Annotated in this window: 8 protein-coding genes (2 of these 8 running past the window's edge); 1 reads left to right on the plus strand and 7 read right to left on the minus strand. The window is 73.8% G+C overall.

All coding sequences use genetic code 11. The features are described from left to right. The 4 genes from P3T37_RS15875 to P3T37_RS15890 form a co-directional block, all read right to left on the minus strand. Positions 1–1,773, minus strand: the 5' portion of a protein-coding gene (locus P3T37_RS15875; RefSeq protein WP_280724291.1) for a type I polyketide synthase. Its footprint begins 28,974 nt before the window's first position; only the first 1,773 of its 30,747 coding nucleotides appear in the window; its start codon is at positions 1,771–1,773; its stop codon lies off the left edge, out of view. A gap of 61 nt (positions 1,774–1,834) precedes the next feature. Next, a complete protein-coding gene (locus tag P3T37_RS15880; RefSeq protein WP_280724292.1) occupies positions 1,835–18,058 on the minus strand; it encodes a type I polyketide synthase in 16,224 nt (5,407 codons plus the stop codon). A 406-nt stretch (positions 18,059–18,464) separates the two neighbouring features. Next, positions 18,465–19,196 carry a hypothetical protein gene (locus P3T37_RS15885; RefSeq protein ID WP_280724293.1) on the minus strand — a complete coding sequence of 244 codons (732 nt, stop codon included), beginning with the start codon at positions 19,194–19,196 and terminating at the stop codon, positions 18,465–18,467. 54 nt (positions 19,197–19,250) lie between these two features. After that, positions 19,251–19,748: a DUF4265 domain-containing protein gene (locus tag P3T37_RS15890; protein ID WP_280724294.1), complete on the minus strand. Its 498-nt coding sequence runs from the start codon at positions 19,746–19,748 to the stop codon at positions 19,251–19,253. A 245-nt stretch (positions 19,749–19,993) separates the two neighbouring features. Between P3T37_RS15890 and P3T37_RS15895 the strand changes: the two genes are divergently transcribed. After that, positions 19,994–20,692 carry an HAD-IA family hydrolase gene (locus P3T37_RS15895; protein WP_280724295.1) on the plus strand — a complete coding sequence of 233 codons (699 nt, stop codon included), beginning with the start codon at positions 19,994–19,996 and terminating at the stop codon, positions 20,690–20,692. A 271-nt stretch (positions 20,693–20,963) separates the two neighbouring features. Here the strand turns inward: P3T37_RS15895 and P3T37_RS15900 are convergent, their stop codons facing one another. The 3 genes in view from P3T37_RS15900 to P3T37_RS15910 are tightly spaced (at most 36 nt apart) and all read right to left on the minus strand, a layout consistent with a single transcriptional unit that may run on beyond the window. After that, positions 20,964–36,341 carry a type I polyketide synthase gene (locus tag P3T37_RS15900; RefSeq protein WP_280724296.1) on the minus strand — a complete coding sequence of 5,126 codons (15,378 nt, stop codon included), beginning with the start codon at positions 36,339–36,341 and terminating at the stop codon, positions 20,964–20,966. Between the two features lie 36 nt (positions 36,342–36,377). Continuing rightward, positions 36,378–46,565 carry a type I polyketide synthase gene (locus tag P3T37_RS15905; RefSeq protein WP_280724297.1) on the minus strand — a complete coding sequence of 3,396 codons (10,188 nt, stop codon included), beginning with the start codon at positions 46,563–46,565 and terminating at the stop codon, positions 36,378–36,380. A gap of 13 nt (positions 46,566–46,578) precedes the next feature. Next, on the minus strand, positions 46,579–57,671 hold the 3' portion of the coding sequence (locus P3T37_RS15910) for a type I polyketide synthase (protein ID WP_280724327.1). 17,137 nt of this gene lie beyond the right edge of the window; only the last 11,093 of its 28,230 coding nucleotides appear in the window; the start codon falls outside the window, past its right edge; it ends in the stop codon at positions 46,579–46,581.

Consider the following 57,671-nt stretch of genomic DNA (forward strand, 5'->3'; position numbering starts at 1 on the left):
GAAGGCCTCCGCGAACACCGGGAAGCGGCCGTACAACTCCCGTCCCATACCGAGTTGCTGCGATCCCTGCCCCGAGAACAGGAACGCCGTCCTGCCCGCCCGCGCCGAACCCTCGATCAACCCGACGGCGGTCTCACCCGAAGCCAGGGCCGCCAGCGCCTCGGAGCGGTCCGCCGCCAGGACCACCGCACGGTGCGCGAGCGTCGAACGCCCCGTGGCCAGCGAGAAGCCGGTGTCCAGGGCGAGGCCGGGCCCGCCACCCTGCCGCAGGTGGTCCAGCAGCCGGGCCGCCTGCCCGCGCAGCGCGGCGTCGGTCTTCCCGGAGAGCACCCACGGCACGACGCCGGGCGAGGTCACCGGCTCCTGCGCGGGCAGCACCTCGGCCGCCTCCGCCTGCTCGAGCAGCACGTGCGCGTTGGTGCCGCTGATCCCGAACGCCGACACGCCCGCCCGGCGCGGCCGGCCCGTGGCGGGCCAGTCCGTCCGCTCGGTGAGCAGCTCGACGGCGCCCGCACTCCAGTCCACGTGCGAGGACGGCGCGTCCACGTGCAGCGTGCGCGGCAGCACACCGTGCCGCATCGCCATCACCATCTTGATCACGCCGGCCACACCCGCCGCCGCCTGCGCGTGGCCGATGTTGGACTTGATCGACCCCAGCTGCAAAGGCCGGTCACGGTTCTGCCCGTAGGTCGCGAGCAGCGCCTGCGCCTCGATCGGGTCGCCCAGCGTCGTCCCGGTCCCGTGCGCCTCGACCGCGTCGACCTGGTCGGCGGAGAGCTGGGCGTTGCCGAGGGCCGCGCGGATCACGCGCTGCTGGGAGGGGCCGTTGGGGGCGGTGAGGCGGCTGCTGGCGCCGTCCTGGTTGACCGCGGTGCCGCGCACCACCGCCAGCACCTGGTGCCCGTTGCGGCGCGCGTCCGAGAGGCGTTCGACCAGCAGCAGGCCGACGCCCTCGGCCCAGGAGGTGCCGTCGGCGGCCTCGGCGAAGGGCTTGCAGCGGCCGTCAGGGGCCAGGCCGCGCTGTCGCGAGAACTCGGTGAACAGGCGCGTGGTCGGCATCACCGCGACGCCGCCCGCCAGCGCCATCGAACACTCGCCGGCGCGCAGCGCGCGGACGGCCAGGTGCAGCGCGACCAGGGCCGAGGAGCACGCGGTGTCGACCGTGACGGCCGGTCCCTCCAGGCCGAAGGTGTAGGCGATCCGGCCGGAGAGCACGCTCACCGCGCCACCGGTCAGCAGGTGCCCCTCGGTCTCCTCGGACTGCCGGGCCAGCGAGCCGTAGTCGGTGTCGGCGCCGCCGATGAAGACGCCGGTCTCGCTGCCGCGCAGCGAGGCCGGGTTGATCCTGGCCCGCTCGATCGCCTCCCAGGCCGCCTCCAGGAGCAGCCGCTGCTGCGGGTCCATCGCCAGCGCCTCGCGCGGCGCGATGCCGAAGAGGTCCGCGTCGAAGTCGCCCACCCCGTCGACGAACCCGCCGTGGCGCACGTAGCTCTTGCCGGGCGTGCCGGGGACGGGGTCGTAGAGCGACTCGACGGCCCAGCCGCGGTCCTGCGGAAGGTCCCCGATCGCGTCGCCGCCGTCCGCGACCAGCCGCCAGAGGTCCTCGGGTGAGCGGACGCCTCCCGGGTACCGGCACGCCATGGCGACGATGGCGATCGGCTCGTTCTGCCTTGCCTCGACGGACTCCAGGCGCTGCCGGGTGCGCCGCAGGTCTGCGGTGACCTTCTTGAGGTAGTCGCGGAGCTTGTCTTCGGAGGTGCTGGCGCTGGCCATGGGAGGAAAACCTCGCAGTTCGGAACTGGCGGTACGGAAGGGGGCGGTACGGAAGGGGCGGTCAGGCGAGGCCGAGTTCGCGGTCGATCAGGTCGAACATCTCGTCGTCGGTGGAGGCCGCCAGGTCGGCGCCGCCGTCCTCCTGGTCCTGGCCGTCGTCAACGGCGTCGGCCGTGTCGAGGGCCCACTGGAGGGACTTGAGCCGGCTGACCAGCCGGGCCCTGGCCTCGTCGCCGAGGGCGGCCCCGGCGAAGGCCGCCTCCAAGGCCGCCAGTTCGGCGAAGACCGGGGACTCGGTCCCGGCACCCGGGCCGGCCTGCGCGCCGAGGCGCTCGCGCAGGTGGCGGGCCAGGCCGATCGGGGTCGGGTGGTCGAAGACCGCCGTGGTGGGCAGCCGCAGGCCGGTCTCGGCGTTGAGGCGGTTGCGCAGCTCGACGGCGGTCAGCGAGGACATCCCGAGGTCCAGGAAGCCGCGGTCCGCGTCGATCGCGCCGGTGGTGGCGTGGCCGAGCACGGTGGCGACGTGACCGGCGATCAGCTCGACCAGCAGGCTCTGCTGCCTGGCCTCGCTCAAGCCGGCCAGCCGCTCGCGGACCCCGTGGTCGGCGGCAGCCGCCGCGGTGGCCGTCCGCCGTGCGGGGGTGCGCCGGGCGGGCGCGAGCCCGCGCAGCAGCGACGGGACGTCGGCCGAGCCCAGCGCCCGCAGGTCCAGCCGGACCGGGACGAGCAGCGGGCTGTCGAGGGTCGACGCCGCGTCGAGCAGGCCGAGCCCCTGCTCGGCCGAGAGCGGCAGCATTCCGGAACGCGCGAAGCGTGCAACATCCACGCGGTCCAGCGTGCCGGTCATTTCACTGGATTCTCCCCAGTATCCCCACGCCAGCGAGACGGCCGGCAGGCCCTGCGCCCGGCGGTGCTGGGCGAGGGCGTCGAGGTAGCTGTTGGCCGCCGCGTAGTTGGCCTGGGCCAGGCCGCCGGCGACACCGGCGAAGGAGGAGAAGAGCACGAAGGCCGAGAGCCCGGCGTCGCGGGTCAGCTCGTGCAGGTTCCGGGCGGCGTCCGCCTTGGGGCGTAGCACGGCTGCGAGTTGGTCGGCCGTCATGCTCTCCAGCAGCCCGTCGTGCAGGACGCCGGCCGCGTGCACGACGGCGCTCAGCGGGTGCGCGGCCGGGATCGCGGCGAGCACCTCGGCCAGCCGATCGCGGTCGGCGGCGTCGCAGGCGACGACGGCGACCTCGGCGCCCAGCGCGGCGAGTTCGGCGCGCAGGGCCTCGGCGCCGGGGGCGGCCGGGCCGCGCCGGCCGGTCAGCAGCAGGTGGCGCACGCCGTGCCGGGTGACCAGGTGGCGGGCGACCAGGGCGCCGAGCGTGCCGGTGCCGCCGGTGATGAGCACGGTGCCGCCGCCGTGGGCGTCCCACGTCCAGACCGGCCCGGCGGCCGGGTCCGGCTCGACAAGGGCCACCCGGCTCAGTCGCGGCACGGTCACCGTCCCGGCACGCAGGGCGAGTTGGGACTCCCCGGCCGCGACGGCGGCGGCCACGGCCGCCGGCAGCGCCTGCTCGGAGGCCTGCTCCCCGTCCAGGTCGGCGAGCAGGAAGCGGTCCGGGTTCTCCGACTGCGCGGAGCGGATCAGCCCCCACACCGCGGCGTGCTCCAGCGCAGGAGCCCGGTCGGCCGGACCGGTGGCGACCGCGCCCCGGGTCGCCAGGACCAGGCGCGCGTGCGCGCAGCGGGCGTCGGCCAGCCAGGACTGGGCCACGGCCAGTACCTCCGCTACGGAGGCATCGGCCGCGAGCCGCAGCAGGACGGTGTCGGGAATCGGTTCCGCCAGGGCTGCTAGTGCCGCGTCAGGCAACCTTTGCCCGGCGAGGGTTGCCTGACGCGGCACTAGGTCCGGGAGCGTCCCCACCGGCGAGTCGACGCCCGCCAGCGGGATCCACCGGACGTCGAACAGCGCGTCCTGGCGGGCGGCCTGGCCGAACCGGTCCGCGTCGATGGGCCGGACGGCCACCGACTCGGCGCTCAGCACGGGCGCGCCGCTCCCGTCGACGGCGGTCAGCGCGAGGGTGCCGTCCGGCGCGGGGGCGAGCCGGACCCGCAGCGCGTCGGCGCCGGTGGCCAGGACGCGGACGCCGCGCCAGGCGTACGGGAGGGCGGGCACGGTGTCGGCGGTCCCCAGCGTCAGGAGGGTCTGCAGCAGGGCGGGGTGGACCCGGAACCCGTCCGCCGCGGCGGGCTCGGGCTCGGCGAGGGCCACCTCGGCGAAGGTCTCGCCGTCGCGCTGCCACAGCGCCCGGACGGTGTCGAACAAGGGTCCGTGGCCGTAGCCGTGCTCGGCGAGCCGCCGGTGCAGCGGCTCCGGGTCGACGGGCCGGGCCCCGGCCGGCGGCCAGCTGTCGGACCAGGTCACGTCGGGATCGGCTGCGGCGGCACCGAGCGTTCCGGAGGCGTTGCGGGTCCACGGGCCGTGCGCCTCGGTCCGCGTGTACACGGTGACCGGGCGCAGGCCCGAGGCGGCGTCGGGTGCGCCGACGCTCAGCTGCACCTCGGCGGCGCCGTCCTCGGGCAGCGTCAGCGGCAGGTGCTCGATGAACTCCGCGACCACCGCGCAGCCGGTCTCGTCCCCCGCGCGGACCGCCCAGTCGAGCAGCGCCGTGCCGGGGAGCACCGCCGCGTCCAGCACCCGGTGGTCGGCGAGCCAGGGGTGGCTGCGCAGGCCGACGGTGCCGGTGAGGTGAGCTGAGCCGTCGTGCGCCGAGCGGATGATCGTATCGAGACCGCTCGGTTCGGCCCGGCGCCCGGCGACGGCCGGGGCCGCGTCCAGCCAGTACCGCTCGCGCTGGAAGGCGTACGTCGGCAGGTCCACCGGGCGCCCGCCCGCGACGCTCTCCCGCCAGTCGATCCGGACGCCGTGCACATGGGCCTCGGCGAGCGAGGCGAGCACGCGCAGCGGTCCGCCGTCGTCGCGGCGCAGCGACCCGATGACGACCACCTCGGCCTCCTCGGCGGCGGCGGTGTCCTCGATCCCGGTGGTGAGGACCGGGTGCGGGCTGGACTCGACGAAGACGTCGTGGCCCTGGCGCAGCAGCGCGCGCAGCGACTCCTCCAGCCGGACGGTGCGCCGCAGGTTCTGGTACCAGTAGTGCGCGTCGAGCGCGGTGTCGCCGTCCAGCCAGTCGCCGGTGACGGTGGAGAAGAACGGGATCGTGCCGGGGCGGGTCTCGATGCCGGCCAGCTCGCTCAGCAGGGTGTCGCGGATCAGTTCGACCTGCGCGGAGTGCGAGGCGTAGTCGACGGGGATCCGCTTGGCCCGGACGCCGTCCGCCGTGCAGGCGGCGATCAGCTCGTCCAGCGCCTGCGGCTCGCCCGAGACGACCACGGTGGCCGGCCCGTTGACGGCGGCGACCGAGATCCGCTCGCCCCAGGGCGCCAGGCTGCGCAGGATCTCCTGGTGCGAGGCGGTGACCGCCACCATGCCGCCGCGCCCGGACAGCTCCTCGGCGATGGCCCTGCTGCGCAGCGCGACCACCTTGGCCGCGTCCGCGAGCGAGAGCACCCCGGCCACGCAGGCCGCCGCGATCTCGCCCTGCGAGTGGCCGAGTACAGCGGCGGGCACCAGGCCGTGGCTGCGCCACAGTTCGGCCAGCGAGACCATCACGGCCCACAGCGCGGGCTGGGCCACCTCGACCCGGTCCAGTGACGGTGCGTCAGGAGAGCCGCGCAGCACGGCAGTCAGCGACCAGTCGACCCAGGGCGCCAGCGCCTGCTCGCAGGCGTCCATCCGGGCGGCGAACACCGGCGCGGTGTCGAGCAGTTCGGCGCCCATGCCGGCCCACTGGGAACCCTGGCCCGGGAAGACCAGGACGGTCCTGCGCGGCCGTCCCGAGCCGGCCCGGCCGTTCAGCAGACCGGGGGCGGGCGCGCCCTCGGCGAGAGCGCGCAGGGCGGCGCGCAGCTCCTGGCCGGTGCTGCCGAGGACGACGGCGCGGTGTTCGAGGGTGGCGCGGGTGGTGGCCAGCGCGTGGGCGAGGTCGAGCGGCGTGCCCTCCCCCGCCGGGGTGTCCAGGTGGGCGAGCAGCGCGCGGGCCTGGCCGCGCAGGGCCGGTGCGGTGCGGGCGGAGAGCAGCCACGGCACGGCCCGCTCGCTCGGGGCAGGAGCCCCCGGCTCGACGGCCGGGGCTGCTTCCAGGATCACGTGGGCGTTGGTGCCGCTGACGCCGAAGGAGGAGACGCCGGCCCGGCGCGGGTGCTCGTCGGACGGCCAGGGGGTCGGCTCGGTGAGCAGCTCGACCGCGCCCGCCGACCAGTCCACCTGCGGCGTCGGCGCGTCGATGTGCAGGCTCCCGGGCAGCACGCCGTGCTGCATCGCCAGCACCATCTTCATCACCCCGGCGACGCCCGCGGCGGCCTGGGTGTGACCGATGTTGGACTTCACCGAGCCGAGCAGCAGCGGGCGTTCGCGGTTCTGGCCGTAGGTCGCGAGCAGCGCCTGCGCCTCGATCGGGTCACCCAGCCGGGTGCCCGTGCCGTGCGCCTCCACCGCGTCCACCTCGGCGGCCGCGAGTCCGGCGGCGGCCAGCGCCTGCTGGATCACCCGCTGCTGGGACGGGCCGTTGGGGGCGGTCAGGCCGTTGGAGGCGCCGTCCTGGTTGACCGCGCTGCCGCGCACCACCGCGAGGACGCGGTGACCGTTGCGGCGGGCGTCCGAGAGGCGCTCGACCACCAGCAGGCCCACGCCCTCGGAGAACCCGGTGCCGTCGGCGGCGGCGGCGAAGGACTTGCAGCGTCCGTCCGCCGCCAGGCCGCGCTGGCGCGAGAAGTCGACCACGATCGCCGGGGAGGACATCACGGTCACCCCGCCCGCCAGTGCGAGCGAGCACTCGCCGTTGCGCAGCGACTGGGCGGCCAGGTGCAGCGCGACCAGCGAGGAGGAGCAGGCCGTGTCCACCGTCACCGCCGGGCCCTCCAGGCCCAGGGTGTAGGAGACCCGGCCGGAGAGCACGCTGACGGCGTTTCCGGCCTTGACGTACCCCGCCAGCTCCTGCGGGACCTCGCTCGCGCCGGTCAGGTAGTCGGTGGAGGAGAGGCCGGCGAAGACGCCGGTCCGGCTGCCGCGCAGCGCCTTCGGGTCGATCCCGGCGCGCTCGACCGCCTCCCAGGCGGTCTCCAGCAGCAGCCGCTGCTGGGGGTCCATCGCCTTCGCCTCGTGGGGGCCGATGCCGAAGAAGTCGGCGTCGAACTCGGCGGCGTCGTACAGGAATCCGCCCTCCAGCGGGCGGGCGGCGCCGGGGTCCTGCGGCAGCGCGTCATAGAGCCCGGCGAGGTCCCAGCCGCGGTCGGTGGGGAAGCCGGCGATCGCGTCCGTGCCGTCGGCCACCAGCCGCCACAGATCCTCCGGCGAGCGGACGCCGCCGGGGTAGCGGCAGGCCATGCCGACGATCGCGACCGGCTCGTCGGCGGCGAGGGCGGTCGGTGCGGGTGCGGGTGCCGGTGCGGGGACGGCTTTCTCGAAGAGCCGATCGTCCAGGTGCTCCGCGAGGGTGACGGGCATCGGGTAGTCGAAGACCAGGGTGGCCGGCAGGCGCAGCCCGGTCGCGGCGGCGAGCCGGTTGCGCAGCTCCACCGCCGTCAGCGAGTCGAAGCCCAGGTCCCGGAAGGCACGCCCGGCGTGCACCGGGTCCGCGCTCGCGTGTCCCAGCACGGCGGCGGCGCAGGAGGTGACCAGGTCCAGCAGCAGTGCCTGCCGCTCGTCGGCGGCCCGCCCGGCCAGGCGCTCACGCAGCCCGCCGCCGGCCGCCGCGCGCCCGGAGTCCGCGGTGCGCCGGGCGCCGTCCCGGACGAGTGAGCGCAGCAGGACGGGCACGGCCTCCCGCTCGCGCGAGCGCAGCGCGGCGGTGTCCAGCCGGACGGGCACCAGCAGGGACCGGGCCGCCGGCAGCGCGGCGTCGAAGAGGGCGAGTCCGTCGCGGCTGGACAGCGCCAGACCGCCCGCCTGGCGGGAGCGGGCCAGGTCGGCCTCGCCGAGGTGGCCGGTCATCGCGCTGGCCTGCGCCCACAGGCCCCAGGCCAGCGAGGTGGTGGCAAGACCGCGCACCCGGCGGTGCTGGGCGAGGCCGTCCAGGAAGGCGTTGGCCGCCGCGTAGTTGCCCTGCCCGGCGGAGCCGAGCACGCCGGCCGCCGAGGAGAACAGCACCAGGTCGGCCAGGTCCAGGCGTTCGGTCAACTCGTGCAGGTGCCAGGCGGCGTCCGCCTTGGGGCGGGAGACGGTCCGCAGCCGCTCGGGGGTGAGCGAGGAGACCACGCCGTCGTCCAGGACGCCCGCGGCGTGCACGGCGGCGGTGAGCGGGTGAGCGGCCGGGACGGCGGCCAGCAGCGCGGCCAGTGCCTCGCGGTCGGCGCCGTCGCAGGCGGCCACGGTGACGGCGGCGCCCTGGGCGGTCAGTTCGTCGCGCAGCTCCCGGGCCCCGGGGCCCTCGATACCGCGGCGGCTGGTGAGCAGCAGGTGGCGCACGCCGTGCTCGGCGACCAGGTGGCGGGCCAGCAGGCCGCCGAGCTCGCCGGTGCCGCCGGTGATCAGGACGGTGCCCTGCGGGTCCCAGGCGCGCGGGACGGTGAGCACCAGCTTTCCGACGTGCCGGGCCTGCGCCATGTGCCGGAAGGCGTCCCGGGCGTGCCGGACGTCCCAGCCGGTGACCGGCAGCGGGTGCAGGACGCCCTGCTCGAAGAGTTCGGCCAGCTCGGTCAGCATCTGCTGGATGCGCTCCGGTCCGGCCTCCACCAGGTCGAAGGCGCGGTAGCCCACGCCCGGGTGGGCCAGGGCGAGTTCGTCGGCCGCGCGGATGTCGGTCTTGCCCATCTCGACCAGGCGGCCGCCGGGCCGCAGCAGACGCAGCGAGGCGTCCACGAACTCCCCGGCCAGCGAGTTGAGCACGACGTCCACGCCCCGGCCGCCGGTGGCGGCGCGGAAGCTCTGCTCGAAGTCGAGGGTGCGCGAGGAGGCCAGCCGCTCGGCGGGCCAGCCCTCGGCGCGCAGCAGCTGCTGCTTCTGCTCGCCGGCGGTGCCGTAGACCTCGGCGCCCCACAGCCGGGCGAGCTGGGTGGCGGCCATCCCGACGCCGCCGGCGGCGGCGTGCACCAGCACGGACTCGCCGGCGCCGAGGCCGGCCAGGTCGCGCAGCGCGTAGGAGGCGGTCAGGAAGGCGACGGGGACAGTGGCCGCCTCGGCGAAGGTCAGCCGCTCGGGGATCCGTACCAGCACCCGGTGGTCGGCGACGGCCAGCGGGCCGAAGCCGCCCTCCACCATGCCCATCACCCGGTCGCCGGGGGCCAGTTCGGTGACCCCCGGGCCGGTCTCGACCACGACGCCGGCCGCCTCGGCGCCAAGGAACCGCGCCCCGCCCGGGTACATACCGAGCGCGTTGAGGACGTCGCGGAAGTTCAGCCCGGCGGCCCGCACCGCGATCCGGACCTGGCCCGGCTCCAGCGGCGCCGCCGCGTCCGGGGCCGGCGCCAGCACCAGGTTGTCGACGGTGCCCTTCTCGGGGATGTCCAGGCGCCAGGCGGCTTCGTCCGTGGGGAGGGTGAGGATGTGGGCGCCGTGGGTGCGGGCCAGCCGCGGCGCGTGGGCGGTGCCCTGGCGCAGGGCCAGTTGGGGTTCGCCCGTGTCGACGGCGGCGGGCAGCGCGCGCCAGGAGGCGGGGTGGCCGTCGACGTCCACCAGCGTGATCCGGCCGGGGTGCTCGGTCTGCGCCGAGCGGATCAGGCCCCAGACGGCGGCGCCGGGCAGGTCGCGGACGTCGCCGGCGGCGTCGGGGGCGACCGCCTCGCGGGTGGCCACGACCAGCCGGGTCCGCGCGCAGCGCTCGTCGGCGAGCCAGCGTTGCAGCAGCTCCAGGACGCGGTCCAGGGCGGGGGCGGGGAGCTGGGTTTCGGTCGGGGAGGTCGCCAGGAGGAGGACGGTGTCGGGGAGTTCGGCGCCCGGCTGGTCGTCCCAGTCGTACAGCGGCAGGCCGCTGGTGGCGGCCGAGCCGTCCGGATCGCCGCCGGCCAGTGCCCAGCGGACCGGGTTTCGTGCAGTCGGCTCGCTCTCCGGGAGCGCGGTCCACTCCAGATGGAAGAGCGCGTCCCGGACCACGGCCGGGGCCGGGGCGGCGGCCTCGACCGCGAGCGGGCGGACCACCAGCGAGTCGATCACGGCCACCGGACGGCCCGTCCGGTCGGCCATCAGCACCCGGACGGCGTCCGGACCGGCGGGGGTCAGCCTGACCCGCAGCTCGGTGGCGCCGGCCGCGTGCAGCGAGACGCCCGTCCAGGAGAAGGGCAGGCGGGCGCGGTCGTCTGTCGGGGTGAGGTGGGCGGCGTGCAGCGCGGCGTCCAGCAGCGCCGGGTGGATGCCGAAGCGGGCCGCGTCGCCATGGGCCTGCTCGGGCAGCCGCACCTCTGAGTAGAGGGTCTCGCCGTGCCGCCACGCTGTCCGCAGGCCCTGGAAGACCGGGCCGAACGCGTAGCCCCGGGCGAGCAGTTCAGGGTAGAGGCCATCCACGGGGACCGGTTGCGCGCCGGGCGGGGGCCAGGCGGTGAGGGCGTCGGCGGGCTCGGCGACCGGCGCCGAGAGCGCGCCGGTGGCGTGCAGGGTCCACGCCTCGTCGCCTTCGGCCCGGGTGTGCACGGTGACCGGCCGCAGCCCGGCGGCGTCCGGCACACCGACCGCGATCTGCACCTGAAGCTCGCCGCGCTCGGCGAGCAACACCGGTGCGTGCAGGGTGAGTTCGTCCAGTCGGCCGCAGCCGAGCTCGTCACCGGCCCGGATCACCGCCTCCGCGAGCGCAGCGCCGGGCACGATCACCCGACCCGCCACGGCGTGCTCGGCCAGCCAGGGGTGGGTGCGCAGCGACCAGCGGGCGGTGGCCACCAGGCCCTCACCGTCCGGGAGTTCGAGCGCGGCGGTCAGCAGCGGGTGGTCCAGCGCACCGAGGCCCGCCGAGCCGACGTCGCCGGCGGCGTCCGAGGGCGCGGGCCAGTACCGCTGGTGCTGGAACGCGTACGTCGGCAGCTGGGCCGGGCGGATCTCCCGGCCGCCGAAGAACACCTCCCAGTCGATCCGGGCGCCGTGGTTGCGGGCCTCGCCGAGCGAGTGCAGGAAGCGGTCGAGCCCGCCCTCCTCGCGCCGCAGCGTGCCCGTCGCGGCGGCGGTCGCGCCGGCGGCCTCCACTGTCTCCTGCACGGCGGTGGTCACCACCGGGTGCGGGCCGGCCTCGACGAAGACCCGGTAGCCGTCGTCCAGCAGCGCGCGGGTGGCCTGCTCGAACAGCACCGTGCCGCGCAGGTTCCGGTACCAGTACGCGGCGTCCAGCGCGGCGGTGTCGATCGGGGCGCCCTCGAGCGTGGAGTAGAACGGGATGTCCGCCGAGCGCGGCGCGATCGGCGCCAGCACCGTGAGCAGCTCCTGCTCGATGCGCTCCACCTGGGCGGAGTGCGAGGCGTAGTCCACCGGGATCCGGCGGGCCCGGACGCCGTCGCCCTCGCAGCCGGCCAGCAGCTCCGCCAGGGCCTCCGGCTCGCCGGAGACCACGACGGAGCTCGGACCGTTGACAGCGGCGACCGAGAGGCGCTCGTCCCAGGGCAGCAGCCGCTGCCGCACCTGCTCGACACCCTGGGCGACGGAGACCATGCCGCCGAGGCCCGCGAGCGCGGTCAGCGCCCGGCTGCGCAGCGCGACCACCCGGGCGGCGTCGTCCAGGCTGAGCGCTCCTGCCACGCAGGCGGCCGCGATCTCGCCCTGGGAGTGGCCCACCACGGCCGCCGGCTCCACGCCGTGCGCCCGCCAGAGCTCGGCGAGCGAGACCATGACGGCGAACAGCACCGGCTGGACCACGTCGACCCGATCCAGTGACGGTGCGTCAGGAGCGCTGCGCAGTACGTCCAGCAGCGACCAGTCGGTGAACTGCTGCAGCGCGGCCGCGCATTCGTTCATCCGCTCGGCGAAGGCCGGTGCGGTGTCCAGGAGTTCGAGTGCCATGCCGGCCCACTGGGAGCCCTGGCCGGGGAAGACGAAGACCGTCTCGCCCGGGGTGTCGCACCGGCCCTCGCTCAGCCCGGCCGCGGCGCGGCCCTCGGCCAGCGCGTCCAGCCCGGCCAGGAACCCGTCACGGTCGGCGGCGACGACGGTGGCCCTGTGCTCCATGGCGGTCCGAGTGGTGGCCAACGAGTGGGCGACGGCGGTGAGGTCGCAGTCCTCGGTGGCGCGGACCTGCGCGGCCAGGCGGCGGGCCTGCTCGCGCAACGCGTCCGCGCCCTTGGCCGAGAGGACCCAGGGCAGGGTGACCGCCGCTTCGGGCGCGGGCTGGGGATCGGGGGTGGGGGCCGCTTCCAGGATCACGTGGGCGTTGGTGCCGCTGACGCCGAAGGAGGAGACGCCGGCCCGGCGCGGCCGGTCGTCGGACGGCCAGGGGGTCGGCTCGGTGAGCAGCTCGACCGCGCCCGCCGACCAGTCCACGTGCGGCGTCGGCGCGTCGATGTGCAGGCTCCCGGGCAGCACGCCGTGCTGCATCGCCAGCACCATCTTGATCACTCCGGCGACGCCCGCGGCGGCCTGGGTGTGACCGATGTTGGACTTCACCGAGCCGAGCAGCAGCGGGTGTTGACGCCGTTGGCCGTAGGTCGCGAGCAGCGCCTGCGCCTCGATCGGGTCACCCAGCCGGGTGCCCGTGCCGTGCGCCTCGACGGCGTCCACGTCGGAGGGCGACAGGCCCGCGTCCGCGAGCGCCTGGCGGATCACCCGCTGCTGGGAGGGTCCGTTGGGGGCGGTCAGGCCGTTGGAGGCGCCGTCCTGGTTGACCGCGCTGCCGCGCACCACCGCGAGGACGCGGTGACCGTTGCGTCGGGCGTCCGAGAGGCGCTCGACCAGCAGCAGGCCCACGCCCTCGGCCCAGCCCGTGCCGTCGGCCGCCGCCGCGAACGGCTTGCAGCGCCCGTCCGGGGCCAGTCCGCGCTGGCGGGAGAACTCCACGAACACCTGCGGGGTGGACATCACGGTCACCCCGCCCACCAGCGCCAACGAGCACTCCCCGCGCCGCAGCGACTGGGCGGCCAGGTGCAGCGCGACCAGCGAGGAGGAGCAGGCCGTGTCGACCGTCACCGCCGGGCCCTCGAAGCCGAAGGCGTAGGAGAGCCGCCCGGAGACCACGCTCGCCGCGTTGCCGGTCATCAGGTAGCCGGCGACGTCGTCCCTGGTGTCCGCCAACAGGGTCTGGTAGTCCTGGAAGTTGGAGCCGACGAAGACGCCGGTCGCGCTCCCGCGCAGCGAGTGCGCCGCGATCCCGGCCCGCTCGACGGTCTCCCAGGCGGTCTCCAGCAGCAGCCGCTGCTGCGGATCCATCGCCAGCGCCTCGCGCGGCGAGATGCCGAAGAAGCCCGCGTCGAACCCGGCCAGGTCGCTGATGAATCCGCCGTCGCGCACGTAACTGGTGCCCTGGTGGTCCGGATCGGGGTCGTAGAGCCCCTCGGCGTCCCAGCCGCGGTCCGGCGGGAAGGCGGTGATGCCGTCCGTTCCGGAGGCGAGCAGCTCCCAGAACTCCTCCGGCGTGCTCACCCCGCCCGGGTAGCGGCAGGCCATCGCCACGATGGCGATCGGCTCGTCGGTGGCGGTGGTGGCCGGTAGGAGGGCCGCGGCTTCCGGGGTGCCCAGCAGCTCGGCGCGCAGGTACTGCGCCACCGCGGTGGTGGTCGGGTGGTCGAAGAGCAGGGTGGCGGGCAGCCGCAGGCCGGTTACGGCCGTCAGCCGGTTGCGCAGCTCGACGGCGGTGAGCGAGTCGAAACCCAGCTCGCGGAAGGCGCGGTGGACGTCGACCGCGCCGACCGAGGCGTGGCCCAGCACGCGGGCGATCTCCGCCCGGATCAGCTCGACCAGCACGCGGTCCTGCTCGGCCGGCGACAGGGCGGCGAGGCGCTCGCGCCAGGAACCGTCCGGGGCGACAGTCGCCGACGCCTCCAACAGGCGGCGCACCTCGGGAAGTTCGGCGATCAGCGGGCTGGGCCGGGCAGCCGTCAGCGCGGCGGTCAGCGGCTCCCAGTCGACGTCGGCCACGGTCACGCAGGTGGTGCCGCGGGCGACGGCCCGCAGCAGTGCGGCGATCGCCTGCTCGGGGTCCATCGGGACCAGGCCGCCGCGGCGCACCCGGTCAGGCGCGGTGCCCGTCGCCATGCCGCCGTCCGCCCAGGCGCCCCAGGCGACCGAGGTGGCGGGCAGGCCCAGCGAGCGGCGCTGCTCGGCCAGGGCGTCCAGGTAGGCGTTGGCCGCCGCGTAGTTGGCCTGTCCGGCGTTGCCCAGCACGCCGGTGATCGAGGAGAACAGCACGAACATCGAGAGCTCGTGCGCGCGGGTCAACTCGTCCAGGTGGCGGGCGGATTCGGCCTTCGCCCGCAGGACGGCCGCGAACCGGTCGACGGTCAGCGACGCCAGCACCCCGTCGTCCAGCACACCGGCCGCGTGGACGACGCCGCTCAGCGGCAGCGCCGCCGGGATGCCGTCGAGCAGCCGCGCCAGCGCCTCGCGGTCCGCAACGTCGCAGGCCGCCACCGTGACCCTGGCCCCGAGCGCCTCCAACTCGGCTTTGAGAGCGTCCGCGTTGGAGGCTGCCGGGCCGCGCCGACTGGTCAGCAGCAGGTGTTCGGCGCCGCACTCGGCCAGCCGACGCGCGACGCGGGCGCCCAGCGCGCCCGTGCCGCCGGTCACCAGGACGGTGCCGCGCGGGACCCGCCAGTCAGCGTCCGGGCCGGTTCGCGCGGGGACGCGCTCGATGCGGCGGGCGAGGATGCCGGAGGAGCGGATCGCCACCTGGTCCTCCGGTGTGCCCCCGAGCGCGGCGGCCAGCCGGGCCGCCGTGCGGGCGTCCAGCTCCAGGGGAAGGTCGACCAACCCGCCCCAGCGCTGCGGGTACTCCAGCGCGGCCACCCGGCCCAGGCCCCAGACCTGCGCCTGGACCGGGCTGGACAGCACGTCCAGCCGGTCGGCTGCGACCGCGCCGCGGGTGGCGCACCACAGCGGCGCCTGGATTCCGGCCTGCTCCAGCGCCTGGAGCAGCTCGGTCGAGGCGGCCAACCCGCGTGGCACGGAGGGAAATTCCGGGTGCTGGCGCTCGTCCAGCGCCAGCAGCGACAGCACGCCGGCGAACGGCCGGTCGTCGGCAGCGCTGGCCGCGCGCAGCTGGTCGGCGGGGGCGCCTTCGGCTGCGGACAGCACCAGGCGCTCGACGGGAAGCCCGCAGGCGTCGAGGCCGTCGAGGAGGCGGTCGATCCAGGTGCCGGCGGCGGCGCTGTCGGGCAGCACGGCCAGCCAGCGGCCCTGCGCTGGTGCGTTCGGGGCTGCGTTCGGGGCGCCGGTCACGGCGGTCCAGGTCGTCCGGTAGGACCACCCGTCGATCGTGGCACGGACGCGGCGCTCGCGGCGCCAGGAGCCCAGCACCGGGAGCAGGCCGTCGAGCGAGGCTTCGGCGCCGGGTGCGCCCGTGATCCCCAGGGCTGCGGAGGCAGCGGCGAGGTCACCCTGCTCGACTGCTGCCCAGAAGCCGGCCTCCGCCGCGTCTGTGGCGGGCGCCAGCTGCGGCGCGGCGGGAGCAAGCCAGAAGCGCTGGCGCTGGAAGGCGTAGGTGGGCAGCTCGACCGGGCGGACGGCGGTGTCAGCCAGGAGCGCGGACCAGTCGACCTTCGCGCCGTGCACATGGAGCTGCGCCAGGGCGCGCAGGACGCCGGCCTCCTCCTCTCGGTCCTTGCGCAGCACAGGAACGAACAGCGCATCGGCGGCCGACTCCTGGGCCATCGCCGACAGTACGCCGTCCGGGCCCAACTCCAGGAAGTTCCCGACCCCTTGGGCGGCGAGCATGCGGACGCCGTCGGCGAAGCGGACGGCCTGGCGGACGTGGTCCACCCAGTACTGCGGCTCGCAGAGCTGCTCGGGCGTGGCGAGTTCGCCCGTTAGGTTCGAAACCACAGTCATCGCCGGCGCGTTCAGCGTCAGGCCCTCCACCACCGCGCGGAAGTCTTCGAGCATCGGGTCCATCAGCGGCGAGTGGAACGCGTGCGAGACCCGCAAACGGGTGCACCTGGCGAAGTGCCCGCAGACCTCCTCCACCGCAGCCTCGGTACCGGAGATCACCACCGACGACGGACCGTTCACCGCCGCGATCGAGACGAACTCACTCAGCAGCGGCAGAACTTCAGCCTCCGACGCCCGCAACGCCGCCATCGCACCACCGGCCGGCAACGCCTCCATCAACCGACCCCGCGCCGCGACCAGGGCGCAGGCGTCCGCCAGCGAGAACACCCCCGCCACATGCGCGGCCGCGACCTCGCCGATCGAGTGACCGGCCACGAACTGCGGTCGGACACCGAAGGATTCGAGCAGCCGGAACAGCGCCACCTCGACGGCGAACAGCCCCGCCTGGGCGAAGTCCGTCCGGTTCAGCAGCTCCTGGTCCTCGCCCCACACCACCTCCCGGACCGGCGCCTCGAACTCCCCGCAGACCGCGTCGAACGCCTCCGCGAACACCGCGAAGCGGCCGTACAACTCCCTTCCCATGCCGAGCCGTTGCGAGCCCTGGCCCGAGAAGAGGAACGCCGTCGCCGCCCGGTCCGTCGCCACGCCGTCGAACAGCCCGCCTGCCGCCCGCCCCTCCGCAAGCGCGTCCAGACTGCTCAGCACCTCCGCGCGATCGCCGGACACCACCACCGCGCGATGCTCCATCAGTGCCCGGGTGGTGGCGAGCGAGTACGCAAGGTCGGCGGGGGCCAGGTCGGCGCGGGCGCGCAGGTGGGCGGCCAACCGCTCGGCCTGGGTACGCAGGGCGTCCGCGCTGCGGGCCGACAGCAGCCAGGGCAGCGAGCCGTCCTGAGAAGCCGCCTCCCCCTCCTCCCCCTCGGGAGCCTGCTCGATGATCACATGCGCGTTCGTCCCGCTGACCCCGAAGGAGGACACGCCCGCCCGCTGCGGCCAGGCGTTGACCGGCCAGGCCGTCTGCTCGGTGACCAGCTCGACGGCACCCGCACTCCAATCCACGTGCGGCGAGGGCGCGTCCACGTGCAGCGTCCCCGGCAGCACGCCGTGCCGCATCGCGAGCACCGTCTTGATCACGCCCGCAACGCCGGCCGCCGCCTGGGTGTGCCCGATGTTGGACTTCAACGATCCCAGCAGCAGCGGCCGTTCACGATCCTGACCGTACGTCGCAAGCAGCGCCTGCGCCTCGATCGGGTCACCCAGCGTGGTTCCCGTCCCGTGCGCCTCGACCACGTCGACCTCGGCGGCCGACACGCCCGCGTCGGCCAGCGCCCGGCGGATCACCCGCTGCTGGGAGGGCCCGTTCGGCGCCGTCAGACCGTTGCTCGCACCGTCCTGGTTGACGGCCGTGCCGCGCACCACCGCCAGCACCCGGTGCCCGTTGCGCCGCGCGTCCGACAGCCGCTCCACGAGCAGCACTCCGGCGCCCTCGCTCCAAGCGGTCCCGTCGGCAGCGGCCGCAAACGGCTTGCACCGCCCGTCCGGAGCCAACCCGCGCTGGCGGGAGAACTCCACGAACATCTGCGGAGTCGACATCACCGTCACCCCGCCCGCGAGCGCCAGCGAGCACTCCCCGCGCCGCAGCGACTGGACGGCCAGGTGCAGCGCCACCAGCGAGGAGGAGCACGCCGTGTCCACCGTCACCGCCGGGCCCTCCAGGCCCAGCACGTAGGAGATCCGCCCGGACGCCACGCTGACGGTGTTCCCGGTCAGTAGGTGCCCGCCGACCTCCTCGGGACGGGCGGAGGCACTGTCGTAGCCGCCATGGCCGGCCCCGATGAACACGCCGGTGGCCGTCCCGCTCAGCGCCTCCGGCGAAATGCCCGCCCGCTCGACGGCCTCCCAGGAGGTCTCCAGCAGCAGCCGCTGCTGCGGATCCATCGCCAGCGCCTCGCGCGGCGAGATACCGAAGAACGCCGGGTCGAACTCACCGGCGTCGTGCAGGAATCCGCTCTCGCGCGTGTACGTCGTCCCCAGCCGCTCGGGGTCCGGATCGAACAGCGCCTCCAGGTCCCACCCCCGGTCGGCCGGGAACCCGGACACCGCATCCACCCCGCCCAGCACCAGCTCCCACAACTCCTCGGGCGAACGCACCCCGCCCGGGTAGCGGCAGGCCATCCCGACGATGGCGATAGGCTCCCGGCTCTTCTCGCTCACCTCTCGAAGCTGTTCGCGAGTCTCGTGGAGATCGGAGATCGCCCGCTTCAGATAGTCGCGGAGCTTCGCCTCGTTCGACATCAGGATGTCAACCTCTCGGGGTGAGATGCCGGGAAACGCCGGTCGCGAAAGGTCCGCGGCGCGGTCCGACCCGTGTCCGGCCCAGTCTGGTCACCCTGGACTGCGGTTTTCCCTAGAGACGCACAGAAGGAGGGCTTACCGGCCCCCTCGCGGGTAGGCCGGTAGGCCCTCCATGTCCTAACGGTAGTCAGTCCAGCTGTCGTCGAAGGTCACCGCGCATGATCCCCGCGACGAAGGTGTCGTACTCGGCAACGATGCCTTGATCGAGGAAGGTGACCCTGCTCGATCTCGCCGCTCAGATGCCTCCCGCAGTCCTCCATCGGCTCCTGGGAGTCAGCATCGAGTGCGCCCAGTTCTGGTCGGCAGGCGCCAGCCGGAACGGCTGCGCGGCCGAGCTGGCGCGTCGCTATGAGCATTCCCAGAAGAAGCGTCCTTCGCGGTGATCGGGGCTGACGAAGGCGAATCCGTAGCCGTAGCCGAAGTTGAGGAAGTACGGGTCGTCCTCGGCTTCGCCGCCGTCGCTGATCTTGAAGAGGAACTGCCAGGGGGACTCGACCCGCGCGTAACAGTTGGGGTAGCAGGCGGCACCACCGAAGTAGTCATGCAGGTCCTCGCCGCCGGGAAGATCGACGTCAGGACCGTCGCCACGCATGCTCCGCTCCCAGGCTGCGTGCTCATCAATCGAACAGTCGACCTCTGGCGACACCGGTTGGAGATCGACGTGCCACTCGACGGGGATCTCCGATTCGTCGGGCCCCCAGCGCCAGAGCGTCCGACCGCGCGTTCCGGGCGGCCCGACGACTGCGAAGGAGGGGATACGGCCTCCAGGCTGAACCAGTAGGACGCCGTCTCCGACCTCCGGGTCCATCCCACCCATGCAGATGTCTTCTTCGTGGAGAAAGAGGTAGGCCAGACGGAAATCATCGCCAGGGATGGGGAACTGACCGATGAACACCAAGGGCACCTTGGTGCGCGGGTCCACGGGCCAGGTGGGTTCGGAGAGCCAGACAGGCTCTCCGCCGAGCTTCGCCACTGGATCAGTGATCGGTCGCTCGGGCGCCCGAAGGACTATCTGCTGGCGCGGTAGGAAGGCGGCGCCGTACGGCCCATCCGCCTGCCCTGTGGGACGCGTGATCATGCCGTGGACCCTACGACACCGCGCTGACTTCGCTGACCTGAGTTGAGGTGGCGCTCAGTCGTCCTCGGTGCCTGCACTGGCGCTCCAGGCGGCAGTGACACATCCCTCTTCCCAGTGCCACCAACCTTTCGCCTCGCCGTGTTCCAACAGCTTGCGGATCCGCTGGATGTCCGCTTCCGGCGGGATGTCCAGCGCGACCATCCGGAACTGCTCAATGCCCTCGCCGGTGGTGCCGAGTCGGTGGAAGGTCTCCAGCACGGTCTGTCGGGCCGCAGCTGAGCCTCCGTCCTTCAGCACGATCAACCGGATGGTGCAGTTCTCCGAGGCGTGAACGGTCTCCCCGGCCCAGCGCAGGCCGTCGTTATCGATGTCCACGCGGATGACATCGCCACTGGCGACCCCGCGGACGAACCATGGAGTGTTGTCGAGACGAACCGTTCCGTCGCCGAGGTCCACTGCCCACAGGCTCTCGACGCTCGCCGGCGGCCAGCCGTCCTCGTCCACCTCCATTCGGAAGTGGACCTTCACGTGGGCGTCGCTGATGTTCGTCACTGGGCCATCATCCACGCTGACTGACCGCCGCTGACAACGGCACCTGAGCGACTGCTGCCGGTCTATTCAGCACCACCGAATATCGGAGACCACCAGTAGGCATGGCCGGCTACACCGAGAACGGCATCATCGTTGGCAGTTGCCGGCCTGAACCGGTGGGACGGGCTGTGAAGCGGTTGTCGTGGCCTTGCCGAAGGGGAAGTTGCCGTTCTGATCCTCCAGCTTGACCGCCGTACCATCACGACATGATCAAAGGTGTGATGTTCGACTTCTCCGGCACACTGCTGCGCATCGAGTCGACCGCAGAGTGGCTCGGCGCGGTCCTGACGTCGGCTGGCATCCGTCCGGCCGACGACGAGTTCGCCGACTTGGTAAGGCGGCTGACGGAGTACGGAGCGCTTCCAGGCGGACCGGCACCGCGGCACGTGCCCACGCACCTCGAAACGCTCTGGCGCGAGCGGGACCTGAGTGCCGGCCGACACCGGGCCGCCTACACCGCACTGGCCCAGGAAGCTGGGCTACCAGTAACGGAGTTGGCGCAGGCACTGTACGACCGCCACATGATGCCCGCCGCATGGCGGACCTACCCGGATACCGAATCGACGCTGCGTGAACTGCGTGGGCGGGGGCTCCCGGTGGCTGTAGTGAGCAACATCGGATGGGACCTCCGGCCGATCTTCCGCGCGCACGGACTGGACGGGCTGGTCGACGCCTACTTGCTCTCCTTCGAGCTGGGCGCACAGAAGCCCGACCCGGCGATCTTCAGGGTCGCCTGCGACCGGCTCGGCCTGTCACCCGCCGATGTACTGATGGTCGGCGACGACCGTATCGCGGACGGCGGCGCGCAGGCCCTGGGCTGCCCGGTGCACTTCGTCGACCACCTGCCGGTCGATCAGCGCCCGCGCGGACTGGCACCGGTCCTGGGCCTGCTCGGGTCCTCGTAGTGACGGCGGGCCTCGGCTTCGCCGAGGGGCACGAACTTGACTGTCTGCACCGGATGCGGCTCCGTGCAGGCTGCCCATGCCTCATCGGCCGGCCAGAGGAGCGGGCCGCCCACTGAGCTGTCCTGAGGTATCGGAAAACCGGGCCGGGGATGCAACCGCACCGCCGGACGGCTGAAATCGGCCAGCTGGTTGCTGACTGGCTCCACCACGCTCCCAGGCTGGATCGGATCGGAGGCCGACCCCAGGAAGGAGTGGGGTCGGCCTCGGGTACCTACAGCTGCTGGAGCCAGTCCTCGACGAGCTGGGCCGTCAGGGCGGAGTCCTCGCGGATCAGGGAGAGGTGGTCGGCGTCGACGGTGCGGATGTCGGCGCCGGGGACCAGGGGGGACGGCTGGGAGGGGGTCTGGTCGGTGGGGAAGAGGGGTTTGGTGCAGGTGATCAGGAGGACGGGGGCGGTGGTGTGCTGGACCTCCAGTTGGTTGAGCAGGACCATCCAGCGGCCCATCGCGGAGAGACGGGAGTTGGTGAGGCGGACCGGGGAGGCGTCCGCGCTCCTGGTGAAGTTGAGCTTCATCATGCCGGTGTAGTCGACGCCCTCGTCCGCGTTGTGCTGGAAGCTCAGGGTGTCGAGCAGGACCACGCCCGCCGGGCGGATGCCCCAGGTGCTCTCCAGCAGGCCGGCCGCCGCGTAGGCGAACGAGCCGCCCGAGGAGTGGCCGACCAGGACGAACGGGTTGCCGTCGGCCGCGCGCAGGGCGCTCTCGGCGATCACGCGGACTGCGGCCTCCGGGTTGGCCGGCAGGCGCTCGCCGGAGGCGAAGCCGACCAGGGGCAGTGCGCAGACGTCCCGGTCGCCGCGGAAGTGGGCGGCGAGGCGGGCGTACTGGTGGATGCCCGCGTTGGCGGTGGGCGCGCTGACGCAGATCAGGCGCGGTCCCCGTGCGCCCTCGGCGAGGGTGGCGGCCCAGGGCAGATCCTCCAGTTCGGCGGTCGCCGCGAAGGTGGGGCGCAGCGCGGCGACGGTCGCCAGCATCCGCTGCGCCTCGGCGACCTTGCCGGTGCCGAGCGCGTCCATGAACAGCCGCTCCAGCGAGTCGATCTCCGTCTCCCCGCTCGGGACGGCGACGGTGAGGGCGCCCGAGTCGTCCAGGCTCGGCTGTGCGGACAGTTCGCTGCGGATCCAGCCGGCCAGGTCGCCGGGGGTGCGGCTGTCGAAGACCACCGTGGCGGGCAGCCGCAGTCCGGTGACGGCGGCCAGGCGGTTGCGCAGTTCGACGGCCGTCAGCGAGTCGAACCCGAGCTCGTAGAAGTCCCGGTCCTCGGCGATGTCGGTCGGCGAGGCGTGGCCGAGCACCACGGCGACCTCGCTGCGCACGGTGTCGACCAGGAAGCGCATCCGGTCCTGCTCGCCCAGCTCGACCAGCTGCCGGGTGAAGGAGAGCGCGCTCTCCGCAGCGCCGACCGCGCCCGCGCCGGCGGCCGAGCGGCGGGCGGTGCGGACCAGTCCGCGGAAGAGCGGCGGCACGTCGTCCTGCGGCCGCATCGGGCCGCCGGCCAGCGCCAGCGGGATGATCAGCGGTTCCGCGCGGCCGATGGCGGCCTCGAAGAGCGCCAGGCCCTGCTCGACGGAGAGCGGCGGGATGCCGCCGGACTGCATGCGCCGCATGTCGGTGTCGCTGAGCTCGCTGGTCATACCGTCGTCCTGGGCCCAGGGGCCCCAGGCGAGCGAGATGCCGGCCAGGCCGAGCGACCTGCGGTGGTCGGCCAGGGTGTCCTGGAAGGAGTTGGCCGCCGCGTAGTTGCCCTGGCCCGGACTGCCCATCACACCGGCGATGGAGGAGAAGGTGACGAAGGCGGCCAGGTCCAGGTGCCGGGTGAGTTCGTGCAGGTTCCAGGCCGCGTCGACCTTGGGACGCAGCACGTCCGAGAGCCGCTGCGGCGTGAGTGAGGTGATGATGCCGTCGTCCAGGACGCCGGCGGTGTGCACGACGGCGGTCAGCGGGTGCGCGGCCGGGACGGCCGCGAGCAGGGCGGCGGCGGCCTGGCGGTCGGCCGTGTCGCAGGCCGCGATCGTCACCTGGGCGCCGAGCGTGCGCAGTTCGGCCGCGAGCTCGGCGGCGCCGGGTGCGTCCGGGCCGCGCCGGCTGGTCAGCAGCAGGTGCCGCGTGCCGCGGGCGACCAGGTGCCGGGCGAGGTGGCGGCCGAGGGCGCCGGTGCCGCCGGTGAGCAGCACGGTGCCCTCGGTGTCCCAAGTCGCTGCGGTGGACGTAGCGTTGCTCAGCCGGGCCAATCGGCCGACCCGCAGGACGCCCTCGCGGACCACGAACTGCGCCTCGCCGGCGGCCAGCGGGGCCCGCAGCGCGGGCAGGGCGGCGCTGACGTCCTCGTCCTTCTCGATGTCCAGCAGGGCGAAGCGGTCGGGGTGTTCGGAGTTGGCCGAGCGCACCAGGCCCCAGGCCGCGCCGCCGGCGAGGTCGCCGACCAGGTCGGCGTCGGCGCCGCGGATCGCGCCGCGGGTGACGAAGACCAGCCGCGAGGCGGCGAACCGCTCCTGGGCCAGCCACTCCTGGACCAGAGCGAGCACCCGCGCGGTCTGCGCGTGTACCGTCGCCGGGACGTCGTCGGCCGTGGACGGCAGCGCCACCACGACCAAATCGGGTATGTCAGACGTGAGTTCGGAGAGTGAGCTGGCGGTGGAGCCGAGCGAGAAGCCGTCGACCCCCAGGGCGACGCAGCGCACCGGCTCGGGCGACTCGGCGACGGCGGCCGGCACCCATTCGACCCGGAACAGCGGGTCACGCCTGCTGACGCCCGCAACGAGTGCGCGAAGCTCCAGCGAACGGACCGTCAGCACCGCGGTGCCCTCGACGTCGACCGCTGTCAGGGCGACCGCGGACTCGTCGAGCCGGGTCAGGCGCACCCGCAGCGCCGAGGCGCCGCCCGCGTGCAGCGACACGCCCTGCCAGGCGTGCGGCAGCAGGGTGAGTTCCTCGTCGCCGACGCCGACCAGCGCGGCGGCGTGCAGGGCCGCGCCGAGCAGGGCCGGGTGCAGGCCGAAGTACTTGGCGTCCTCGGCGGGTTCGCCGGAGAGCTCGACCTCGGCCAGCACGTCCTCGCCGTGCAGCCAGGCCGCCCGCAGCCCCTGGAAGGCGGCGCCGGGTCCGCTCGCGCGGTAGAAGCCGTCCAGGTCGACGGCGATCGCGCCGGCCGGCGGCCAGGGCGCGGACTCGGCCTGCGGCGCGGGCGCGTCCGGGCTGAGCGTGCCGGTGGCGCAGCGCGTCCAGGGCTCGTTCGGGGCCGCCTCGGCGGATCGGGCGTAGCAGCTGACCGTCCGATCGCCGCTCGCGTCGGGTGCGCCCACCCAGACCTGGAGGACGGGGTCCTCGCCCTCGGTGAGCGGCAGCGGCTCGGCGAGGGTGAACTCCGTCACCCGGCCGCAGCCGACCTGGTCACCGGCGGCGACGGCGAGCTCCAGGAAGCCGGTGGCGGGGAAGAGCAGGGTGCCGGACACCCGGTGGTCGAGCAGCCACGGGTGCACCCGGGTGGAGAGCCGGCTGGTGAAGAGCAGCCCGTCGGAGTCGGCCAGCGGAACGGCGGCGCCGAGCAGCGGGTGCTCGGCCGGGACCAGGCCCGCCGAACCGACGTCGCCCGAGAGCGCCGCCGGGCGCGGCCAGTAGCGTTCGTGCTGGAAGGCGTAGGTGGGCAGGTCGACCCGGCGGGCTCCGGTGCCGGCGAACGCCTGGGTCCAGTCGATCCGCACACCCGCGACGTGCAGCTGCGCGAGGCCGGTGAGCAGCGCGGCCTCCTCCGGGCGGCCCCTGCGCAGGGCCGGGGCGGCGACGGCGTCCTCGTCCGCGACCAGCGCGGTCAGCACGCTGTCGGGGCCCAGCTCCAGGAACGCCGCGGCGCCGCGCGAGCGCAGGGTGGCGACGCCGTCGGCGAAGCGGACGGCCTCGCGGACGTGCCGGACCCAGTACTCCGGGGTCGAGACCAGCTCCGAAGTCGCGCTCCCGCCGGTGAGGTTGGAGATCAGCGGGATGGTCGGGGCGGCGAAGGAGAGCCCGTTCAGGACCTCGCGGAAGTCGGCCAGCATCGGGTCCATCAGCGGGGAGTGGAAGGCGTGCGAGACCCGCAGACGAGTGCTCCTGCGGTCCGCGAAGTGCGCGCGGACCTCCTCGACGCCCTGCTCGGTGCCGGAGATGACCACGGAGGACGGGCCGTTCACCGCCGCGATGGAGACGAACTCTCCGAGCAACGGGAGGACTTCGTCCTCAGTGGCCTCGACGGCCAGCATCGCGCCTCCGGCGGGAAGGGCCTGCATCATGCGGCCGCGCGCGGCCACCAGGGCGCAGGCGTCGGCCAGCGAGAGGACGCCTGCCACGTGCGCGGCGGCGACCTCGCCGATTGAGTGACCGGCCACGAAGTCCGGTCGGACACCGAAGGATTCGAGCAGCCGGAACAGCGCGACCTCGATCGCGAACAGCCCGGCCTGCGCGAAGTCCGTGCGATTGAGCACTTCTTCGTCCGCGCCCCAGACCACCGCGCGGACGGGCAGGTCGAACTGCGCGCAGACCGCGTCGAAGGCCTCCGCGAACACCGCGAAGCGCCCGTACAACTCCCTACCCATGCCCAGGCGTTGCGATCCCTGGCCGGAGAAGAGCAGTGCCAGCGGGCGATCGGCGGCCACTCCGCGGGCGATCTCGGTGCCGTCCAGCAGCACCGCGCGGTGCCCGAAGTCCGTCCGTGCCGCCAGGGAGTAGCCCACGTCCAGCGGCGAGGCATCGGTGAGTGCGGTGATCCGCTCCAGCTGGGCGTCCAGGGCGGCCTCGGAGGTGCCCGAGACGATCTGCGGCGCCGGCACACCCGGCAGGGCGAGCGGCTCGACCGGCGGGGCGGGCGGGGCCTGCTCGATGATCGTGTGGGCGTTGGTGCCGCTGATCCCGAAGGACGACACGCCCGCGCGCCAGGGCCGGTCCACCTCGGGCCAGGGCCTGGCCTCGGTGAGCAGGTCCACCGCGCCGGCCGTCCAGTCCACATGGGTGGACGGCTGGTCGATGTGCAGCGACTTGGGCAGCACGCCGTGCCGCATCGAGAGCACGGTCTTGATGATCCCGGCGACCCCGGCGGCGGCCTGGGTGTGGCCGATGTTTGACTTCAACGAGCCGAGCAACAGCGGGCGTTCGCGGTTCTGGCCGTAGGTGGCGAGCAGCGCCTGGGCCTCGATCGGGTCGCCCAGCGAGGTGCCGGTGCCGTGGCCCTCCACGACGTCCACCTCGGCGGCGGACAGGCCGGCGCTGGCGAGCGCCTGGCGGATCACCCGCTGCTGGGACGGGCCGTTGGGGGCGGTGATGCCGTTGGAGGCGCCGTCCTGGTTGACCGCCGAGCCGCGGACCAGGGCCAGCACCTGGTGCCCGTTGCGCCGGGCGTCGCTGAGCCGTTCCAGCACCAGGACGCCCACCCCCTCGGACCAGTTGGTACCGTCGGCGGAGTCCGCGTAGGCCTTGCAACGGCCGTCCGAGGCAAGCCCGTTCTGGACGGTGAAGCCGGCGAAGCTGACCGGCGTGGTCATCACGGTCACGCCGCCCGCCAGCGCGAGCGAGCACTCGCCGTTGCGCAGCGACTGGGTGGCCCAGTGCAGAGCGACCAGCGAGGAGGAGCAGGCGGTGTCGACCGTGACGGCCGGGCCCTCCAGACCGAAGGTGTAGGAGATCCGGCCGGACAGCACGCTGGTGGCCAGTCCCGTGCCGGCGTGGCCGCCGATGTCCTCGCGGGAGTTCATCATCAGCGTGGCGTAGTCCAGACCGTTGGTCCCGACGAAGACGCCGGTCCGACTGCCCTCCAACTGCCCGGGGGCGATGCCCGCGTGCTCGAAGGCCTCCCATGAGGTTTCGAGCAGCAGGCGCTGCTGCGGGTCCATCGCCAGCGCCTCGCGCGGCGAGATCCCGAAGAAGCCGGCATCGAAGTCGGCGACGCCGGGGACGAAGCCGCCCTCCAGGGTGGTGCTGCGGCCGCGGCCGTCGCGGTCGCCGGCGAGCAGCGTGCGCAGGTCCCAGCCGCGGTCCTCGGGGAAGCCCGCGATCCCGTCCCGGCCGGCGGCCACCAGCTGCCACAGCTCCTCCGGGGAGCGCACGCCGCCCGGCAGGCGGCAGGCCATGCCGACGATGGCGATCGGGTCGTCGGCGGGCTGGGCCGCAATGGTGGGCTCGTGCTGCTGGTCCTGCTCGTCCAGGAGTTCGGCGAGCAGGTGCTCGGCCAGGACGGTGGAGGTCGGGTAGTCGAAGACGGTGGTGGCCGACAGCCGCAGGCCGGTCGCCAGCTTCAGGCGGCCGGGCAGCTCGATCGCGGTGAGCGAGTCGAAGCCGAGGTCGCGGAACTTGCGGTCCGGCGCGATGGCCGACCGGTCGGCGTAGCCGAGGACAGCCGCGACGTGGGTACGCACCAGGTCGGTGAGCAGCGCCAGGCGCTCGGCCCCGGACAGGGCGCGCAGCCGCTGCCCGAGCTCGGAGGCGGCCGAGGCGACCTCGCGGCGCGCCGCGTCGGCGTGCGCGATCGCCTCCCGGGCGGCGGGCAACTCCTTGAGCAGCGGGTTGCCGCGCAGGCCGACCAGGGTGTCGAGCAGCTGCGGCTGCAGCAGGTCGAGCAGCACCAGCGCGGGCGCCGTCCGGGTGACGGCCTGCCGCAGGGCGGCGACGGCCAGCTCCGGGTGGATCACCGGGATCGCGGTGCGGCGCGGCGTGTCGGACTCCTCGGCCAGTGTGTCCGCCGCGTCGTCGCCCAGCCAGGCACCCCAGGCCACCGCGGTGGCAGGCAGGCCCTGCGTACGCCGGCGCTGGGCGAGGGCGTCCAGGACGGCGTTCGCGGCGGCGACGTTCGCCCGGCCGGGGCTGCCGACCGCGCCGGCCACCGAGGAGAACAGGACGAAGGCGTCCAGCTCCTGATGCTGCGTCAGTTCGTCCAGGTGCAGGGCGGCGGTGACCTTGGCGCGGTGTACGGCGGCGAAGCGCTCGGGCGTCAGGTCGTCCAGCACGCCGTCGTCGATCAGGCCCGCCGCGTGCACGACGGCCGACAGCGGCCGGTGCGCTGGGACACCCGCGAGCACGGCGGCCAGCTGCTCGCGGTCGGCCGTGTCGCAGGCGACCACGGTCACCTCGGCACCCGAGGCGCGCAGCTCGTCGGCGAGCTCCATGGCGCCGGGCGCCTGCGGGCCGCGCCGGCTGACCAGCAGCAGGTGGTCGGCACCGGCGCCGGCCAGCCAGCGGGCCAGGTGGGCGCCGCGGCCGCCGGTGCCGCCGGTGATCAGGACCGTGCCGCGCGGCTCCCAGCCGGCGTCGGGCGAGCCGGTCGGCGCGGGCAGCAGGCGACGTCCGTAGAGGCCGGAGGGCCGCACCGCGACCTGGTCCTCGCCGTCCAGACCCGCCAGCACGCCGGCCAGGCGCTGCACCGCGCGCTGATCCATGATCGGCGGCAGGTCGACCAGACCGCCCCACAGCTGCGGGTACTCCAGTGCCGCGACCCGGCCCAGGCCCCAGACCCCGGCCTGCGCCAGGGCCGTCAGCGGCTCGGTCCGGTCGACCGCGACCGCGCCGCGCGTGACGCACCAGAGCGGTGCGGTGATCTCGGTGTCGCGCAGCGCCTGGAGCAGGGCGGCGGTCGCCGTGACGGGCGCGGAGGTGGAGTCAGTTGCGAGCAGGGACAGGACGCCCGTGAACGGGGTTCCGGTGGTGGGGAGTTGCCGCAGCAGCGCGGCGAGCGCCGTGCGCTCGGCCGCCTCGACGTTCAGGCAGAGCGCGTCGGGGCCGACCGCCTTGAGCACGGCCGCCGTCCACTCCTCGTCGGCGCTGCGGGCCGGGGCGACGACCAGCCACGGACCGCTGGTCGGTCGAGCGGCCGAGGCGCCGGAGAGAAGCTTCCAGGACGCGTGGAAGCGCAGCGCGTCCAGCTGCGACTGGTCACGGCGGTGCCGGCGCCAGGACGACAGGGCGGGCAGCACCGCGCCCAGCGCGTCGGTGTCGACGTCCAGATCGGCAGCGAGGCTGTGCAGGTCCTCGCCGTCCACCGCGGCCCAGAACTGCGCGTCGAGTGGGTCCTCGGCCCTGGCGGCTCCCCGATCGGGGGCGGGGTTGGTCTCGGGCCAGTAGCGTTCGTGCTGGAAGGCGTAGGTGGGCAGGTCGACCCGGCGGGCTCCGGTGCCGGCGAACGCCTGGGTCCAGTCGATCGGCACGCCCGCGACGTGCAGCTGCGCGAGGCCGGTGAGCAGCGCGGCCTCCTCCGGGCGGCCCCTGCGCAGGGCGGGGGCGGCAAGGGCGCCGTCGACCAGCGCGGACAGGATGCCGTCCGGGCCCAGCTCCAGGAACGCCGAGACGCCCTCGGCGGTGAGCGCGTCAAGGCCGTCGGCGAAGCGGACGGCCTCGCGGACGTGCCGCACCCAGTACTCCGGCGTGGACACCAGCTCCGGCGACGCGACGGCACCGGTCACGTTCGACACCAGCGGGATGCGCGGCGCCTCGAAGGACAGGCCCGCGACGACGGCGTGGAAGTCCTCCAGCATCGGGGCCATCAGAGGGGAGTGGAAGGCGTGCGAGACGCGCAGGCGGGTGCTCCTGCCGAAGTGCGCGCAGACCTCCTCGACGGCGTCCTCGGTGCCGGAGATCACCACGGACGACGGGCCGTTCACCGCTGCTATCGACACGAACTCACCCAGCAGCGGCAGGACTTCTTCCTCCGTCGCCCGCAACGCGACCATCGCACCACCGGCGGGCAGCGCCTGCATCAGGCGGCCGCGCGCCGCGACCAGCGCACAGGCGTCCGGCAGCGAGAACACCCCGGCGACGTGCGCCGCCGCGATCTCACCGATCGAGTGACCGGCCACGAAGTCCGGTCGGACGCCGAAGGATTCGACCAACCGGAAGAGCGCCACCTCCACCGCGAACAGGCCGGCCTGCGCGAAGTCCGTCCGGTTCAGCAACTCCTCGTCCGCACCCCAGACCACCTCCCGGACGGGAGCGTCGAACTGCGCGCAGACCGCGTCGAAGGCCTCCGCGAACGCCGCGAAGCGGCCGTACAACTCCTGCCCCATGCCCAGGCGTTGCGAGCCCTGCCCGGAGAAGAGCAGCGCGAGCGGACGGTCCTCGGCGGTTCCGCGGGCGACCTCGGCGCCGTCCAGCAGCACCGCGCGGTGCGCGAAGTCCGTCCGTCCCGCCAGCGAGTAACCCACGTCGAGCGGCGAGGCATCGGCGAGCGCGGTGATCCGCTCCAGCTGGGCGTCCAGCGCCGCGTCGGACTTGCCGGACACCACCCACGGCACCACCGGCGCCTCGGTCTGCGCAGCCGGCTCGACCGGCGGAGCCGACGGCGCTTGCTCGACGATCACGTGCGCGTTGGTCCCGCTGATCCCGAACGCCGACACCGCCGCACGGCGCGGCCGGTCGCTCTGCGGCCACTGAGCGAGCTGCGTCAGGAGTTCCACCTCGCCCGTCGACCAGTCGACGTGCGTGGACGGCGCGTCCACGTGCAGCGTCTTCGGCAGCACGCCGTGCCGCATCGCCATGATCATCTTGATCACGCCCGCGACACCCGCCGCCGCCTGGGTGTGGCCGATGTTGGACTTCAACGAGCCCAGCAGGAGCGGACGGTCCTCCGAGCGGCCCTGGCCGTAGGTCGCGAGCAGCGCCTGTGCCTCGATCGGGTCGCCGAGCGTCGTGCCGGTGCCGTGGCCCTCGACGGCGTCCACCTCGGCGGCCGACAGGCCCGCGTTGGCCAGCGCCTGGCGGATCACCCGCTGCTGGGCCGGGCCGTTGGGAGCGGTCAGGCCGTTGGAGGCGCCGTCCTGGTTGATCGCGGAGCCCCGGACGACGGCCAGGATCTCGTGCCCGTTGCGCCGCGCGTCGCTCAGCCGCTCCAGCACCAGGACGCCGACGCCCTCCGACCAGCCGGTGCCGTCCGCCGCGTCCGCGAAGGCCTTGCACCGCCCGTCGGTGGCCAGTCCGCCCTGGCGCGTGAAGCCCGGGAAGCCGAGCGAGGAGGACATCACGGTGACGCCGCCGGCCAGCGCCAGCGAGCACTCGCCGCTGCGCAGCGACTGGGCGGCGAGGTGCAGGGCGACCAGGGAGGAGGAGCAGGCGGTGTCGACGGTGACGGCCGGGCCCTCCAGGCCGAAGGTGTAGGAGATCCGGCCGGAGACCACGCTCGCGGCGAGACCCGTGCTGGCGTGGCCCTCGATGTCCTCGCTGGAGTTCATCACCAGCGTCAGGTAGTCCTGGCCGCCGGTGCCGACGAAGACGCCGGTCTGGCTGCCGCGCAGGGTGGCGGGGTTTATCGCCGAACGCTCGATCGCCTCCCAGGAGGTCTCCAGCAGCAGGCGCTGCTGCGGGTCCATCGCCAGCGCCTCGCGCGGCGAGATCCCGAAGAAACCGGCGTCGAACTCCGCCACCCCGTGCAGGAATCCGCCCCGGGCGGTGGCGCTGCGCCCGCGCGCGTCCGGCGCGCCGCCGAGCAGCACGTCCAGGTCCCAGCCGCGGTCGGTCGGGAAGTCCGCGATGCCCTCGCGGCCTTCGGAGACCAGGTCCCACAGATCCTCCGGGGACCCGATCCCGCCCGGCAGGCGGCACGCCATGCCGACGATGACGACGGGGTCGTCCGAGACCCCGGTCGCCGCCACGGGGGTGGCCGAATCGCCGTGCTCGTCCAGGAGTTGAGCGATCAGATGCTCGGCGAGGACGGTGGGAGTCGGGTAGTCGAAGACAAGGGTTGCCGGCAGGCGCAGGCCCGTGACGGCCGTCAGGCGGTTGCGCAGCTCCAGTGCGGTCAGCGAGTCGAGGCCCAGGTCGTGGAAGTCCCGCTCCGCGCCGATGCTCTGCGCCGAGGCATGGCCCAGGACGCCCGCAGCCTCGGTGCGCACCAACTCCACCAGCAGGCGGACGCGTTCGGCGCCGCGCAGCTCGAAGAGCCGGGTCGCGAGCGCGGACGCCGTCCCCGCGCCGCCGTCGGCGGTGGCCGCCATCCGGCGACCGCCGCGAACCAACCCGCGGAACATGGTGGGGACTTCACCGCGCATCGGCGCCGCGCCCGAGGACGTGAGGCGGCCGATCGGGACCAGGTAGGCCCGGTCGACGGTCATCGCGGCGTCGAGTAGGGCCAGGCCCTGGGCGACGGTCAGCGGCGGGACGCCGGAGGCGTTGATGCGGTGCATGTCGGCGTCGGAGAGGGTGCCGGTCATGCCGGTGGCCTGCGCCCAGGCGCCCCAGGCGAGGGACTGGGCGGCCAGGCCACGAGAGCGGCGGTGCTGGGCCAGGGCGTCCAGGAAGACGTTGCCGGCGGCGTAGTTGCCCTGGCCTGCGCTGCCCATCACACCGGAGATGGAGGAGAAGAGGACGAAGGCGGAGAGGTTCAAGTGCGCGGTGAGCTCGTGCAGATGCCAGGCCGCATCCACCTTCGGCCGCAGCACACCGGAGAGGCGCTCGGGGGTAAGGGAGGTGACCACGCCGTCGTCCAGCACACCGGCCGTGTGGATCACCGCGGTGAGCGCAACCCCCGCCAACGCGCCTGCGAGCGCGGCGCGGTCCGCGACATCGCAGGCAGTTACGGTCACCTCGGCACCCAGAGCAGCGAGCTCGACCACCAACTCCTCAGCGCCAGGCGCTTCGAGACCACGACGGCTCAGCAACAGGAGACTGCGCACGCCATGCTCGGCCACCAGATGGCGGGCCACCTCCCGGCCCAGACCACCCGTGCCACCGGTGACCAGGACTGTGCCCGACGGATCCCAGGTCGCCGCGCCCACGGAGGTGCCCAGGCGGGCCAGCCGGCCGACCAGCACCGCGCCGTCGCGCACCACTACTTGCGGCTCCCCCGCCGCCAGCACCCGCGCCCACGGCACATCCGCACCCGCCTCCGCGTCCACCAGCAGGAACCGGCCCGGGTTCTCCGACTGCGCCGACCGCACCAGACCCCACACCGCCGCAGCAGCCAAATCCTCACCCGACACCGCGCCACGCGTCACGAACACCAGACGCGAACCCGCGAACCGCTCCTCCGCCAACCACTCCCGCACCAGACCCAACACCCGCGCGGTGGTCACGTGCACCGCGCCCGGCACGTCCTCGGCAGAGCCTGAGATCGGGACCACCACCAACGCCGCGTCACCCGACACCTCCGCCAACGAGACGGCATCGGCGCCGAGCACCACCCTGCTCGGCACCTCGACCGCTGAACGGCCCCCGGCGGCCGGCACCCACTCCAGCGTCAGCAACCCGTCCAGGCCGGCACCGGCAGTGGCGACGAGCGAGGTGGGCGGTGCCGAGAAGGCGACCGACTCAGCGGAGAGCACGGGCGCGCCTTCGACGTCGACCACCGCGAGGGACACCGAGTCCACGCCGGTCCTCACCAGCCGCGCCCGCACCACCGACGCGCCCGCCGCGTGCAGCGACACCCCGCGCCACGAGGACGGGAGCAGCTCCAGCCCCACGACGCCGGCCGCCCCCAGCACCGAGGCCAGCAGCGCAGGGTGCAAGCCGAAGCGACCGGCGTCACCCGTCAGCTCAGCCTCGACGAAGACCTCGTCCCCCCGCCGCCACACCGACCGCACCCCCGGCAGCCCGTCAGCGTCCAGCACCACCGCACCGCGGGGCGGCCACACCGACGCGTCGAACTCCGCCACCCGCTCACCCGCCACCAACACACCCGACGCATGCTCAACCCACGGACCGTCCACCACCCCCGCCCCACGCGAGAACAGGCTCACCGCGCGAGCACCCGAGGCCTCGGGAGCGCCCACCCACACCTGCACCGCCACCGCGCCGTCCTCGGACAGCACCAGCGGCTCGGTCAGACTGAACTCCTCCACCCGGTCGCAGCCGACCTGGTCACCCGCGCGCACGGCCAGCTCCAGGAAACCGGCGGCCGGAAAGACCACTGCACCGTTCACCACGTGCTCGGCCAGCCACGGATGCGCGTTGAGGGAGAGCCGGCCCGTGAACAGCATGCCCTCGGACGTCGCCAGGGCGACGGTCGCGCCGAGCAGCGGGTGCTCGGCCGGGGTCAGGCCGGCGCCCGTCACGTCACCGACGTGGACGGCGGGGCGCGGCCAGTAGCGCTCGTGCTGGAACGGGTAGGTGGGCAGGTCCATGCGGCGGGCGCCGGTGCCGGCGAACACCTGCGACCAGTCCAGCCGGACGCCCGCGACGTGCAGCTGCGCGAGGCCGGTGAGCAGCTCGGTTTCCTCCGGGCGGTCCCTGCGCAGGGCGGGGGCAGCGACTGCGTCCTCGACCAGCGCGGACAGCACGCCGTCGGGGCCCAGCTCCAGGAACGCCGAGACGCCCTCACCCGTCAGTGACTCCAGGCCGTCGGCGAAGCGGACCGCCTCGCGCACGTGGCGCACCCAGTACTCCGGCGTGCACACCAGCTCCGGCGACGCCACCGCGCCCGTCACGTTGGACACCAGCGGGATGCGCGGCGCCTCGAAGGTCAGACCCGCGATGACGGCGCGGAAGTCCTCCAGCATCGGGTCCATCAACGGCGAGTGGAACGCGTGCGAGACCCGCAGGCGGGTGCTCTTGCCGAAGTGCGCGCAGACCTCCTCGACGGCGTCCTCGGTGCCGGAGATCACCACGGACGACGGGCCGTTCACGGCCGCTATCGACACGAACTCGCTGAGCAGCGGCAGGACTTCTTCTTCCGTCGCCCGCAACGCCACCATCGCACCACCCGCGGGCAGCGCCTGCATCAGGCGGCCGCGCGCGGCCACCAGGGCGCAGGCGTCGGCCAGCGAGAAGACGCCTGCCACGTGCGCGGCGGCGACCTCGCCGATCGAGTGACCCGCCACGAAGTCCGGCACCACGCCCCACGACTCGACCAGCCGGAAGAGCGCCACCTCCACCGCGAACAGCCCGGTCTGCGCGAAGTCCGTCCGGTTCAGCAACTCCTCGTCCCCACCCCAGATCACTTCACGGACGGGAGCGTCGAACTGCGCGCACACCGCGTCGAACGCCTCCGCGAACACCGGGAAGCGGGCATACAACTCCCGTCCCATCCCGAGGCGTTGCGAGCCCTGCCCGGAGAAGAGCAGCGCGAGCGACCGCTCCACCGCCACTCCTCGCGCAACCTCCACACCGTCCACCAGCACCGCGCGATGCGCGAAGTCCGTACGCCCCGCCAACGAGTAACCGGCATCCAGAGCGGGCAGCCCGGCGAGCTGCGACAGCTGCGCATCCAGCGCCGCCTCCGACTTGCCCGACACCACCCACGGCACCACGCCAGCGGCGCGCGAGGGCTCCTCGGGCTCGACCGGCGGTGCCTGCTCGATGATGGTGTGCGCGTTGGTCCCGCTGATCCCGAACGCCGAGACCGCCGCACGGCGCGGGTGGCCCGTCTCCGGCCACTCGACTACCTCGGTGACGAGCCTGACCTCGCCAGCCGACCAGTCGACGTGCGTGGACGGCGCGTCCACGTGCAGCGTGCGCGGCAGCACACCGTGCCGCATCGCCAGCACCATCTTGATCACACCCGCAACACCCGCCGCCGCCTGCGTGTGCCCGATGTTCGACTTCACCGAGCCGAGCCACAAAGGGTGTTGACGCTCCTGCCCATACGTGGCGAGCAGCGCCTGCGCCTCGATCGGGTCACCCAGCGGCGTCCCCGTCCCATGCCCCTCCACCGCGTCCACCTCAGCAGCCGACAGACCCGCGCTCGCCAACGCCTGCCGGATCACCCGCTGCTGCGACGGACCGTTCGGCGCCGTCAGCCCATTGGACGCGCCGTCCTGGTTCACCGCCGACCCGCGCACCACCGCCAACACCTCATGCCCATTGCGCCGCGCATCGCTCAACCGCTCCAACACCAGGACGCCGACGCCCTCCGACCACCCCGTGCCGTCCGCCGCATCCGCAAACGCCTTGCACCGCCCGTCCGTTGCCAGCCCGCCCTGCCGGCTGAAGCCGGAGAAGGCCATCGGCGTGGACAGCACCGTCACACCGCCCGCCAGCGCCATCGAGCACTCCCCCGCGCGCAGCGAGTGCGCGGCCACGTGCAGGGCCACCAGGGACGACGAACACGCCGTGTCCAGGGTGACGGCCGGACCCTCCAGGCCGAGCGCGTAGGAGACCCGCCCGGAGAGCACGCTCGCGGTGAGGCCCGTGGTCGCGTGGCCCTCCATGTCCTCGTCCGAGTTCATCACCACGCCGACGTAGTCGACGCCGGCCGTGCCGACGAAGACGCCGGTCCGGCTGCCCCGCAGCGACACCGGGTCGATCCCGGCCCGCTCGAACGCCTCCCAGGAGGTTTCGAGCAGCAGCCGCTGCTGCGGGTCCATCGCCAGCGCCTCGCGCGGCGAGATCCCGAAGAACCCCGCGTCGAACGCGCTCGCGTCGACGAAGCCGCCCTCGATCGTCGCGCTGGAACCGTCCCCATGCCCCGCCAGGGCATCGAGGTTCCACCCCCGGTCGCCTGGGAAGCCGGAGACCCCGTCCCGCCCTTCGGCGAGCAGCTGCCAGAACTCCTCCGGCGAGCGCACCCCGCCCGGCAGGCGGCAGGACATGCCGACGATGGCGATCGGCTCCTGCCGGCCCGACTCGACTTCCAGCAGCCGTTGGCGAGTCTGGTGCAGGTCGGCCGTGACCCACTTGAGGTAGTCAACGAGCTTGCTGTCGTTCGACATGAGGTGAAGAACCTTCCTTTGGTGACGGGAGTCGGATCAGCGGTCGCTCAGACGGCCGAGCTCGTTGTCGATGAATGCGAAGACTTCGTCCGTACTGGCGGACTCGATCCGCTCGGCCACACTGGCCGCCGCGCCGTCCGCATCGGCCTCCCGCCACTTCTCCAGCAGGTGGCGCAGCCGGGCGGAGACGGCGGCCCGGGTCAGCTCGTCCGGCTCGCCAGCGGTCAACACGGCGTCGAGGCGGTCGAGTTCCGCCAGCAGCGACGGCCCCTCGGCTGCGCCGCGTTCGTCCAGCAGCTCGGCGAGCAGGTGATCGGCAAGGACGACGGGACTTGGGTAGTCGAAGACCAGGGTTGCCGGCAGACGCAAGCCGGTGACGGCCGTCAGCCGGTTGCGCAGCTCCACCGCCGTCAGGGAGTCGACGCCCAGGTCGCGGAACTCCCGTGTCACGTCGAGGGACTTGGCCGACGCGTGGCCCAACACCCCTGCTGCCTCGGTCCGTACGAGATCCACGACGAAGCGCAGCCGCTCGCCGTCGCGCAGTCCGCGCACCCGGGCCGCGAGGGCAGCCGTCGTCCCCGCGCCACCGCCGCCGGTCGCCGCCGCCCGCCGGGTCCCGCGGACCAGGCCGCGCAGCAGCGCGGGCACCTCGCCCTGCATCCGCATGGCACCGGCGGCCCTGCCGATCGGGACCAGGTAGGCCCGGTCGACGGTCATCGCGGCGTCGAGCAGGGCCAGGCCCTGGGCGACGGTCAGCGGCGGGACGCCGGAGGCGTTGATGCGGTGCATGTCGGCGTCGGAGAGGGTGCCGGTCATGCCGGTGGCCTGCGCCCAGGCGCCCCAGGCGAGGGACTGGGCGGCCAGGCCACGGGAGCGGCGATGCTGAGCGAGGGCGTCCAGGAAGACGTTGCCGGCGGCGTAGTTGCCCTGGCCTGCGCTGCCCATCACACCGGAGATGGAGGAGAAGAGGACGAAGGCGGAGAGGTTCTGGTGTGCGGTGAGCTCGTGCAGATGCCAGGCCGCATCCACCTTGGGCCGCAGCACACCGGAGAGGCGCTCGGGGGTGAGGGAGGTGACCACGCCGTCGTCCAGCACACCGGCCGTGTGGATCACCGCGGTGATCGGGACCCCCGCCAGCACGGCTGCGAGCGCGGCGCGGTCCGCGACATCGCAGGCGGTTACGGTCACCTCGGCACCCAGAGCGGCGAGTTCGACCACCAACTCCTCAGCGCCAGGCGCTTCGAGACCACGACGGCTCAGCAGCAGGAGACTGCGCACGCCGTGCTCAGCCACCAGATGGCGGGCCACCTCCCGGCCCAGACCACCCGTACCACCGGTGACCAGCACCGTCCCGGACGGATCCCAGGTCGCCGCGCCCACGGAGGTGCCCAGGCGGGCCAACCGGCCGACCCGGAGGACGCCGTCCCGGACGGCGAACTGTGCCTCCCCGGCCAGCCCCGGCAGTGCGGTGGCGATGTCCTCGTCCTTCTCGATGTCGAGGAGGACGAACCGGCCCGGGTGCTCGGAGGCGGCGGAACGCACCAGGCCCCAGGCCGCGGCGCCGGCCAGATCCTCACCCGACACTGCGCCGCGCGTCACGAACACCAGTCGCGAGCCAGCGAACCGCTCCTCCGCGAGCCACTCCCGGACCAGACTCAACACCCGCGCGGTGGTCGCGTGCACCGACTCCACCACAGCGCCGGAACCAGCCAGCGGAACCAGCACCACCGCCTCGCACCCGACCCCCGCAAGCGAATCGGCGTCGGGGGCGAGCGTCACGCTGCGCGGCACCTCGGCCGCGACCCGGTTCCCGGCGACCGGCACCCACTCCAGCGTCAGCAACCCGTCCAGGCCGGCATCCGAGGCAGGCGCGAGCGCGATCGGCGGCGCCGACAGCAGGACGGACTCCACCGAGAGCACCGGCAAGCCCTCGGTATCGGCCACGGCCACGGACACCGAGTCCGCGCCGGTCCGCACGACCCGCAGCCGGACCGACGTCGCTCCCGTCGCGTGCAGGGACACCCCGGTCCAGCGCGACGGCAGCAGCAGTTCCTCGTCGTCCACCCCGGCAAAGCCGACAACCTGCACCGCGGCCTCCAGCAGGGCCGGATGCAACCCGAACGCCCCGGCATCGCCGACCAGTCCTGAGAGGGCGGCCTCGACGAACACCTCGTCGTCCCGCTGCCATACCGACCGCACCGTGCGGAAGGCGGGCCCGAACGCGCTCGGCTCGTAGAAGCCGTCCATGTCCACAGCCACGGCGTCCCGAGGCGGCCACTGCGCGGCGTCGAACTCCACCGACTGCGCGTCCGCGTCCGCGTCCGCCAGCGTGCCCGTGGCGTGCCGCGTCCAGGGCTCCTCGGGGGCAGCATCGGCGGGCCGCGCGTAGCAACTGACCGCGCGGGCACCGGAGTCGTCGGGGGAACCCACCCACACCTGGATCGCCACGGCGCCGTCCTGGGAGAGCACCAGCGGCTCGGTGAGAGTGAGCTCCCCGACCCGGTCGCAGCCGACCTGGTCGCCCGCACGGACGGCCAGCTCCAGGAAGCCGGTGGCCGGGAAGACGACGACCCCGTTCACCGTGTAATCCGCAAGCCACGGGTGCGACTTGAGCGACAGTCGCCCGGTCAGCAGCGCGCTCGCGGAGTCGGCCAGCGGTACCGCCGCGCCGAGCAGCGGGTGCTCGGCCGGGGTCAGGCCGGCGCCCGTCACGTCACCCGGCTGGGCGGCCGGCTCGGGCCAGTAGCGCTCGCGCTGGAAGGGGTAGGTGGGCAGGTCCATGCGGCGGGCGCCGGTGCCCTCGAACGCCTGCGACCAGTCCAGTCGGACGCCCGCGACGTGCAGCTGCGCGAGGCCGGTGAGCAGCGCGGCCTCCTCCGGGCGGCCCCTGCGCAGGGCGGGGGCGGCGACGGCGTCCTCGACCAGCGCGGACAGGACGCCGTCGGGGCCCAGCTCCAGGAACGCCGAGACACCCTCGCTGGTGAGTGCGTCCAGCCCGTCGGCGAAGCGGACGGCTTCGCGCACGTGGCGCACCCAGTACTCCGGCGTGCACACCAGCTCCGGCGACGCCACCGCGCCCGTCACGTTCGACACCAGCGGGATGCGCGGCGCCTCGAAGGTCAGACCCGCGAGGACGGCGCGGAAGTCCTCCAGCATCGGGTCCATCAACGGCGAGTGGAACGCGTGCGACACCCGCAGGCGGCTGCTCTTGCCGAAGTGCCCGCAGACCTCCTCGACGGCGTCCTCGGTGCCGGAGATCACCACCGACGACGGGCCGTTCACGGCCGCAATCGACACGAACTCGCCCAGCAGCGGCAGGACTTCTTCCTCCGACGCCCGCAACGCCACCATCGCGCCACCCGTCGGCAGCGCCTGCATCAGGCGGCCGCGCGCCGCAACCAGCGCACAGGCGTCCGCCAGCGAGAACACGCCGGCCACATGCGCGGCCGCCACCTCGCCGATCGAATGACCCGCCACGAAGTCCGGCACCACACCCCACGACTCGACCAACCGGAACAGCGCCACCTCCACCGCGAACAACCCCGCCTGCGCGAAGTCCGTCCGGTTCAACAGCTCCTGATCCTCACCCCACACGACATCCCGCACGGGACCGTCGAACTGCGCGCACACCGCGTCGAACGCCTCCGCGAACACCGGGAAGCGGGCATACAACTCCCGTCCCATCCCGAGGCGTTGCGAGCCCTGCCCGGAAAAGAGCAGCGCCAGCGACCGCTCCACCGCCACTCCTCGCGCAACCTCCACACCATCCACCAGCACAGCCCGATGCGCGAAGTCCGTACGCCCCGCCAGCGAATAGCCCGCATCCAGCGCAGGAAGCCCGGCGAGCTGCGACAGCCGCGCGTCCAGCGCCGCCTCGGACCTCCCCGACACCACCCACGGCACCACCACCCCCGCCAACACGACCGGCTCGTCCACGACGGCTGCCGGCGCCTGCTCAAGCACCACATGCGCGTTGGTCCCGCTCAAGCCGAAGGAGGAGACGCCCGCCCGCCAGGGCCGTGCCGTCTCAGGCCAGGGTGTCGGCTCGGTGAGCAGACGCACCGCTCCTTCGGACCAGTCGACGTGCGTGGACGGCGCATCCACATGCAGCGTGCGCGGCAGCACACCGTGCCGCATCGCCAGCACCATCTTGATCACACCCGCAACACCCGCCGCCGCCTGCGTGTGCCCGATGTTCGACTTCACCGAGCCGAGCCACAAGGGGTGTTGGCGCTCCTGCCCGTACGTGGCGAGCAGCGCCTGCGCCTCGATCGGGTCACCCAGCGGCGTCCCCGTCCCGTGCCCCTCCACCGCGTCCACCTCGGCGCCGGACAGGCCCGCATTCGCCAACGCCTGCCGGATCACCCGCTGCTGCGACGGACCGTTCGGCGCCGTCAGCCCATTGGACGCGCCATCCTGGTTCACCGCCGACCCGCGCACCACCGCCAACACCTCGTGCCCATTGCGCCGCGCATCGCTCAAGCGCTCCAGCACCAGGACGCCAACGCCCTCCGACCACCCCGTGCCGTCCGCCGCATCCGCAAACGCCTTGCACCGCCCGTCCGTTGCCAGCCCGCCCTGCCGACTGAAACCGAGGAAAGCCATCGGCGTGGACAGCACCGTCACACCACCCGCCAGCGCCATCGAGCACTCGCCGCTGCGCAACGAATGCGCGGCCAAGTGCATCGCGACCAGCGAGGAGGAGCACGCCGTGTCGATGGTGAGCGCGGGACCCTCCAGGCCGAGAGCGTAGGAGACCCGCCCCGAGATGACACTGTTCGCCAGACCGGTGCTGGCGTGGCCCTCGACGTCCTCGCGGGAGTTCATCACCAGCGTGGCGTAGTCCTGGCCCGTGGTTCCGACGAAGACCCCGGTCCGGCTGCCGCGCAGCGACACCGGGTCGATCCCGGCCCGCTCGAACGCCTCCCAGGAGGTTTCCAGCAGCAGCCGCTGCTGCGGGTCCATCGCCAGCGCCTCGCGCGGCGAGATACCGAAGAACCCCGCGTCGAACGCGCCCAGTTCGGTGAGGAAGCCGCCCTGCCGGGCCGCGCTGGCGCTGCGGCCCTCCGGCCCGGAGCCGAAGAGGGCCTCCAGATCCCAGCCGCGGTCGGTCGGGAATGCGGTCATGCCCTCGCGGCCCTCGGAGACGAGGTCCCAGAGCCCCTCGGGCGTGTCGACCCCGCCCGGCATCCGGCAGGCCATGCCCACGATGACGATCGGGTCGTCGCTGTCCACGTCGGCGGCCACCGCCGGGGTACCGAGATCGCCGTGCTCGTCCAGGAGTTGGGCGAGCAGGTGCTCGGCGAGGACGGTGGGACTCGGGTAGTCGAAGACAAGGGTTGCCGGCAGACGCAGGCCGGTGACGGCCGTCAGCCGGTTGCGCAGCTCCAGCGCGGTCAGCGAGTCCACGCCCAGGTCGCGGAACTCCCGCGCAGGGTCCACCGACTTGGCCGACGCATGGCCCAACACCCCTGATGCCTCAGTCCGTACGAGGTCCACGACGTAGCGGATCCGGTCGGCCTCGCGCAGGTCGGACAGCTGGGTCACCAGCGCCGCCACCGTCCCCGCACCGCCGTCGGCGGTCGCGGCCAGTCGCCGGGAGGGCCGGAAGAGCGAGCGGAACAGCGGCGGCACCTCGCCCGGCACGGCCTTGGCCCCTATGGTCAGGCCGAGGGGGACGAGGAAGGGTGCGTCGACGGTCATCGCGGCGTCGAGTAGCGCCAGGCCCTGGGCGACGGTCAGCGGCGGGACGCCGGAGGCGTTGATGCGGTGCATGTCGGCGTCGGAGAGGGTGCCGGTCATGCCGCTGGTCTGCGCCCAGGCGCCCCAGGCGAGGGACTGGGCGGCCAGGCCACGGGAGCGGCGATGTTGAGCGAGGGCGTCCAGGAAGACGTTGCCGGCGGCGTAGTTGCCCTGGCCGGCGCTGCCCATCACACCAGAGATGGACGAGAAGAGGACGAAGGCGGACAGGTTCAAGTGCGCGGTGAGCTCGTGCAGATGCCAGGCCGCATCCACCTTCGGCCGCAGCACGCCCGAGAGGCGCTCAGGGGTGAGCGAGGTGACCACACCGTCGTCCAGCACACCGGCCGTGTGGATCACCGCGGTGAGCGGAACCCCCGCCAGCGTCTCGGCCAGCGCGGCGCGGTCCGCGACGTCGCAAGCCGCCACCACGACCTCCGCGCCGAGGCCGGTCAGTTCGGCCACCAGCTCCTCGGCACCGGGCGCGGCCAGACCGCGACGGCTCAGCAGCAGGAGACTGCGCACGCCGTGCTCGATGACCAGGTGACGCGCCACCTCGCGGCCCAGACCCCCCGTGCCACCGGTGACCAGGACTGTGCCCGACGCGTCCCAGCTCTCGGCGCCGACGGACGCACCCAGACGGGCCAACCGGCCCACCAGCGCCACGCCGTCGCGTACCAGCACCTGCGGCTCCCCCGCCGCCAGCACCCGCGCCAGCGGCAACTCCGCATCGCCCTCCACGTCCACCAGCAGGAACCGGCCCGGGTTCTCCGACTGCGCCGACCGCACCAGACCCCACACCGCCGCAGCAGCCAGATCCTCACCCGACACCGCGCCACGCGTCACGAACACCAGCCGCGAGCGGCTGAAGCGCTCCTCCGCCAACCACTCCCGCACCAGACCCAACACCCGCGCGGTGGTCACGTGCACGGACTCCACCACAGCGCCGGAACCAACCAGCGGAACCAGCACCACTGCCTCGTCCCCGCCGACCTCTGCCAGCGAGGCGGCGTCGGCAGCGAGCGTCACGCTGCGCGGCGCCTCACCCGCGACCCGGTCCCCGACGGCCGGGACCCACTCCAGCGTCAGCAACGACCCCAGATCGGTGCCCAGTTGTGCGACCGATGCCGCCCCGAGGACGACCTCCTCCGCCGAGAGCACAGGCGCGCCTTCGACATCGACCACCGCGAGGGACACAGCGTCCGGACTGGTCCTCACCAGCCGCGCCCGCACCACCGACGCGCCCGACGCGTGCAGCGATACGCCGGCCCAGGACTGCGGGACCATTTCCAGCGGCCCCAGCACCGAGGCCAGCAGCGCAGGGTGCAAGCCGAAGCGACCGGCATCACCCGTCAGCTCCGCCTCGACGAAGACCTCGTCCCCCCGCCGCCACACCGACCGCACCCCCGGCAGCCCGTCAGCGTCCACCACCACCGCACCACGCGGCGGCCACACCGACGCATCGAACTCCGCCACCCGCTCACCCGCCACCAACACACCCGACGCATGCTCAACCCACGGACCGTCCACCACCCCCGCCCCACGCGAGAAGAAACCCACCGCGCGAGCACCGGACGCGTCTGGGCCGTCGATGCGCAGCTGGACGACCACGTCCCGGCCCTCGCCAAGCAGCAGTGGCGCAGACAGCGTCAGCGATTCCACCCGGTCGCAGCCGACCTGGTCACCGGCCCGGATCGCCTGCTCCAGGAAGCCCGCCGCCGGGAAGAGCACGGTCCCGTCCACCAGCTGCTCGGCCAGCCACGGATGGTCCCGCAGCGACAGCCTGCCCGTGAACAGCACGCCCTCGGAGCCCGCGAGCGGGAGTGCTGCGCCGAGCAGGGGGTGCTCGGCCGCGATCAGCCCGACGGCCGTCACGTCGCCCGCGTCGGGTGACAGCGCGGGCCAGTAGCGCTCGCGCTGGAACGGGTAGGTGGGCAGATCCACCCGGCGGGCGCCGGTGCCCTCGAACACCCGCGACCAGTCCAGCCGGACGCCCGCCACATACAGCCGCGCGAGACCGGTCAGCAGCGCAGCCTCCTCCGGGCGGCCCCTGCGCAGGGCGGAAGCGGCGACGGCGTCCTCGACCAGCGCGGACAGCACACCGTCCGGGCCCAGCTCCAGGAACGCCGAGACACCCTCGCCCCTCAGCGCGTCCAGGCCATCGGCAAATCGGACGGCCTCGCGCACGTGCCGCACCCAGTACTCCGGCGTGCAGACCAACTCCGGCGACGCGACCTCACCCGTCACGTTCAACACCAGCGGGATGCGCGGCGCCTCGAAGGTCAGACCCGCCACCACCGCCCGGAACTCCTCCAGCATCGGATCCATCAACGGCGAGTGGAACGCATGCGACACCCGCAGCCGGGTGCTCTTGCCGAAATGCCCGCAGACCGCCTCCACGGCCTCCTCCGCACCGGAGATCACCACCGACGACGGACCGTTCACCGCCGCAATCGACACCAACTCACCCAGCAGCGGCAGAACTTCAGCCTCCGACGCCCGCAACGCCACCATCGCACCACCCGGCGGCAGCGCCTGCATCAGGCGACCACGCGCCGCGACCAGCGCACACGCATCCGCCAGCGAGAACACCCCCGCCACATGCGCAGCCGCCACCTCACCGATCGAATGACCCGCCACGAAGTCCGGCACCACGCCCCACGACTCGACCAGCCGGAAGAGCGCCACCTCCACCGCGAACAACCCCGCCTGCGCAAAGTCCGTCCGGCTCAACAGCTCCTCATCCTCACCCCACACAACCTCCCGCACCGGCACCTCGAACCCGGCACACACCGCATCGAACGCCTCCGCGAACACCGGGAAACGGGCATACAACTCCCGTCCCATCCCCAGCCGCTGAGACCCCTGCCCCGAGAACAACAGCGCCAGCGACCGCTCCACCGCCACCCCCCGCGCAACCTCCACACCATCCACCAGCACAGCCCGATGCACGAAGTCCGTACGCCCCGCCAACGTATAGCCCGCATCCAGAGCGGGCAGCCCAGCAAGCCTCGACAGCTGCGCATCCAGCGCCGCCTCCGACTTGCCCGACACCACCCACGGCACCACCACACCCGCCAGCACGGACCCCTCAGCATCAACTGGCGGCACCTGCTCGACAATCACATGCGCATTGGTCCCGCTGATCCCGAACGACGACACGCCCGCGCGCCAAGGCCGGTCCACCGCGGGCCAGTCGGTCGACTCCGTCAGGAGCGCCACATCCCCGGCCGACCAGTCCACGTGCGTGGACGGCTCGTCCACATGCAACGTCCGCGGCAGCACACCTTGCCGCATCGCCAGCACCATCTTGATCACGCCCGCGACACCCGCCGCCGCCTGCGTGTGCCCGATGTTCGACTTCACCGACCCAAGCCACAACGGGTGTTGACGCTTCTGCCCGTACGTCGCCAGCAGCGCCTGCGCCTCGATCGGGTCGCCCAGCGGCGTCCCCGTCCCATGCCCCTCCACCACGTCCACCTCAGCGCCGGACAGACCCGCGCTCGCCAACGCCTGCCGGATCACCCGCTGCTGCGACGGACCGTTCGGCGCGGTGAAGCCGTTGCTCGCGCCGTCCTGGTTCACCGCCGACCCGCGCACCACCGCCAACACCTGATGCCCGTTGCGCCGCGCATCGCTCAGCCGCTCCAACACCAGCAGGCCGACGCCCTCCGCCCAGCCCGTGCCGTCCGCCGCGTCCGCGAATGCCTTGCACCGCCCGTCCGAGGCCAGGCCGCCCTGTCGGCTGAACTCCATCAGCGAGCCGGGCGTCGACATGACGTTCACTCCGCCGGCCAGCGCCAGCGAGCACTCGCCCGAGCGCAGCGCCTGGACCGCCCAGTGGAGTGCCACCAGGGACGAGGAGCACGCCGTGTCGACCGTCACGGCCGGGCCCTCCAGGCCCAGCGTGTACGAAAGGCGGCCGGAGGTGGCGCTGGCGGCGATGCCGGTGCCGATGTCACCGGTGGCGTCCGCCAGCGAGCGCACCAGGAGGTACGCGTAGTCCTGGCCGTTCGTGCCGACGAAGACGCCGGTCCGGCTGCCGCGCAGCGACACCGGGTCGATCCCGGCCCGCTCGAACGCCTCCCAGGAGGTTTCGAGCAGCAGCCGCTGCTGCGGGTCCATCGAAACGGCCTCGCGCGGCGAGATGCCGAAGAAATCGGCGTCGAAGTCCGCGACGGTGTCCAGGAATCCGCCGCCCCGGCTCACCTTGGTGCCGCGTGCGTCGGTGCCGGCCTGCCGCAGGGCGTCGAGGTCCCAGCCCCGGTCGGTGGGGTAGTCGGACATCGCGTCGGTGCCGGAGGACACCAGGTCCCAGAGGTCCTCCGGTGAGGTGACGCCGCCGGGGTAGCGGCAGCTCATCGCGACGATGGCGATCGGCTCGGTGGCCGCGGCGAGCAGCTTCCGGTTCTGCCGCCGCAGCCGCTCGGCCTCCTTCAGCGAGGACCGGAGGGCTTCGGCAACCTTGTCTTGGGGCATGGTCATGATCCGCTCTCCGTCAGTCCTGCGCGTCATAGTTCTCGTCCTGCTCGGAACCGCCCTGCAGGGCCGCCTGCACCAGGTCGTCGAGGTCCATCGCGTCGATCGAGTCCTCATAACCGTCGCCGTCACCACCACCGGCTGCCTCCGCGGCCAGCTTCAACAGCGGCTCCAGCACGCCGATCCGGCGCAGCTCGGCGACCGAGACGGACGCGAGCAGGCTCTGCACCCGCGCCCGGTCCAGCTCCTCGTTCAGCTCGCCGCCGACCGCGGCGCCGCCGTCCGCCGCCCCCGCCGGTGCCAACTCCCGCAGGATGTGCTCGGCGAGCTCGGCGGGCGTCGGGTGGTCGAAGACGAGCGTCGCGGACAGGCTCAACCCCGTGGCGGCGCAGAGCTGGTTGCGCAGCTCCACCGCGCCCAGCGAGTCGAACCCGAGGTCCCGGAACGCCTTGTCGGCGCCGACGACGTCCGCGCTGCTGTGGCCCAGCACCTCCGCGGCGCGGTTGCGGACCAGCGTGAGAACCGCCGCCCGGCGCCGGGCCTGCGAGAGCCCGGCCAGCTCGGCGCGCAGCGCCGGCGCGGCGGCCGCCGCCTCCGAGGCCTGGTCCAACCCATCGGCCGCGCCCACGAGTTCGGCCAGCAGCCGACTCGGCCGCACCGAGGTGAAGGCGCGGACGAACTGGCCCGGCTCCACGTCGGCCACCACCGTGGTGGGGGCCGAGTCCATGACCGTGCGGCGCAGCGCCCGGACCGCCAACTCGGGGTCCAGCGGCCGGACGCCGCTGCGCTGGGCTGCGCCGGCGGCCCGGTCGTCGGCGGCCATTCCGCCGCCGCCCCAGGCACCCCAGGCGATCGAGGAGCCCGCCAGTCCGCTCGCCCGGCGCCGCTCGGCGAGCGCGTCCAGCATGGCGTTCGCCGCCGCGTAGTTGCCCTGGCCGGGGTTGCCGACCGAGGCGGAGGCGGAGGAGAACAGGGCGAAGACCACCAGGTCCAGGTCCCGGGTCAGCTCGTCCAGCAGCAGGGCGGACCCGACCTTCGAGCGCAGGACCGGCTCGAAGCGCTCGGGGGTGAGGCTGTCCACGACCCCGTCGTCCAGGACACCCGCCGCGTGGACGACGGCGGTCAGCGGCGCCGCTTCGGGGACGGCGGCCAGTACGGCGGCCAGTGCCTCGCGGTCGGCTGCGTCGCAGGCCGCGACCGTGACGCTCGCGCCCAACTCGGCCAGCTCAGCGACCAGTTCGTCTGCTCCGGGGGTGTCCGCACCGCGTCGGCCGACCAGCAGCAGGTGCCGGGCGCCGGCGCCGGCCAGCCCCCGGGCGACATGGGCGCCCAGAGCGCCGACGCCTCCGGTGATCAGCACCGTGCCGTCCGGGTCCCAGGCCCGCGCCGGCGTCGCATCGGCCGCTACCGGGCCGAGCCGCCGGCCGAAGAGGGCGGCCGGGCGGACCGCGACCTGGTCCTCGCCGTCCGGGTCCGCGAGGAAGCCGGTGAGGCGGGCGCCGGTGCGCTCGTCCAGCACCTCGGGGAGGTCGATCGACCCGCCCCAGCGCTGCGGGTACTCCAGCGCGGCGACCCGGCCGAGGCCCCAGACGCCCGCCTGGAACAGGCCGGTGACGGGCTCGGCGGGCGAGACCGCGACGGCGCCGCGCGTCACGCACCACAGCGGCGCCGCAAGTCCGGCGTCGCCGAGCGCCTGGATGAGCGCGGCCGTCAGCGCGAGCCCTGCGGGCACGCTGCCGGTCAGCGTCTCGTCCAGCGCGAGCAGCGACAGGACGCCCGTGAACTGCTCCTCGTTGGCCGCGACTTCACCCAGCCGCTTGGCGATGACAGGACGGTCCAGCTGGTCCGTCGCCAGTTCGAGGCGGACGGCGTCCGGCCCGAGCAGGTCGAGCAGAGCCGCCACCCATGCGGTCTGCCGGTCGGCCGGAACAACCACCAGCCAGCGGCCGGGGTTCCGGGACGGCCGCCCGTGACCGCTGAGCGGCTTCCAGCTGATCCGCTGGCGCCATCCGTCCACGGTGGCCTGCTCGTCGCGTCGCAGGCGCCAGTCGCGCAGGGCCGGCAGGACACGCGACAGCGCGTCGCTGTCGACGTCCAGGGTGCTGACCAGGTCCTCGAAGGACGCGTTCTGCACGGCCGACCAGAAAGCGGTGTCCTCGGTGTTACCGGCATCCTCGGCCGGCGAACCCGCCGCCCAGAACCGCTGGTGCTGGAAGGCGTACGTGGGCAGGTCCACCCGGCGGCCGCCGCTGCCGTCGAGGACGGCGGACCAGCGCGGGCCCGCGCCGTCCACGTGCAGCCGGGCCAGCGCGGTGAGCAGCGTCAGCTCCTCGCCGCGCCCGGCGCGCACGGCCGGGACGGCGACGACGGTACGCGAGGAATCAACCAGGTTGCCCTGGACCATCGCGGACAGCACGCCGTCCGGTCCGAGTTCGAGGAACCGGCTCACGCCGCGCGCGGCCAGCGCCCGCACGCCGTCGCCGAAGCGGACGGTCTCGCGCACGTGCCGCACCCAGTACTCGGGGGTGCAGACCAGTTCGGCCGCCGCCACCTCGCCCGTCACGTTCGACACCAGGGGCACGCTCGGGGCGGCGTAACCGATCCCCCGGGCGACCTGGGCGAAGTCATCGAGCATGGCGTTCATATGCAGGGAGTGAAACGCATGGCTCACCCGCAAACGCCTAGTCTTGCGGCCTTCCGCCGCGAATGCTGCCGCCAGCCGCGTGACCGCAGGCTCGTCGCCGGCGATCACCACGGCCTGCGGGCCGTTGACCGCAGCGACCGACACGCCGTCCAGCCCACCGTCCGACACGCCGTCCGACTCGCCGTCCGACACGCCGTCCAGCAGCCGGCCCAGCACCTCCTCCTCGGTGGCCTGCACGGCCACCATGGCGCCGCCGACGGGCAGTTGGCCCATCAGCCGGGCCCGAGCCGCCACCAGTGTGCAGGCGTCCTCCAGCGAGAACACCCCGGCGACATGCGCGGCGGCTATCTCACCGATCGAGTGGCCCGCCACGAAGTCCGGCCGCACACCCCAGGACTCCACCAGCCGGAAGAGCGCCACCTCCACCGCGAACAGCGCGGGCTGGGTGTACGCGGTGTCGTCCAGCAGCGCCGCCTCGGCGCTACCGGCCTCCGCGAAGAGCAGCTCCCGCAGCGGACGCGGCAGCAGCGCGTCGAAGCGTGCCAGCACCGCGTCCAGTGCCTCGGCGAAGGCGGGGAACCGGCCGTACAGCTCCCGGCCCGTGCCCGCGCGCTGCGAGCCCTGGCCGGAGAACAGGACGGCGGTCCGGCCGCCGGCAGCCTCCCGGCCCTGGACGACCTGCGGCGCGAGGCGCCCGTCGGCCAGCGCCGTCAGGCCCTGCACCAGCTCGGCCCGGTCGTTCGCCAGGACCGTCGCACGGTGCTCGAAGGCAGAGCGAGTGGTGGCCAGCGAGTACCCGAGGTCGGCGACGGTCAGCTCCGGGCGGCCGGCCAGCTGGGCCAGCAGCCGCCCGGCCTGGGCGCGCAGCGCCTCGGGCGTGGCAGCTGACACCGCCACCGGAACCAGGCCGGTGTCGGATGCCTGCTTCACCTGCAACTCATCGGCCGACGGGGCCTGTTCGAGGATCACGTGCGCGTTGGTGCCGCTCGCTCCGAAGGACGAGATACCGGCCCGGCGCGGGCGGCCGGTCTGCGGCCAGGCCCGCTCCTCGGCGAGCAGCTCGACCGCGCCCGCCGACCAGTCGACGTGCGAGGACGGCTCGTCCAGGTGCAGTGTCTTCGGCAGCACGCCGTGCCGCATCGCCATGATCATCTTGACCACGCCGGCGACGCCCGAGGCGGCCTGGGTGTGGCCGATGTTCGACTTGACGGCCCCGAGCAGCAGCGGCCGCTCGGCGTCCCGGTCGCGCCCGTAGGTGGTCAGCAGCGCCTGGGCCTCGATCGGGTCGCCCAGCGTGGTCCCGGTGCCGTGCGCCTCGACGGCGTCCACCTCGACAGCCGTCAGCCCGGCGTTGGCCAGCGCACGCCGGATGACGCGCTGCTGGGACGGGCCGTTCGGCGCGGTGATGCCGTTGGACGCGCCGTCCTGGTTGATCGCCGAGCCGCGCAGCACGGCGAGCACCTCGTGCCCGTGGCGGCGGGCGTCCGACAGGCGTTCCACGACGAGCACGCCGACGCCCTCCGACCAGCCGGTGCCGTTCGCCGTATCGGCGAAGGATCGGCAGCGGCCGTCGGGCGACAGGGCGCCCATCTCGCCGAACTCGATGAAGCCGACCGGGGTCGACATCACCGTCACGCCGCCGGCCAGCGCCATCGAGCACTCCCCGGCGCGCAGTGCCTGCGCGGCCAGGTGGAGGGCCACCAGGGAGGACGAACAGGCGGTGTCGACGGTCACCGAGGGGCCTTCAAGGCCCAGCGTGTAGGACAGCCGACCGGAGAGCAGGCTGGCCGACTGGGCGGTCTCCACATGGCCGATCTGGCCGATCCGGGGACGGTAGTCGCCGCTGCCACCGCCGACGAAGACGCCGGTGTCGCCGCCGCGCAGGGTGGCCGGGTCGACGCCGGCGCGCTCCAGCGCCTCCCAGGCGGTCTCCAGCAGGACGCGCTGCTGCGGGTCGATGACCAGTGCCTCGCGCGGCGACACGCCGAAGAAGGCGGCGTCGAAGTCCGCGACGTCGAACAGGAATCCGCCGTTCTGGGTGACGCTGCGCCCGCGGCCGTCGCGGCCGCCCCGGGCGAGCCGGTCCAGGTCCCAGCCGCGGTCGGTGGGGAAGCCGCCGATGGCGTCCACCTCACCGCGCAGCAGCTCCCACAGATCCTCGGGCGAGCGGACGCCGCCGGGGTAGCGGCAGCTCATGCCGACGATCACGATCGGATCGTCGGACGTCTGGGTCCCGGCGCCCACGAGCGGTGCAGTGTCCGGCAGTTCGCCGAACAGCTCGACCCCCAGGTGCGCCGCGAGGGCGGCCGGGGTCGGGTAGTCGAAGACCAGCGTGGCGGGCAGGCTCAACCCGGTGGCGGCGCTGAGCTGGTTGCGCAGGTCGACCGCGGTGAGGGAGTCGAAGCCGAGATCCTTGAAGGCATGGCCGGACGGGACGGAGTCGGTGTCCCCGTACCCGAGCACGGCCGCCACCTCGGAGCGCACGATCGTCAGCAGCGCCTCACCGCGCTCCGCCTCGGAACGGGCGAGCAGCCCGTCCCGCAGCGCGGCGGCACCGGCCGGGGTGGTCGAGGTCGTCGGCACGGCGATCGCCAAGGCCGCGCGTGCCTCGGGGAGTTGAGCGAAGAGCCGGTTCGGACGGCCCTGCGTGAAGGCCGGCGCGAACCGGTCCCACACGACGTCGGCCACCGTGACCGAGGCCGTCCCGTCACCGACCGCGTGGCGCAGCGCCGCAAGGGCGCGCCCCGGGTCCATCACCGGCAGCCCGTTGAGCCGCAGGTGCTGGGCGAGCGAGGCCGGAGTGGCGTCGCTCCAGGCGCCCCAGGCGACCGACAGCGCAGCTGCGCCGGCGGCCCGGCGGCGCTGGGCGACGGCGTCGAGGTAGGCACTCGCCGCCGCCCCGATCTCCTGGCCCCGCACACCCCAGGTGCCGGCGATCGACGCGAACAGCACGAACGCGTCCAACTCCCGTTCACCGAGGGCGGATTCCAGGGTGTCCAGGCCGGCCTGGAGCAGCGTGAGGTACGCCTGCGGCCCCTCACCCTCGCCCTCGGCAGGCGGCGCTGGGTGACCGGTGTGGATCACGGCGCGCGGCGGGAACTCATCGAGAAGCTCCGCCAGAGCCAGACGATCCGTCAGATCAGTGAAGAAAACCGTTAGTTCAGTGCCGAGATCAGCCAACTCGGCGCGCAGCTCCGCCACCTCGGAGCCGTCCGGTGCGCCCGCGCCGACCAGCAGCACGTGTTCGACTCCCTGACCGGCGAGCCAGCGGGCAACGGGGGCACCGAAGCCGGTCGCCTCGCCGACGACCAGCACGGTCCCGGCCGGGTGCCAGCCGGAGCCCGACGGGTCCGTGCCGGCGCGCACCAGGCGCCGGGCGAAGACACCCGAGGGCCGCAGGGCGACCTGGTCCTCGCCGGACCCGGCCGTCAGCACGCCGCGCAGCCGGGCCGCCGAGCGCTCGTCCAGCACCTCGGTCACGTCCAGCAACCCGCCCCAGCTCAGGGGTTGCTCCAGGGCAGTCACCCTGCCCAGCCCCCAGGCGGCAGCCTGGACAGCGCTGCCCGGCGCCTCGGAGCGGCCGACCGACACCGCGCCGCGCGTCACGCACCACAGCGGCGCCTCCACGCCGGCCTCGGTGAGCGCTGCCACCAGGGCGTCCGGCCAGGTGAGACCGGTGGGCAGCGTCTGGTCATCACAGGCGGCGGCCAGCAGTGAGACGACGCCCGCGAAGGCGCCCTGGTGCTCCTGGAGGCGCCGGACGAGCGCGTCGCGCCCACCGTCGCCGCACTCGACCTCCACCCGCACGGCGTCGTCGCCGAGCGCGCTCAGCAGCGCCGCCGTCCAGGCGTCCTCGGACGTTCCCGCCGGGGCGAGCACCAGCCAACTGCCCGGCAGGGCGGCGGCGGTGACGCCGGCGAGCGGCTCCCAGTCCACCCGGTAGCGCCAACTGTCGACGGCCGAGCGCTCGTTGCGCTCGCGCCGCCAAGCTGACAGGGCCGGGAGCAGCGTCGAGAGCGAACTGTCGTCCAGGTGCAGGGACGAGGAGAGCGAGGCGACGTCCTCGCGTTCCACGGCGGACCAGAACTCGGCCTCCACCGGGTCGGCCGTGCCGTGCGCCGCAGTCGCGGGTGCGCTCTCCGGCCAGAACAGCTCGCGCTGGAACGGGTAGGTGGGCAGATCCACCCGGCGGGCGCCGGTGCCCTCGAACACCCGCGACCAGTCCAGCCGGACGCCCGCGACGTGCAGCCGCGCGAGACCGGTGAGCAGCGCAGCCTCCTCCGGGCGGCCCCTGCGCAGGGCGGGGGCAGCGACTACGTCCTCGACCAGCGCGGACAGCACACCGTCCGGGCCCAGCTCCAGGAACGCCGAGACACCCTCACCCCTCAGCGACTCCAGGCCATCGGCGAATCGCACCGCCTCACGCACGTGCCGCACCCAGTACTCCGGCGTACACACCAGCTCCGGCGAAGCCACCGCGCCCGTCACGTTCGACACCAGCGGAATGCGCGGCGCCTCGAACGACAGACCCGCCACCACCGCCCGGAACTCCTCCAGCATCGGATCCATCAACGGCGAGTGGAACGCATGCGACACCCGCAGCCGGGTGCTCTTGCCGAAGTGCCCGCAGACCGCCTCCACGGCCTCCTCCACGCCGGAGATCACCACCGACGACGGACCGTTCACCGCCGCAATCGACACCAACTCACCCAGCAGCGGCAGAACTTCAGCCTCCGAAGCCCGCAACGCCACCATCGCACCACCCGCCGGCAACGCCTCCATCAGCCGACCACGCGCCGCAACCAGCGCACAGGCGTCCGCCAGCGAGAACACCCCCGCCACATGCGCCGCCACCACCTCACCGATCGAATGACCCGCCACGAAGTCCGGCACCACACCCCACGACTCGACCAACCGGAACAGCGCCACCTCCACCGCGAACAACCCCGCCTGCGCAAAGTCCGTCCGGCTCAACAGCTCCTCATCCTCACCCCACACAACCTCCCGCACCGGCACCTCGAACCCGGCACACACCGCATCGAACGCCTCCGCGAACACCGGGAAACGGGCATACAACTCCCGTCCCATCCCCAACCGCTGAGACCCCTGCCCCGAGAACAACAGCGCCAGCGACCGCTCCACCGCCACCCCCCGCGCAACCTCCACACCATCCACCAGCACAGCCCGATGCACGAAGCTCGTCCGGCCGGCGGCCAGCGAGTACCCCGCGTCAAGCGAGGACAAGCCCGCAAACTGAGCCAGCTGCGACAGCTGCGCATCCAACGCCGCCTCGGACTTCCCCGACACAACCCACGGCACCACCACACCCGCCAGCACGGACCCCTCAGCATCAACTGGCGGCGCCTGCTCGACAATCACATGCGCATTGGTCCCGCTGACACCGAAGGCGGACACGCCCGCCCGGCGCGGCTGCCCGGTCTCCGGCCAGCTCTGCTGCTCGCGCACCAGCGCGACGGCGGCGTCCGACCAGTCCACGTGCGTGGACGGCTCGTCCACGTGCAACGTGCGCGGCAGCACACCGTGCCGCATCGCCAGCACCATCTTCATCACGCCCGCGACACCTGCCGCCGCCTGGGTGTGGCCCAGGTTCGACTTGACGGCGCCGAGCAGCAGCGGCCGTTCCCGCTCGCTGCCGTAGGCCGCGATCAGGGCGTTCGCCTCGATCGGGTCGCCCAGCGTGGTGCCCGTGCCGTGCGCCTCGACGGCGTCGACCTGCGCGGGGGTGATTCCGGCGTCGGCCAGGGCCTGCCGGATCACCCGCTGCTGTGCCCGCCCGTTGGGGGCGGTCAGGCCGTTGGACGCGCCGTCCTGGTTGACCGCTGTCCCAACTACCACCGCCAGCACCGGGTGCCCGTTGCGCCGCGCGTCCGACAGCCGCTCCAACACCAGGACGCCCGCGCCCTCGGACCACGCGGTGCCGTCGGCGGAGTCGGCGAACGCCTTGCACCGGCCGTCGGGGGCGAGGCCGCCCTGCGCGGTGAACTCGATGAACGCGTCGGGGCTCGACATCACCGACACACCGCCGGCCAGCACGAGCGAGCACTCACCGCCGCGCAGCGCGCGGGCGGCGAGCTGGAGGGCGACCAGCGAGGAGGAGCAGGCGGTGTCGACGGTGACTGCCGGGCCCTCCAGGCCCAGCGTGTAGGAGAGCCGCCCGGACATCACGCTGGCCGTGTTGCCGGTGGCGACATGGCCCTGTACCTCGGAGACGCCCCGGCGCAGCACGGTGGTGTAGTCCTGGCCGTTCGTGCCGATGTACACCCCGGTTGCTGTCCCGCGCAGCGAGTCCGGCGCGATGCCCGCGCGCTCCAGCGCCTCCCAGGAGGTTTCGAGCAGCAGCCGCTGCTGCGGGTCCATCGCCAGCGCCTCGCGCGGCGAGATCCCGAAGAAGCGGGCGTCGAACCGGCCGACGCCGTCCAGGAAGCCGCCGGACAGGGTGGCCGAGCCGCCCCGGCCGAGCGCCGCGGTGTCCCAGCCGCGGTCGTCGGGGAATGCGGTGACGGCGTCCTCGCCGCGTACCAGCAGCTGCCAGAGATCCTCCGGCGACTCGATCCCGCCGGGGAAGCGGCAGCCCATCCCGACGATGGCGACCGGGTCGTCGTCCACCGCCCGCGGACCGGCCGCCTGGGTTTCGAACTCGGGGAGTACCCCCAGCAGTTCGGCAAGCAGGTGTTCGGCGAGCAGCAGCGGGTTCGGGTAGTCGTAGACCAGTGTGGAGGGCAGCCGCAGGCCGGTGGTGGCCGTCAGCGCGTTGCGCAGCTCGACGATGGTCAGCGAATCGAAGCCGAGGTCGCTGAAGGCCTGGTCCGGCTCGATGCTCTCGCCGTCCGGGTGGCCCAGGACGGCGGCCACCAGGGTACGCAGCAGGTCCAGGACGAACCGGCCGCGCGCGGACTCCGGCAGCGCGGCCAACCGGGCCCGCAGCTCGGAGTCCTGGCCACCCGCACCGGCCGCCGCCGGGACGGCTCGGCGGACCTCCGGCAGGTCGCCGACCAGCGGGTTGGGCCGCAGCGCGGTGAAGACGGCGGCGAACCGCTCCCAGTCGACGTCCGCCACGACCAGTGCGGTGTCCTCGTGGTCGAGGGCGTTCTGCAGGGCGGCGAGGGCGAGTTGCGGGTCCATCGGTGCGAACCCGCCACGCCGCACGCGCTGTTCGACGCCCGCGCCGTCGACGGCCATCCCGGCCTGCGCCCACGGGCCCCAGGCGATCGAGGTCGCGGGCAGCCCGTCGGCTCGGCGCTGCTCGGCGAAGGCGTCCAGGAACGCGTTGGCGGCGGCATAGTTGGCCTGTCCGGCGGCGCCGAGGGCACCGGCGGTCGAGGCGAAGAGTACGAAGGCGGTGAGCGGGAGGTCGCGGGTCAGCTCGTGCAGATGCAGCGTCGCGGTGACCTTGGGCCGCAGGACGGCGGTGAACTGCTCCGGTGTCAGGGTGTCCAGCACGCCGTCGGCGACGATGCCCGCAGTGTGGAAGACGGCGGTCAGCGGCAGCTGCTCCGGCACGGCCGCCAGCACCTCGGCGAGGGCCGCGCGGTCGGCGGTGTCGCAGGCGGCCAGGGTCACCCGGGCGCCCAGCGCGGTGAGTTCGCGGCGCAGCTGGTCCGCTCCGGGTGCCTGGTCGCCGCGGCGGCTGACCAGCAGCAGGTGCTCGGCGCCGCGGCCGGCCAGCCAGCGGGCGACCTGGCCGCCCACCCCGCCGGTGCCGCCGGTGACCAGCACGGTGCCGGTGGGGGCGAACGCGCGCGGCGCCGTGCGGTCACCGACCGGGTGGTGGACGAGTCGGCGCCCGAAGGTGCCGACGGCCCGGACCGCGACCTGGTCCTCGCCGTCCGTCCCGGCGAGCACGCCCGCCAGCCGCCGGACGAGGCCCTCGTCCAGAAGGTCAGGCAGGTCGACCAACCCGCCCCAGCGCTCGGGCCGTTCCAGGGCGACGGCCCGGCCGAGCCCCCAAACAGCGGTCTGCGCGGGGTCGTTGAGCCGCTCGGAGGGGCTGACCGCGACGGCGCCGCGGGTCAGGCACCACAGCGGCGCATCGATCCCGGCGTCACCGAGGGCCCGCACCGCCGTGACGGTGGCGGCCAGGTCAGCGGTCGGCAGAGCCAGCACACCGGTGAACCCGGCCGCGGTGGCGGCCAGTTCGCGCAGCCGCGACGCCAGCGCCGCGCGGTCCTCGCCGGCGACGGGCAGGCGGACGGTCTCCACGGGCAGGCCGGCGAGCAGCGCGTCGGCCCACTCCTGCTCCGGACCGTCGGCCGGGACCAGGGCCAGCCAGCTGCCGGTGAGCGGGATGGCCACGGTAGAGGTGAGCGGCTTCCACTCGACCCGGTAGCGCCAGCCGTCCACGGCGGACTGCTCGCGGCGCCTGCGGCGCCAGGTGGAGAGCGCGGGCACCATCGCCGTCAGGGTCTCGTCGTCCAGCTCCAGGCTGGAGCCGAGCGAGGAGAGGTCGG

The sequence above is a fragment of the Kitasatospora sp. MAA4 genome (assembly GCF_029893355.1).
Lineage (GTDB): Bacteria > Actinomycetota > Actinomycetes > Streptomycetales > Streptomycetaceae > Kitasatospora.

What these genes read in the sequence shown, in the direction of transcription:
- P3T37_RS15905 (WP_280724297.1), bottom strand. Translation starts at nt 46,565, where the DNA reads ATGACCATGCCCCAAGACAAGGTTGCCGAAGCCCTCCGGTCCTCGCTG.
- P3T37_RS15895 (WP_280724295.1), top strand. Translation starts at nt 19,994, where the DNA reads ATGATCAAAGGTGTGATGTTCGACTTCTCCGGCACACTGCTGCGCATC.
- P3T37_RS15880 (WP_280724292.1), bottom strand. Translation starts at nt 18,058, where the DNA reads ATGTCGAACGAGGCGAAGCTCCGCGACTATCTGAAGCGGGCGATCTCC.
- P3T37_RS15885 (WP_280724293.1), bottom strand. Translation starts at nt 19,196, where the DNA reads ATGATCACGCGTCCCACAGGGCAGGCGGATGGGCCGTACGGCGCCGCC.
- P3T37_RS15900 (WP_280724296.1), bottom strand. Translation starts at nt 36,341, where the DNA reads ATGTCGAACGACAGCAAGCTCGTTGACTACCTCAAGTGGGTCACGGCC.